41 protein-coding genes and 1 riboswitch (1 of these 42 running past the window's edge) are annotated in these 57,671 nt (G+C 61.0%); of the genes, 19 read left to right on the top strand and 22 right to left on the bottom strand.

Annotated features, from left to right (window positions below; all coding sequences use genetic code 11):
- The 3 genes from cls to cobD form a co-directional block, all read right to left on the bottom strand.
- Positions 1–494: the start of a cardiolipin synthase gene (gene cls, locus J2T09_RS10375; protein WP_306833995.1), read on the bottom strand. It extends 967 nt beyond the left edge of the window; 494 of the gene's 1,461 nt are visible here — the first part of the coding sequence; it begins with the start codon at positions 492–494; the stop codon falls past the left edge of the window.
- Positions 495–589: 95 nt separating this feature from the next.
- Complete coding sequence (locus J2T09_RS10370) at positions 590–2,020, bottom strand: M20 family metallopeptidase (protein ID WP_306833993.1); 1,431 nt, start codon at positions 2,018–2,020, stop codon at positions 590–592.
- 45 nt (positions 2,021–2,065) lie between these two features.
- Entirely contained in the window at positions 2,066–3,124 is a 1,059-nt protein-coding gene (gene cobD, locus J2T09_RS10365; RefSeq protein WP_306833991.1) for a threonine-phosphate decarboxylase CobD, read from the bottom strand.
- On the opposite strand from cobD, the gene cbiB reads away from it, so the two are divergent.
- Positions 3,123–4,100, top strand: a complete 978-nt coding sequence (gene cbiB, locus J2T09_RS10360) for an adenosylcobinamide-phosphate synthase CbiB (protein WP_306833989.1) — start codon at positions 3,123–3,125, stop codon at positions 4,098–4,100. The genes cobD and cbiB overlap by 2 nt on opposite strands.
- On the opposite strand, the gene J2T09_RS10355 is transcribed toward cbiB, so the two are convergent.
- A complete protein-coding gene (locus J2T09_RS10355) occupies positions 4,084–5,541 on the bottom strand; it encodes a cobyric acid synthase (RefSeq protein WP_306833987.1) in 1,458 nt (485 codons plus the stop codon). The genes cbiB and J2T09_RS10355 overlap by 17 nt on opposite strands.
- 10 nt (positions 5,542–5,551) lie before the next feature.
- Positions 5,552–6,166, bottom strand: a complete 615-nt coding sequence (cobO, locus tag J2T09_RS10350; protein ID WP_306833985.1) for a cob(I)yrinic acid a,c-diamide adenosyltransferase — start codon at positions 6,164–6,166, stop codon at positions 5,552–5,554.
- 116 nt (positions 6,167–6,282) lie between these two features.
- Positions 6,283–6,489: riboswitch (cobalamin riboswitch) on the top strand.
- A gap of 105 nt (positions 6,490–6,594) precedes the next feature.
- On the opposite strand from cobO, the gene J2T09_RS10345 reads away from it, so the two are divergent.
- From J2T09_RS10345 to J2T09_RS10315, 7 genes are read left to right on the top strand one after another with little or no spacing between them, the layout of a single operon-like run.
- Positions 6,595–7,011, top strand: a complete 417-nt coding sequence (locus tag J2T09_RS10345; RefSeq protein WP_306833983.1) for a DUF1636 family protein — start codon at positions 6,595–6,597, stop codon at positions 7,009–7,011.
- Between the two features lie 26 nt (positions 7,012–7,037).
- Positions 7,038–8,075, top strand: a complete 1,038-nt coding sequence (cobW, locus tag J2T09_RS10340) for a cobalamin biosynthesis protein CobW (protein ID WP_306833981.1) — start codon at positions 7,038–7,040, stop codon at positions 8,073–8,075.
- Positions 8,075–11,449 carry a cobaltochelatase subunit CobN gene (gene cobN / locus J2T09_RS10335; RefSeq protein WP_306833979.1) on the top strand — a complete coding sequence of 1,125 codons (3,375 nt, stop codon included), beginning with the start codon at positions 8,075–8,077 and terminating at the stop codon, positions 11,447–11,449. The genes cobW and cobN overlap by 1 nt, the downstream gene beginning before the upstream one ends.
- A complete protein-coding gene (gene cobG, locus J2T09_RS10330) occupies positions 11,446–13,023 on the top strand; it encodes a precorrin-3B synthase (RefSeq protein ID WP_306833977.1) in 1,578 nt (525 codons plus the stop codon). Before cobN ends, cobG begins: the two co-directional genes overlap by 4 nt.
- Complete coding sequence (locus J2T09_RS10325) at positions 13,020–13,652, top strand: precorrin-8X methylmutase (RefSeq protein ID WP_306833975.1); 633 nt, start codon at positions 13,020–13,022, stop codon at positions 13,650–13,652. The genes cobG and J2T09_RS10325 overlap by 4 nt, the downstream gene beginning before the upstream one ends.
- Positions 13,649–14,386 carry a precorrin-2 C(20)-methyltransferase gene (locus J2T09_RS10320; protein WP_306833972.1) on the top strand — a complete coding sequence of 246 codons (738 nt, stop codon included), beginning with the start codon at positions 13,649–13,651 and terminating at the stop codon, positions 14,384–14,386. Before J2T09_RS10325 ends, J2T09_RS10320 begins: the two co-directional genes overlap by 4 nt.
- A gap of 8 nt (positions 14,387–14,394) precedes the next feature.
- Complete coding sequence (locus J2T09_RS10315) at positions 14,395–15,153, top strand: precorrin-3B C(17)-methyltransferase (protein ID WP_306834522.1); 759 nt, start codon at positions 14,395–14,397, stop codon at positions 15,151–15,153.
- On the opposite strand, the gene J2T09_RS10310 is transcribed toward J2T09_RS10315, so the two are convergent.
- On the bottom strand, positions 15,123–15,884 hold the full coding sequence (locus J2T09_RS10310; RefSeq protein ID WP_306833970.1) for a cobalt-precorrin-6A reductase: 762 nt from the start codon (positions 15,882–15,884) through the stop codon (positions 15,123–15,125). The two genes, J2T09_RS10315 and J2T09_RS10310, sit on opposite strands and share 31 nt — an antisense overlap.
- A gap of 1 nt (position 15,885) precedes the next feature.
- On the opposite strand from J2T09_RS10310, the gene cbiE reads away from it, so the two are divergent.
- Genes cbiE through J2T09_RS10290 form a run of 4 tightly spaced genes read left to right on the top strand, consistent with a single transcriptional unit; the run spans position 15,886 to position 19,657 of the window.
- Positions 15,886–17,127: a precorrin-6y C5,15-methyltransferase (decarboxylating) subunit CbiE gene (cbiE, locus tag J2T09_RS10305; RefSeq protein WP_306833968.1), complete on the top strand. Its 1,242-nt coding sequence runs from the start codon at positions 15,886–15,888 to the stop codon at positions 17,125–17,127.
- A complete protein-coding gene (locus J2T09_RS10300; protein ID WP_306833966.1) occupies positions 17,124–17,543 on the top strand; it encodes a cobalamin biosynthesis protein in 420 nt (139 codons plus the stop codon). Before cbiE ends, J2T09_RS10300 begins: the two co-directional genes overlap by 4 nt.
- A 4-nt stretch (positions 17,544–17,547) precedes the next feature.
- A complete protein-coding gene (cobM, locus tag J2T09_RS10295; protein WP_306833965.1) occupies positions 17,548–18,315 on the top strand; it encodes a precorrin-4 C(11)-methyltransferase in 768 nt (255 codons plus the stop codon).
- A 16-nt stretch (positions 18,316–18,331) separates the two neighbouring features.
- Positions 18,332–19,657, top strand: a complete 1,326-nt coding sequence (locus J2T09_RS10290) for a cobyrinate a,c-diamide synthase (protein ID WP_306833963.1) — start codon at positions 18,332–18,334, stop codon at positions 19,655–19,657.
- 145 nt (positions 19,658–19,802) lie between these two features.
- Here the strand turns inward: J2T09_RS10290 and pbpC are convergent, their stop codons facing one another.
- Both pbpC and J2T09_RS10280 read right to left on the bottom strand, forming a co-directional pair.
- Positions 19,803–21,887, bottom strand: coding sequence for a penicillin-binding protein 1C (gene pbpC, locus J2T09_RS10285; RefSeq protein ID WP_306833961.1), 2,085 nt, complete (start codon positions 21,885–21,887; stop codon positions 19,803–19,805).
- Positions 21,887–27,337, bottom strand: coding sequence for an alpha-2-macroglobulin family protein (locus tag J2T09_RS10280; protein WP_306833959.1), 5,451 nt, complete (start codon positions 27,335–27,337; stop codon positions 21,887–21,889). Before J2T09_RS10280 ends, pbpC begins: the two co-directional genes overlap by 1 nt.
- A 213-nt stretch (positions 27,338–27,550) precedes the next feature.
- On the opposite strand from J2T09_RS10280, the gene J2T09_RS10275 reads away from it, so the two are divergent.
- Positions 27,551–28,204: a sulfite oxidase-like oxidoreductase gene (locus tag J2T09_RS10275; RefSeq protein WP_373458420.1), complete on the top strand. Its 654-nt coding sequence runs from the start codon at positions 27,551–27,553 to the stop codon at positions 28,202–28,204.
- A 2-nt stretch (positions 28,205–28,206) separates the two neighbouring features.
- On the opposite strand, the gene J2T09_RS10270 is transcribed toward J2T09_RS10275, so the two are convergent.
- From J2T09_RS10270 to J2T09_RS10245, 6 genes are all read right to left on the bottom strand, one after another.
- The gene (locus J2T09_RS10270; RefSeq protein ID WP_306833954.1) at positions 28,207–29,112 is read right to left on the bottom strand and encodes a methylenetetrahydrofolate reductase; all 906 of its coding nucleotides are present in this window, start codon (positions 29,110–29,112) and stop codon (positions 28,207–28,209) included.
- Positions 29,113–29,271: 159 nt separating this feature from the next.
- Positions 29,272–29,994 carry an ABC transporter ATP-binding protein gene (locus J2T09_RS10265; RefSeq protein ID WP_306833952.1) on the bottom strand — a complete coding sequence of 241 codons (723 nt, stop codon included), beginning with the start codon at positions 29,992–29,994 and terminating at the stop codon, positions 29,272–29,274.
- A 41-nt stretch (positions 29,995–30,035) separates the two neighbouring features.
- Positions 30,036–30,803, bottom strand: coding sequence for an ABC transporter ATP-binding protein (locus tag J2T09_RS10260; protein WP_306833951.1), 768 nt, complete (start codon positions 30,801–30,803; stop codon positions 30,036–30,038).
- Between the two features lie 5 nt (positions 30,804–30,808).
- Positions 30,809–31,960, bottom strand: coding sequence for a branched-chain amino acid ABC transporter permease (locus J2T09_RS10255; RefSeq protein ID WP_306833949.1), 1,152 nt, complete (start codon positions 31,958–31,960; stop codon positions 30,809–30,811).
- Between the two features lie 4 nt (positions 31,961–31,964).
- The gene (locus J2T09_RS10250; RefSeq protein ID WP_306833947.1) at positions 31,965–32,990 is read right to left on the bottom strand and encodes a branched-chain amino acid ABC transporter permease; all 1,026 of its coding nucleotides are present in this window, start codon (positions 32,988–32,990) and stop codon (positions 31,965–31,967) included.
- Positions 32,991–33,094: 104 nt separating this feature from the next.
- Positions 33,095–34,444 carry a substrate-binding protein gene (locus J2T09_RS10245; RefSeq protein WP_306833946.1) on the bottom strand — a complete coding sequence of 450 codons (1,350 nt, stop codon included), beginning with the start codon at positions 34,442–34,444 and terminating at the stop codon, positions 33,095–33,097.
- Positions 34,445–34,781: 337 nt separating this feature from the next.
- Between J2T09_RS10245 and J2T09_RS10240 the strand changes: the two genes are divergently transcribed.
- From J2T09_RS10240 to J2T09_RS10220, 5 genes are all read left to right on the top strand, one after another.
- Positions 34,782–41,447 (top strand): beta strand repeat-containing protein, encoded by a 6,666-nt coding sequence (locus J2T09_RS10240; protein WP_306833945.1) that lies wholly within the window; start codon positions 34,782–34,784, stop codon positions 41,445–41,447.
- A gap of 161 nt (positions 41,448–41,608) precedes the next feature.
- Complete coding sequence (locus J2T09_RS10235) at positions 41,609–43,636, top strand: O-linked N-acetylglucosamine transferase, SPINDLY family protein (RefSeq protein WP_306833942.1); 2,028 nt, start codon at positions 41,609–41,611, stop codon at positions 43,634–43,636.
- A 142-nt stretch (positions 43,637–43,778) separates the two neighbouring features.
- Complete coding sequence (locus J2T09_RS10230; RefSeq protein WP_306833940.1) at positions 43,779–44,804, top strand: ABC transporter substrate-binding protein; 1,026 nt, start codon at positions 43,779–43,781, stop codon at positions 44,802–44,804.
- Between the two features lie 36 nt (positions 44,805–44,840).
- The gene (locus J2T09_RS10225; protein WP_306833938.1) at positions 44,841–45,656 is read left to right on the top strand and encodes an ABC transporter ATP-binding protein; all 816 of its coding nucleotides are present in this window, start codon (positions 44,841–44,843) and stop codon (positions 45,654–45,656) included.
- On the top strand, positions 45,653–46,423 hold the full coding sequence (locus J2T09_RS10220; RefSeq protein WP_306833937.1) for an ABC transporter permease: 771 nt from the start codon (positions 45,653–45,655) through the stop codon (positions 46,421–46,423). The genes J2T09_RS10225 and J2T09_RS10220 overlap by 4 nt, the downstream gene beginning before the upstream one ends.
- Positions 46,424–46,477: 54 nt before the next feature.
- On the opposite strand, the gene J2T09_RS10215 is transcribed toward J2T09_RS10220, so the two are convergent.
- From J2T09_RS10215 to J2T09_RS10180, 8 genes are all read right to left on the bottom strand, one after another.
- Positions 46,478–49,507, bottom strand: a complete 3,030-nt coding sequence (locus J2T09_RS10215) for a PAS domain-containing protein (protein ID WP_306833936.1) — start codon at positions 49,505–49,507, stop codon at positions 46,478–46,480.
- Positions 49,508–49,623: 116 nt separating this feature from the next.
- Complete coding sequence (locus J2T09_RS10210) at positions 49,624–50,994, bottom strand: FAD/NAD(P)-binding protein (RefSeq protein WP_306833935.1); 1,371 nt, start codon at positions 50,992–50,994, stop codon at positions 49,624–49,626.
- Positions 50,995–51,112: 118 nt separating this feature from the next.
- Positions 51,113–51,478: a monovalent cation/H(+) antiporter subunit G gene (gene mnhG / locus J2T09_RS10205; RefSeq protein ID WP_306833933.1), complete on the bottom strand. Its 366-nt coding sequence runs from the start codon at positions 51,476–51,478 to the stop codon at positions 51,113–51,115.
- Positions 51,475–51,756 carry a K+/H+ antiporter subunit F gene (locus J2T09_RS10200; protein WP_306833931.1) on the bottom strand — a complete coding sequence of 94 codons (282 nt, stop codon included), beginning with the start codon at positions 51,754–51,756 and terminating at the stop codon, positions 51,475–51,477. The genes mnhG and J2T09_RS10200 overlap by 4 nt, the downstream gene beginning before the upstream one ends.
- Positions 51,753–52,229 (bottom strand): Na+/H+ antiporter subunit E, encoded by a 477-nt coding sequence (locus J2T09_RS10195; protein ID WP_306833929.1) that lies wholly within the window; start codon positions 52,227–52,229, stop codon positions 51,753–51,755. Before J2T09_RS10195 ends, J2T09_RS10200 begins: the two co-directional genes overlap by 4 nt.
- Positions 52,229–53,863, bottom strand: a complete 1,635-nt coding sequence (locus J2T09_RS10190) for a monovalent cation/H+ antiporter subunit D (protein WP_306833927.1) — start codon at positions 53,861–53,863, stop codon at positions 52,229–52,231. The genes J2T09_RS10195 and J2T09_RS10190 overlap by 1 nt, the downstream gene beginning before the upstream one ends.
- Positions 53,860–54,198, bottom strand: coding sequence for a Na+/H+ antiporter subunit C (locus J2T09_RS10185; protein ID WP_306833925.1), 339 nt, complete (start codon positions 54,196–54,198; stop codon positions 53,860–53,862). The genes J2T09_RS10190 and J2T09_RS10185 overlap by 4 nt, the downstream gene beginning before the upstream one ends.
- Positions 54,198–57,107 carry a monovalent cation/H+ antiporter subunit A gene (locus J2T09_RS10180; protein WP_306834520.1) on the bottom strand — a complete coding sequence of 970 codons (2,910 nt, stop codon included), beginning with the start codon at positions 57,105–57,107 and terminating at the stop codon, positions 54,198–54,200. Before J2T09_RS10180 ends, J2T09_RS10185 begins: the two co-directional genes overlap by 1 nt.
- Positions 57,108–57,251: 144 nt before the next feature.
- Between J2T09_RS10180 and J2T09_RS10175 the strand changes: the two genes are divergently transcribed.
- Entirely contained in the window at positions 57,252–57,512 is a 261-nt protein-coding gene (locus J2T09_RS10175) for a helix-turn-helix domain-containing protein (protein WP_306833923.1), read from the top strand.
- Positions 57,513–57,671 lie beyond the last annotated feature (159 nt).

The raw sequence follows: 57,671 nt of genomic DNA, 5'->3' as shown, positions 1-57,671 counted from the left end.
TCAGCGAAACGCGTGCCTATACGGTCGCGGTCGAAAATGTAGGTTTCGAGGAGAATGCTGCGTTTTGCTGAAGTGATGGCAGCAAGCATTTCGCCATAGGCCCTGTCGCCGGTATCGAAGACATCGATCGTGTTGCCGGTCGTAAACGCGTGACGCGCAACACGGTCACCCAGCGTCTTCATGGCAAGAAAGCGGTGGCCAAAATTGGTCGCCACTGTTTCCGAGGCCACGTCGTAGGCCTCAAGATGTGCAAATGCGCCATACTGGACGCGCGACCGCTGGAAACCGAGAACATTGCGGCGGATGCGGTTGACGCCGGCGATCAGGTAAAGCAGCGCGCCGATGAAGGGCGACAGGATGATGACGCCGACCCAGCCGATGGCGGAGCGGACTTCCTCCTTGGTCATCGTCGCATGGATGGCCGCCGGCACGCCCATCACGATCGACAGGACAAGGAAGATATGCGGCCAATAGGCGTAAAAGGTTTCAAGCATGCCGGCCAATATAGGCGCGGCATTGAGGCGTGCAATGCGGGCCGCATGACATCGTCACGCGGCCCGATCACAACAGAGTTTTTCGGTCTATCAGCTTACTTCGAAGCCATCGCGGCAACCGGCGGCTCGGCACCTTCCGGGATCGGGCTGGTATAGACGATGCCTTTCTGGCGGCGTTTGAGGTCCGCCCATGCGGCCTCGCGCAGCTGTTCGCTCTGGAGCGCGGCAAGACCGGTAGCGGCCATCACCTTGGCGGTGGTCACCATGCCCTTGTGGGCCAGCGGGCTTTTACCCTGTGACACGACCTGCCATGTGTGCAGCTGTGTGCCGATGGCAAGCGTTGGGCCATAGGCCTGAACCGTCGGCACGACCCAGCTGACATCACCGACATCGGTAGAGCCGCCCATCTGCTTCAGGCGGGTATGAGCGGGCAGAACAAAATCGGCGAGCGGAATATCGCGCTCGTCGAGTTCTTCCTGACGCCAGCTGGCGGCGATATCCTCCGGCGACAGTGTGGCGCGGATTTTTTCAGCAAAGGCGATGTCCCTGGCATCGAAGTCAGGCGTGCCGACGCTGTCCCAGATATCCTGCATCACATCCATCAGCGGCGTGTTGACCATCAGGTTCGAAACGCCGGCGAGAATGGTGCTTTCCATGGTGGTTTCGGTCATCAGGGCGGCACCCTGTGCCACCTTCTTGACGCGCTCGATCAGCGACAGCAGGCCCGGAAGATCCGGCGCGCGCACCACATAACGAACCTTGGCATAGGCCTGAACGACATTGGGCGAGATGCCGCCGGTATCGAGCACGGCGTAGTGGATACGGCAATCCTGCTGCATGTGTTCGCGCAGATAATTGACGCCGACATTCATCAGTTCGACGGCATCGAGCGCCGAACGACCGAGTTCCGGAACGGCAGACGCGTGCGCGGCGCGGCCGTGGAAGACAAAATCGATACGGCAATTGGCCAGAGAGGTTTCGCGCTGCACGCCGGCAAAATTGCTGGGGTGCCAGCTGATGGCGATATCGACATCCTCGAAAGCACCGGAGCGCACCATGAAGGCCTTGGCCGCACCACCCTCTTCGGCCGGGCAACCGTAATAGCGCACGCGACCGGGCGTGCCCGTCGCTTCCAGCCAATCCTTCAGCGCGGTGGCGGCGAGCATGGAGGCGGAGCCGAGCAGGTTATGGCCGCAACCATGACCGTTGGCACCGGCGACCAGCGGCTCGTGCGAAATTTCTCCGGCCTTCTGGCTGAGGCCGGCCAACGCATCGAACTCACCGAGGAAAGCGATGACCGGGCCGCCCTCACCCGCTTCGCCGATCAGTGCCGTCGGAATGCCGGCGACATTGTCGGTGATGGCAAAACCCTGCGCCTCCAGCATTTCACGATGTGCGGCGGCCGACAGCGTTTCCATGTAGCAGGTTTCAGGCGTCTCCCAGACACGGTCGGCGAGCTCGGTAAAAATCTCCTTCTTCTTCTCGATCGTGTCGAAGACCTGAGGGAGATTGCTGCTGCTCGTCATGGGATGTCACCTGCGATGGAAATAATAAGGGAGCCAAACCGTAACCTACCGTTCGGCTGCGGCCAACCGTTGAAATGATTTTGATGCCAACAGATTTGTGAGACGCGCCCAGCCTTCACCGGATGGCAGGCCGAAACGCAGAGTTTTCGGGCGTTCTGCAAAGGAACGCACGAGAATACCGGCCTCGCCGAGCTGTTCGAACAAGGCAGATGCGTTGGAATGGGTAACGAGCCGGAACAGCGACGTGCCACCTACGATTTTCAGACCTGCACTTACGAGAAGATCATCGAGCCGCCCGGCATCGGCTTGCAAAGTCTCCCGCATGGCATTCTGCCATTCCCGGTCGGCCAGTGCCTGCCCGGCAATCTGCAGGGCCGGCCCGGAAATCGCCCACGGCCCGAGACGCGCTTCGATACGCTGGACATCTTCGGCTGGTGCCAGTGCAAAACCGAGGCGCAGCCCGGCAAGGCCGTAAAACTTTCCAAACGAGCGCAGCACCACGAGGCCGGGGCTGATATCGCCCGCCACGCTGTGACCGGTCGGCACTACATCCATAAAAGCTTCATCGACAACCAGCAGGCCACCTTTTGACGCCATATGGCTGGCCAGCCGCAGAAGTTCGGCCCGTTCGATCAACCGCCCATCCGGGTTGTTGGGATTGACGACCAGCGCGAAATCGGCGGCAAAAAGCTCTTCGAAATCGGCGGTTTCTGCGACGTCGAAACCGGCAAGCCGCGCCATGCGGGCATGTTCCGCATAGGTGGGCGACAGGATGGCGGCTTTCGCGCCCGGCCGCAGGCTGCCCCCGAAAGCGGCCTCGATCAGCAGCGGCAAAAGGATCTGCGTTCCCGGTGCTGCTACCACCTGATCGGCTGACGGCGCGCCATAGAGGCTGGCAGCTTCACGTTTCAGCGAGAACAGGGCCGCTGGCTCCGGCAGGCGACAGAAAGCGGTGGAAGTGACATCCGAATGCGGGTAGGCATGCGGATTGATACCGGTGGAAAGATCGATCCAGGGTTTTGGCGCATGCGGAAAGCGGGCGTTTGCCCCGGCAAGATTGCCGCCGTGATCGATTTTCTGGTCCGGTTCAACGTTTCGCTGCATGTTTTTTACGCTCGCCTTTTTCTCCCTGCTTATTGAACGGCTCTGCGGTTATCCGCAATGGCTGGTGAGGGCCATCGGCCATCCGGTGATCTGGATCGGCACGATGATCGGCTGGCTGGACGGTAAGCTGAATAGGGCTGGCCAGAGTTTTGCGCGGCGGAAACTGATGGGCGTGGTGGCGCTGGTCTCCATTCTCGGCAGCGTGGTTTTTGTCACCCTCGGCATCAGCTGGGCGCTGGGCACTTCGCTGTTCGCACTCGCCATTCTGGCGGTGATCGCTTCCAGCCTGACCGCGCAAAAAAGCCTCGAAGACCATGTTCTCGCCGTCGCCAATGCACTGGATGCCGAAGGGCTGACAGCAGGACGAAAGGCCGTATCGATGATCGTCGGGCGTGACCCGGACCAGCTGGACGAACCGGCCGTCTGTCGGGCAGCGATCGAAAGTCTTGCCGAAAATTTTTCCGACGGTATTACCGCACCGGCCCTGTGGCTCGGCATTGGCGGACTGGCGGGCGGTGCGGCCTACAAGGCGGCCAATACCGCCGACAGCATGATTGGCCATCGCAGCGAACGTCATGAAGCCTTTGGCTGGGCGGCAGCACGTTTCGACGACCTCATCAACCTGCCGGCATCGCGGCTGACGGCGTTGCTGTTCGTTCTCTCATGTTTTTTCGTGCCCGGCGCTTCAGCTAAGGACGCATGGAAAACCGTGTGGCGCGATGCGAAAAAACACCGCTCACCCAATGCCGGCTGGCCGGAAGCGGCAATGGCCGGCGCGCTCGGTCTGGCACTGGCGGGCCCGCGCGTTTATGGCGGCACTCTCGTGCCCGACCATTTCATGGGCGCCGGCGGGCGTCGTGAGGCGACACCGACCGATATTCGCAAGGCGCTGAAACTGGCACGTTTTGCCGATATCCTGATGATTGCCCTGTTTGGCCTGTTGGCGCTAACGGGCCTGCTTATCGCGCGAGCCTGAGCAACGCCTCGATATCGAGGTGCTTTTCCATATGCTGCGCCAGTCGATCCAGAACCTCATCCACTTCGGCTTCATAATCGATATCAGAAGCCTTGCCGCCCAGCCGCTGCAGCCATGCGGAGCGCTGGCAGTCATCGGCAAACAGGCCATGGACATAAGTGCCGAACACCCGGCCGCTTTTCGAAATCGCACCATCCGGCGAACCGCCGATGTCGGAAAATGGATGCTGACAATCCGGTCCGACGGTTCGGCCAATGTGCATTTCATAGCCGGCGAATGAAATACCGTCGGCGCTGGTACCGGTCACGGCTTCCAGCCGTTTCTCACTGGAAAGCGTGGTCTCGACATCGAGCAGGCCAAGGCCTTCGACCGTGCCGGCCTCCCCCTCCATGCCATCGGGATCACGCACCGTGCGGCCAAGCATCTGGTAACCGCCGCAGAGACCCAGCACATGACCGCCGCGACGCACATGGGCGGCAAGATCGATATCGAAACCGGCGGCCTTGAAGACTGCGAGATCGGCAATGGTCGCCTTCGAGCCGGGCAGAAGCACGAGATCTGCATCAACCGGCAGCGTCTGGCCGGGACGCACGCGAACGACATCCACATCCGGCTCTGCATCGAGCGGATCCAGATCGTCGAAATTGGAAATATGCGGCAGGACCGGCACGGCGATGCGGATTTTTGCGCCCTTCTTAACGATGGCCGCAGCATCCAGCGCCAGTGCATCTTCGGCCGGCAGGCGGCGGGCTTCGGAAAAAAACGGCAGGAGGCCGATCGGCTGCCAGCCGGTATGCGCCTCGATCATCGCCATGCCATCGGCAAACAGGGTAGGATCCCCCCGAAACCGGTTGACGATGAAACCGTGGATCATTGCCGCATCTTCCGCCTCCAGCACCAATTTTGTGCCGGCAATACTGGCAATGACGCCGCCACGATCGATATCGCCGATCAGGATGACCGGCACATCGGCTAAGCGGGCAAAACCCATATTGGCAATGTCATTTCGGCGCAGATTGACTTCCGAGGCGCTGCCCGCCCCTTCCACCAGAACAATATCCGCCTGAGCCTTCAGAAACTCGAAACTTTCCATGACACGCGCCATCAGCGCCGCCTTCATGCCCTGATAGTCCGACGCTTTCGCATTGCCCTGCACGCGGCCCTGCACCACCACCTGCGCGCCAACCTCGCTTTGCGGCTTCAGGAGAACCGGGTTCATGTGCACCGACAACGGCACTTTTGCTGCCCGCGCCTGCAGGGCCTGCGCGCGGCCGATCTCGCCGCCATCGGCCGTGACGGCCGCGTTGTTCGACATGTTTTGCGGCTTGAACGGCTGCACTTTCAAGCCGCGATTGGTCAACGCGCGCGCAAGCCCTGCGACAAGCAGCGACTTACCGACGTCAGACCCGGTTCCCTGAAACATGATCGCACGCGCAGTCATCTGCCTGCCTTTAGAATTCTATGCCGGACTGGGCTTTTACACCCGCCTTGAAGTGATGTTTGACCAACGTCATTTCAGTGACCGTGTCGGCAGCTTCGATCAGGGCCGGCTTGGCATTGCGGCCGGTGATGACGACGTGCAGATCTTCGCGGCGGGCTTTCAGCGACGCGATGACCGCGTCGAGATCGAGATAGTCGTAACGCAGGGCGATGTTGAGTTCATCGAGCAGCAGCAGACCGATTGTCGGATCGGTCATCAGTTCCTCGGCCTTGGCCCAGGCGCGCTCTGCGGCGGCGATATCGCGCTTCAGATCCTGCGTCTCCCAGGTAAATCCCTCACCCATCGTATGCCATTCGACGCGATCACCAAAGAGTTCCAGCGCCGGGCGTTCGCCGGTTTCCCAGGCACCCTTGATGAACTGCACGACACCGACACGGCGACCATTGCCCAGCATGCGCAGCGCCAGACCGAAAGCGGCAGTCGACTTGCCCTTGCCGGGGCCGGTATTGACGATCATCAGGCCTTTTTCGATGGTTTTTTCCGCCACTTCGGCATCCTGCACCGCCTTGCGATTGGCCATCTTGCGCTGGTGGCGCTCGGCTTCCTGCGTGTCGATCTCTTTCATGTTCGGCTCCTCGGCTGGTGGCTGGCTCTGGCGAAGCGCGGACTATAGGGGATTCGTTTCGCGCGGCAATGCAGCGCTTCCATCAGGGGCTTTTCATTGACACCGATGGCCCCGCGCCTTAACGAAAAGGCGACGGTCTTTTCCCGGCAATGGGAAAAGCTAAGAGGGAACGTGGTACCGCCCGAACACGGGTTTCATGCCACGGCTGCCCCCGCAACTGTAGGCGGTTAGCCCCGCACCACGCCACTGAAAGCGATTTCGGGAAGGCGGCGATAGGGCGACGATCCGCAAGCCAGGAGACCTGCCGTCAGACATAAAATTCCGGCCGGGCGGGGTGCTCCGGCATGGATCGTTTCAAGGCGGAAGGTCCTTTGGACATTCTTGGCCTGCGCGCGCCCCGCATGTGTTTGATCAAACGGGGTAGATGCTTGGATTTTCAAGGGACAGACGACGGCCAGGAAAGCGACACGGCGACGGCAAAACCGGCGGTGACGATTTTTGTCTGCGCCAGTTGCCGCGCCAGCGAGGGTTCCACCGAGGAGCCGCGGCAGGGCACACATCTCCTGAACGCCACCATGGAAGCCGCCGCACAGCAAGCGCCTGACGTGACCATCAAGAGCGTCAACTGTCTTTCCAACTGCAAGCGCGGCCCGAGCGCGGTGATCGCAAGACAGGACGGCTGGACCTATGTGTTCGGTCATCTGGCGCTGGAAAATGCCGGCGATCTGGTGACCGGCGCCGAGCTGATCGCCACCTCTGCCGACGGTTTGATGCCCTGGAAAGGGCGTCCGGACTGTCTGAAACGCAACATGATCGCCCGTATTCCGCCCTTCGATTTCAACTGACAGACCGACATTCAAGGAAAAAGCCCATGACCGCCAATCTCGCCCGCATTCCCTGCACCGTCGTCACCGGTTTTCTTGGCGCCGGCAAAACCACGCTTCTGCGCCACACGCTGCAGAACCTTGAGGGCAAGCGTCTTGCCGTCATCGTCAACGAGTTCGGTGATGTCGGCATCGATGGCGAAATCTTGAAAAGCTGCGGTATCGAAAACTGCCCGGACGACAATATCGTCGAACTGGCAAACGGCTGCATCTGCTGCACCGTCGCCGACGATTTTGTGCCGGCGATCGACAAGATTCTGGCGCTGGAGCCGAAGGTCGACCACATCCTGATCGAGACCTCGGGTCTTGCCCTGCCAAAGCCGCTGGTTCAGGCCTTCCAGTGGCCAAGCGTGAAAAGCCGCGTGACCGTCGATGGCGTTGTCGCCGTGGTTGATGGTCTGGCACTGGCCGAAGGCCGCGTGGCCGACGACATGGAAGCGCTGGCCGCCCAGCGGGCGCAAGACGATTCCTTGGATCATGACAACCCGGTCGAGGAAGTGTTTGAGGACCAGATCGCCTGCGCCGATCTCGTCATCCTCACCAAGGCCGACCTCTTGGACGAAAAGGGGCTGGAGATCGCCAATGCGCATGTGACCGAACATCTGCCGCGCGCCGTGCGCATCGTGCCGGCATCCAATGGCGTGGTCGATCCGGCCGTGTTTATCGGTCTTGGCCTTGCTGTCGAGGACGACATCGACAACCGCAAGACCCATCACGACGACGAACTGGACCACGAACACGACGATTTCGACAGCTTTGTTCTGGATGTGCCGGCGATTGCCGATCCGGCTGAACTGAGCCAGCGCATTGCCGATGTGACGGCAGCCGAAAAGGTTCTGCGCATCAAGGGTTATGTGGAAGTGGCCGGCAAGCCGATGCGGCTTCTGGTGCAGGCTGTTGGCCCGCGCGTGAACCACTATTTCGACCGCCCCTGGGCCGCCAATGAAGAGCGCCGCTCGCGCCTCGTCGTTATCGGCGAAAAGGGTATCGATGCAGCCAAGATTGAAAAAATTCTGGCAGCCTGATGCATATCCTTGCCACCACGTCCTCGTCGCTAGACGACCTGATCGAACCGGTCGATCTCAACCAGACGCCGGGCGACGTGGTGGTGCTGTCCTTTACCGACAGCGATCTCAACGGCATTGCATCAGCATGGGCGAAGGGTGGCAAAGACATGCCGTCGCTCAGGCTCGCCAATATATCCGAACTGCGGCATCCGATGTCGGTCGATCTATGGATCGACAAGGTGGCGCGGTTCGCAAAACTCATCCTCGTGCGTATTCTCGGCGGCCATGACCGCTGGTCTTACGGCGCCGACGAATTGGCCCGCATGGCGCGCGCCCGCGGCGTCATACTCATCATGTTGCCGGGAGAATGCAGCGAACGCGACGCGCGGCTGGCGGCGGGATCGACCGTTTCGTCAGAGGAACTCGACCGACTGCTTTCCTATTTTCGCGAGGGCGGGCCGGAAAATATGGGCCATCTGGCGGCAAGGCTGGCTGGCCTTGCACAAGGTGAAACAGCTGACGTAGCCGATGCGGTCAGCGTACCGAAAGCCGGGTTCTATAACCCCGGTTTCGGCGTGAGCGATGATCCGGCAAACCTGCTGGGGACAATGCCGGGCGCGGCGATCGTGCCGATCCTGTTTTATCGCTCCATGCTTCTCGCCAGCGACGTGGCGCCGATCGATGCGCTGTTTGCCGCTTTGCGGGAAAAGAACATTCTGGCCGTGCCGATCTTCGTCGCCGGTCTGAAGGACAAGGTTTCCCTAACCTTCGTTGAACAAGCGATGGATAGGCTGAAACCTTCGGCGATCATCACCGCCACCGCCTTTGCCAGCGGCTCGGACGCTGACGGAAAAACATTGTTCGACCGGCTGGGCGTGCCGGTTCTGCAGGTGATCGTTGCCACCACGCGGCGGGACGCCTGGGCGGAAAACCGGCGCGGGCTGGGGCCGGCGGATCTTGCCATGCATGTGGTTTTGCCGGAACTCGATGGACGTATTCTTGCCGGTGCCATCTCCTTCAAGGATGCGCGTGATGAGGATGCACTGGGCTTTGCGGGGCTGATCAACCGGCCTGAACCGGACCGGGTGGAACAGGTGGCTGGCCGTATCAATAGCCTGTTGAAGCTTCAGCAAACCGCACGGAAAGACCGGCGCATCGTCATCCTGATCCCGGATTATCCGGGCGCGCCGGGCCGCACCGGTTATGCTGTCGGGCTGGATGTGCCGCAAAGCGTGCTGGAAATGCTGATCCAGCTGCGTGAATCCGGCTATGATGTCGAAAATATTCCCGGAGATGCTCGGCAACTGCTGCAACGTCTCGATAGGTCGGGCGAAACCTGTTCGCTGGAAGATTATCGCGCATTCTTCAAAACCTTGCCGGCAGAAGCTCGTGATGCCGTGATAGCCACGTGGGGCGAGGCGGAAGGCGATGAAGCTTTGCGGGATGGCGCGTTCGGTTTTCGCGCCGCCCGCTTTGGCAATATCACCGTGGCGCTGGCGCCGGATCGCGGCCGGGAAGTGGATCGGCGCACCGATTACCACGATCCCGAACGCCCGCCACGCCACGGGCTGATCGCTTTTGGTGCGTGGCTGCGACGAAACCTCGATGTGCATGCGCTCGTGCATGTCGGGGCGCATGGCACGCTGGAATGGCTGCCGGGCAAGACCGTGGCGATGTCCAAAAAATGTTTTCCGGAGATCGTGCTGGGCCCACTGCCGGTCATCTATCCGTTCATCGTCTCCAATCCGGGCGAAGCAGCCGTCGCCAAACGACGAATTTCCGCCGTCACCATCGGCCACCTGCCGCCGCCCTTGACGGAGGCAGGCCTTTCCGACGACCAGAAAAAGCTGGAACTGCTGGTCGATGAATATGCGCAGGCCGACGGTCTCGACCGCCGTCGCCGCGACCGGCTGGCAAAACTGATCGTCGAGATGGCACAGGAAACCGGAATTTCCGGCGATGCGGGTGTAGCGGCGGACGAGGATGCCGATGCGGCGTTGACGCGGATCGATGCGTTTTTGTGCGACCTGAAAGATCTGGCGATCAAGGACGGCCAGCACGTTTTTGGCCGCGATACCGATCCGACTACAGACACGCCCGACCCATTGAGAAAACAGAGTGCCGAGGGTGAGCGAAAAGCTTTTCTGGATGCACTGGACGGTCGCCATATCACCGCCGGACCTTCCGGCGCGCCGGCACGCGGACGCCGCGACGTGTTGCCGACCGGGCGCAATCTTTACGCCTCCGACCCGCGCACCATGCCGACGCCGACGGCATTCGAACTGGGCAAACGCGCCGCCGACGAGGTGCTGCGGCGGTATCTGCAGGACCATGGCGACTGGCCCAAAAGCCTTGTCATCGACCTGTGGGGAAGTGCTACCTTGCGCAGCGGCGGCGAGGAAGTGGCGCAGGGACTGGCGCTTATGGGTGCGAAACCAGTGCAGGACCCGGCGACGGGACGCATCACCGGCATAGACATTTTAGCCCCGGCAAGTCTGGGTCGTCCGCGCGTGGATGTCAGCTTTCGCATTTCCGGCCTTTTCCGAGACATGTTCACGCCGCTGATCACGCTGCTGGATGCCGCCACCCGCGCCATTGCCGCGCGCGAGGAAGCGCCGGGTGACAATCCGCTTTCGGAAACGGCACGCATAGAAGGAAAGGCGCCGCAGCGCATTTTTGGCTCTGCCCCCGGCACCTATGGCGCCGGCATCGAGGAACGTCTTTCCGATGGCGATTGGCGCGAGCGTGAAGACCTCGGAAAACTGTATCTCGATGCCACCAGCCACGCCTTTGGCGGCGCCGAGGGTGAAGGCGTGGAAGCACGCGAACAATTTGCCGAACGTATTCGCACCGCCGATCTTCTTGTTCATGCCGGCGACGACCCCGGCCGCGATCTGCTGGACGGCTCGGCCGATGTCGCCTTTATCGGCGGCTTTTTCGCAGCCGTCGCAGCACTCGGCGGCAAGGCGGATGTAATTGCGCTCGACACCACCGACCCGGACCGGCCGCGCGCGCGTTCCGTCGTCGAGGCCGTGACCCGCATCGTGCGGGCGCGCGCCACCAATCCGCGCTTTATAACCGGCCAGATGCGGCATGGGCCGCGCGGCGCTTCCGAATTTGCCGAAACGGTCGACCGGCTGGTGGGTTTTGCCGAAACGACCGATGCCATTCCCGGCTCGCTGATCGAGGCCGTCTATCAGGCCTATGTGGCAGATGAGGCTGTGCGAAACTTCATTCTCGACCAGAACCGGGAAGCAGCGCGTGCCATTGCAGAACGTTTTCTGTCGGCGCGCCGCCGTGGCCTGTGGCATCCGCGCCGCAATTCCGTCGATGGCGAACTGGAGAGGTTTTTGGCGGATGCAACAAGCGACGATGTAATGGTGCGGGCATGACAGCAATCGCGCTTCATCCCGAGCAAAAGGCATCGCCCATGGTGCGCGGCGCCTGCCCGGCGCTTTCGACCCCGATGATGACCGGCGATGGCCTGCTGGCCCGCATCGGCCTCGACGGGGCTATTCGGCCAACCGATCTCGTCCGCATCGGCGAACTGGCAGAGCGCCATGGCAACGGGCTGATCGACATTTCCGCACGTGGCAATATTCAGGTCCGGGGCTTGACGGCGTCGAGCGCGAAGGTTTTGGAAACCGACATTCGCCGGCTGAGCCTGCCATTGCGGGATGGTGTACCGGTGGAAACCGGTGCACTGGCGGGGCTTGATCCGACTGAAATTGCCAATCCTGAACCGTTGGCTCAAAACATCCGTGATTTTATCGCCGAATATGACCTGTCGCGGCGACTTGCGGCAAAATTTGCCGTGGTGGTGGAAGGTGGCGGGCAATTGCCGTTGCATGACCTGCTGGCGGATATCCGGCTGGTGGCGACACGGCAGGACAGCAAGATTTTCTGGCAGGTCTTGCTTGGCGGCACGGCGCAGACGGGACGTCTTGTCGGGCTGGTGGCCGATGGCAATGCAGGAACCTGTGCGACGCTGGTTCTGGCGCGAATTGCCGCGATGGAAAAGCCGCTACGTGGGCGGCAGCTGGATTTGGCCGAAGTACGCGGCTGGCTTGGTGATATTTTGTTTGAGGGCAGAGTTTCTGCTGCCGAACAGGCGACGCTGGCCTTTGGGTTGTTGCCGCTGGTTGATCAGGCTGTCATCGCTGCTGAGCCCAGCGAACCATCGGTGGTTCGCGACGTTAACCTCCGACAGATTTCACCCCTTGAGGAGGAGATGCTCGGCAAGGCAGAGGGGGATGATACCTCCGCAAACGATGCCAATCAGCTATCCAGCCGAACCGGTGCTTACCCCCCTCTGTCAGCTTCGCTGACGTCTCTCCCTCAAGGGGGGAGATCATTGGGAGTTTGCCGTCCCCTTCATGCTGCCCGCATCGGCATTCCCTTCGGGCAATGCTCTGCCGAAACGCTGATCGAACTTGGTCGGCAGGCCGAGGCGGCGGGCATCGAAATGCTGCGCCCCGCCATCGATCACTCCATCGTTTTTTTCGGACCCGACCACGCCTGCCGCACGCTGATCGATGTTTCCAAAAATCTCATCCTTTCGCAAAACGACCCACGTGCAAAAATCGCCGCCTGCCCCGGAAAGCCGGCCTGCAATTCCGCATCTGTCAAAACCCATGCATTGGGAGAGACGGCGGCCGAAAATATTGCCGATCTGCTGGATGGCTCCTTCACGCTGCATCTTTCCGGCTGCACGAAGGGCTGCGCCCACCCGGCAAAGGCGTTTGTGAACCTTGTCGGGATGAATGACGGCGCGGCATTGATCTTCGACGGCAAAACAAGCGATATGCCGCTCAAACTCATCCGCCATGGAGAGGAAGCCAAAACACTCGAAGTTTTGGCCGATCTCGTCCGCCTCGAAAGAGGAATTGGCGAAACCACACGCGACTGTCTTTGTCGGCTGGGCCCTGCCCGGCTACAAACGGCACTTTCGCAAGGACTGTCATGACCCGATACGACTATATTCGCGAAGGCGATGCCATTTACCAAAAATCCTTCGCCATCATTCGCGGAGAAAGCGACCTGTCGCGGTTTTCGCAAGACGAGGCGGAGATTGCCATCCGCATGATCCATGCCTGCGGACAGGTGGAAGCGGCGCAGCACTTTCATTTCTCCCCGGACTTCGTGACCGTTGCACGCAGCGCATTGAAGGCCGGAAAGCCGATTTTTTGCGACGCGCAGATGGTGGCGCATGGCGTGACCCGCGCCCGCCTGCCGGCAGACAACAAGGTGATCTGCACGCTGCAGGATCCGCGCACGCCGGAACTTGCCAAACAGATCGGCAATACCCGTTCAGCCGCAGCACTTGATCTGTGGGTCGATCAACTGGAAGGCGCGCTGGTCGCCATCGGCAATGCGCCGACCGCGCTGTTTCATCTTCTGGAAATGCTCGATGCCGGTGGACCGCGCCCGGCCGCCATCATCGGCATGCCGGTCGGTTTCGTGGGAGCAGCAGAATCCAAGGAAGCACTGGCGATCAGCCACCACAAGATTCCCTATGCCATCGTTTCCGGCCGCATGGGCGGTTCGGCCATGACAGCGGCGGCCATCAACGCGCTTGCGAGGGCCGGACTTTGAATAACATCAAGAAAGGCCGCGTCATCGGCGTCGGCACCGGACCGGGAGATCCGGAACTTCTCACGCTGAAGGCCGTGCGCGCCATCGCGGAAGCCGATGTCATCGCCTTTTTCACCAAGAAGGGCGGCAACGGCAATGGCCGCGCCATCGTGGAAGCGCATGTGCGCCCCGGCACGATCGAACTGCCGCTCGTCTATCCCGTCACGGTCGAGATGGACAAGGATGGCGACGATTATCGCAGTGCCATCGCCGATTTCTTCGATCGGTCTGCCGACGAGATTGCCACGCATCTGGATGCCGGCCGCACCGTGGCGGTGCTGAGCGAAGGCGACCCGCTGTTTTACGGTTCCTACATGCACCTGCATCTGCGCCTTGCGACAGGTTACGACGCCGAAGTGGTGCCAGGCGTGACCGCCATGTCCGGCTGCTGGTCAATGGCCGGCCTGCCGCTGGTGCAGGGCGACGACATTTTGAGCGTGCTGCCTGGCACGCTTGCAGAAGACATTCTGGCGGACCGGCTTTCCGGAACGGATGGCGCCGTGATCATGAAGGTTGGCCGCAACCTGCCAAAGATCCGGCGTGCGCTTGCCGCCGTCGGCAAGCTGGAGGGCGCTATCTATGTGGAGCGCGGCACGATGGCGACGGCGGCCATGACCCCACTCGCCGAACGTGACGAAAGCCCTGCGCCCTATTTTTCCATCGTGCTGGTTCCCGGCTGGAAGGCGCGACCATGACCTCCTCAATCAGCGGATCACTGACCGTCATCGGACTTGGCCCCGGCAATGCCGCGCAGGTGACGCCGGAAGCACTGGCCGCCATCGAGGCCGGCGAGGACTTCTTTGGTTATGGCCCTTATGTCGACCGGCTGAACCTGCGCGACGACCAGCGTCGCCACGCCTCCGACAACCGCGAGGAAATTTCCCGCGCTGAGGCAGCCCTGATGCTGGCGGCGAAGGGTGGAAGAGTCTGTGTGGTTTCCGGTGGTGATGCCGGCGTGTTTGCCATGGCCGCCGCCGTTTGCGAAGCGATCGAGGCCGGACCGGCGGAATGGCGCGAGATCCATTTTTCGGTCGTGCCGGGCATTACCGCGATGCTGGCCGTGGCGGCCCGCGTCGGTGCACCGCTGGGACACGATTTCTGCGCGATCTCGTTGTCCGACAATCTGAAACCGTGGGAACTGATCGAAAAACGGCTGATTGCGGCGGCCGAGGCCGGTTTCGTGATGGCCTTCTACAACCCTGTCAGCAAGGCACGACCGCACCAGCTTTCACGCGCCTTCGATGTGCTGCGCGCGCATCTGCCGGGTTCTGTGACGGTCGTGTTCGGCCGCGCCGCCGGACGCCCGGATGAGCGGATGCGGATCGAGCCATTGTCGAACGCGCATTCCGACATGGCCGACATGGCCACCTGCATCATCGTCGGCTCCACCGAAACGCGACTGATCGAGCGTCCCGGTCAGGCACCGTTGGTTTATTCGCCGCGCTCAGCCGGAAAGATCTGATCGAGATGGGAAAGCACGGCATCCACGCTTTGAAACGATGTGACCTGCGGCAGTTCGGGCCGGCGGATGATGATCACCTCGATGCCAAGCGCGCGTGCCGCCGCAATCTTTCCATAACTGGCGCTGCCGCCGGAATTTTTCGAAACAATGGTATCGATGCCGTTGTCGGCCAGAAGCGCCAGTTCGTCCGCCTCGCGAAACGGGCCACGGTCGGTGATATAATGCGCCGAGGGGACAGCCAATGGCGGCTCTACCGGATCGACGCTGCGGATGACGTATCGATGCTGCGGAGCCTGTTCGAACGGCAAAAGTTCCTGCCGGCCAAGCGCCAGAAAAACGCGGCGCAGGGTTTTGCCAAGCGCGGCGACCGCAGCTTCGACATGTTCCACATGTATCCAGCGATCACCATCCTGCTCACACCAGCCATCGCGGCGCAGAGCGACCAGCGGAGTGCCGGAAAGGCGACTTGCCTCGGCAGCATTGGCGGAAATGCGCGCGGCATAAGGGTGGGTAGCGTCGATCAGCAGATCGACACGGTTTTCCGTGAGATGATCGGCCAGCCCCTGCGCGCCGCCAAAACCACCGGTGCGCACCGGAACCGGCATGACGATCGGCGAGCGCGTACGGCCGGCGAGCGACAGGGTGGTTGCAAGACTGTGCCGTTTGGCCAAAACCTCGGCCAGCAGCCGGGCTTCGGTCGTGCCGCCCAGAATGAGGATGGAGTTTTTCAAAATGCCTCCTGAATCAGATCCGCACCATGTAACGACAGATCCTTGGTTGTCCATCATCGGCATTGGCGAGGATGGCGTGGCCGGGCTCGGCGAACGGGCGAAGGCCGCGATTTCGGCGGCCTCCTTCGTGTTCGGCGGCAAACGGCATCTCGAACTGGCTGCACCGCTGATCCGCGGTGAAGCGCAGCCATGGCCACAGCCTTTCGATGCGGCTATGGCCGCGGTGCTGGACCTGCGTGGCCAGAAAGTCTGCGTGCTGGCTTCGGGGGATCCTTTTCTGTTCGGCGTCGGCGTGACGCTTTCGCCGCGTCTCGAATCCGGCGAATATTTTTGCGTCCCCGCACCCTCTGCCTTTTCGCTGGCGGCATCCCGGTTGGGCTGGGCCTTGCAGGATATCGAGACGGTATCGCTGCATGGTCGCTCGCTCGATCTCATCCGCCCGCTTCTGCATCCGGGCCGAAAAATTCTGGCGCTGACATCGGATGAAACCGGGCCGGCAGCGCTGGCGACCTTGCTGACCGAAAGCGGCTTCGGAACATCGCGCCTGACGGTGCTTGAAGCGCTTGGTGGCGAACAGGAGCGTGTTCGCAACAGCATGGCCGATGATTTTGGTCTGGACAACATCAACACTCTCAATGTCGTAGCCATCGAGGTGGCCGCTTCGAAAAACGCAAAAATCCTGCCGCTTGGCTGCGGAATGGATGACGACCTGTTTGACCATGACGGGCAGATCACCAAACGCGAAATCCGCGCGCTGACGCTTTCCGCACTCAGCCCTCGGCGCGGCGAGCTTCTGTGGGATATCGGTGCAGGATCCGGTTCAATCGGCATCGAATGGATGCTGCGGCACCCTTCCATGCGGGCGATTGCCATCGAGAGCGATGCGACACGCTCGGTGCGGATCGGCCATAATGCAGCCGCCTTGGGCGTGCCCGGTCTACGCATCATGAAAGGCACGGCGCCGGATGCGCTTGTTGGCCTGCCGAAGCCGGATGCCATCTTTATAGGCGGCGGCGGCAGCGAGCCGGGTGTGTTCGATGCCGCCGTGGAGGCACTGGGGCCGGACGGACGGCTGGTGGCGAACGCGGTGACGCTGGAAATGGAGGCGGTACTGCTGGCCGCGCACGCAAGACTGGGTGGATCACTTAGTCGGCTAGAGATTTCTCGCGCGGCACCGATCGGCAAAATGCTCGGCTGGCGGCCGGCCATGCCGGTGACGCAGTGGGTCTGGACAAAACCTTGAGCGGGACGGCAATCACAAGGCGGATCGTTGCCGGCATCGGCTGCCGCAAGGATACGCCGGCAGAAACCATCCTGCACGTGCTGACTGAAGCGCTGGAGACGACGGGGCTGGACGGACAGATACCCGACATGCTGGCGACCGGTGGCTTTAAGGCCGACGAGGCCGGGATCATCGAGGCCGCGAGAAAGCTCGGCATTCCGATGGTCGTGGTCGAACAGGCAGCGCTTGCATCTGCCGCCCCGCGCACTCTGACCGTTTCAGAAATGAGCCTTGCCCATGCCGGCACACCAAGTCTCTGCGAGGCGGCGGCCCTTGCGGCAGCAGGTGAAACGGCCATGTTGGCGGCTCCAAGATATGTGCGCGACGGCGTGACCTGCGCCATTGCCATATCACACATCGAGACCAGAAAGACCTGAGACCATGACTGTTCACTTCATCGGCGCCGGCCCGGGCGCGGCAGACCTGATCACCGTGCGTGGTCGTGACCTGATTGGCAAATGCCCGGTATGCCTGTTTGCCGGCTCGATCGTGCCACGTGAACTGCTTTCCTATTGCCCGCCGGATGCTCGTATCGTCGATACGGCCTCTCTTTCGCTGGACGAGATCGAGGCCGAATATGTGAAGGCACATGCCGAGGGTAAGGATGTCGCGCGGCTGCATTCCGGCGATCTTTCGGTCTGGAGCGCCGTGGCCGAGCAGATCCGCCGACTGGAAAAACATGGCATCGACTATACGATGACGCCCGGCGTGCCGTCTTTTGCCGCAGCGGCTTCGGCGCTGAAACGCGAACTGACCATTCCCGAAGTGGCGCAGAGCCTCGTTCTGACCCGCGTTTCCGGCCGGGCATCAAAAATGCCCGAAGGCGAAAACCTGAAGGCTTTTGGCGCCACCGGTGCCACGCTCGCCATTCATCTCGCCATCCATGCGATCGGCAAGGTGGTGGAAGAACTGATGCCGCTTTATGGCGCCGATTGCCCGGTGGCCGTGGTGGTGCGGGCAACATGGCCGGACGAGCGTATCATTCGCGCCACGCTTTCGACCATAGAGGCGGAACTGGCCGCGGACCCGGTGGAGCGCACGGCACTGATCCTGGTTGGGCGCGGATTGGCTGCGGAGGATTTTTCCGAAAGCGCGCTTTACAATGCCGATTACGTGCGCCGGTTCCGGGGCGGAAACGGACCGGCGTGACGGCAGGAGATCTGGCATGACGGCACGCGCTCTCATCATCGGTGCACCATGCTCGGGTTCGGGCAAGACCAGCGTCACGATCGGCCTTTTGCGCGCCTTTGCACGGCGAGGAATAAAAGTGCGCGGTGTCAAATCGGGGCCGGATTACATCGATCCCGGTTTCCACCATGCCGCAACAAGCCTGCCCGGCCTGAACCTCGATACCTGGGCGATGGAACCGGCACTGGTGGCGCATCTACTCGATGATGCCGCCAAGGACACGGAACTAGTGCTGATCGAGAGCGCCATGGGCCTGTTCGACGGTATCGTGGGCGGCGAAGGCCGCACCGGTTCGGCCGCCGATCTGGCGCGGTTGCTCGGCATTCCGGTTCTGCTGGTGCTCGACGTGTCCGGCCAGTCGCAGACGGCGGCAGCTGTTGCCATGGGTTTCAAACATTATGACCCTGCCGTGAAAATCGCCGGCGTGATCATGAACCGGGCGGGCAGCGAGCGGCATGTCAAACTGTCCGGCGATGCGATTACCGCCACCGGCCTGCCGCTGACGGGCGCCGTGCTGCGCAACCCGGATCTGGTTCTGCCGGAACGGCATCTGGGGCTGGTGCAGGCGAGCGAACATCCGCAGATCGAAGGCCATATCGAAAAGCTGGCCGATGCGATGGAGACCTCGCTTGACCTCGATGCCATTTTCGATCTGGCCGTGCCACTGACACAGACGACCACCATGTCGCCGGAAACCAACCTGCAGCCTCCCGGTCAAAAAATTGCTCTGGCGCAGGATGCTGCTTTCACCTTCCTTTACCCGCATCTGGCCGCGCATTGGCGAGCGCAAGGTGCGGAAATCGTGCCTTTCTCACCGCTGGCCGATGAAGCTCCAGCCGGGGATTGCGATGTCTGCTGGCTGCCGGGCGGGTACCCGGAACTGCATGCCGGAACGATTGCCGCCGCCGAAAAATTTCGCAAAGGTTTGGCAGAATTTGCGCAGACAAAGCCGATTCACGGCGAATGCGGAGGCTATATGGTATTGGGCGAAGCGCTGGAGGATGCTGACGGCGTGACCCACAGGATGACCGGGCTTCTGTCTCACCAAACCAGCTTTGCCAAACGTCGCATGAATCTCGGATATCGTCAGGCGACGATTGTCGTGGATGGCCCTCTTGGAAAAGCGGGCAACATGATCCGGGGTCACGAGTTCCATTATGCCAGCGTGATTGATGCCGGGACGGACGAAGCCTTTGCGACGATTGCCGACGGCACCGGCAGGCCGCTTGGCACATCCGGCGGGCGGCGGCGGTTTGTGAGCGGCACGTTTTTTCACGCGATTGCGCGGGTAAGCGAGACTTAAACCGGCTCTTTTTTCGTCATCCCGGCCTTGGGCCGGGATCCAGCCGACACGCGTCTGCGTGGCGGGAGACTCTTTTAAGCCCAAGGACTTGGGCTGACTGGATCCCTGTGACAAGCACAGGAATGACGGAAAAAATTGAGGGGCGTTATTCCACAAACACCCTGACCGTCGCCGCGCGCCCGACCGCATCGATGACCGTCAGCGTCGAATACCCTCCGCCGTCCGGCAGCCATTCGCTGGTGCGGCGGCGCGACAGGTCCGACAAGGGCTGGCCGTTGGCGAGCCAGCGGAACGGCGCGCGGCCGCCCTGCAGTTTCAGCATCAGCGGTTCCAGTGTTCCGCCCGATGCAGCCCCAAGATCGACGCGTGCACCTTCGGGCGGATAGACGATCTGCGGCGCGGGTTCACGCGCGGAGGCGGAAATCAGACCAGATGCGGTCATGGAAAAACGTCGCTGGCTGATCGGCAGATCGGCCTGCGCCACCCGCACCGCGCCCGAAGGCGCCGACGGCATGGGCGTGATGGCGACGCCCGAGCGCGAAAACGCTTCGAACAGGATCGGGGCTGCCGTCGCATAACCGGCAATGCCCGGCACCGCGCCATTATCCGGCCGACCGACCCAGACGCCCAGCACATGGCGACCATCGTACCCGATCGACCATGCATCGCGATAACCGTAGCTGGTGCCGGTCTTGTATGCGATGCCGAGGCGACGGCTGCCCTGCGGCGGCAGGACGTCGGAGAGAATGTCAGTGACATTCCATGTCGCGACCGGTTCCAGCAGCGGATCGGCGGGATCGATACCCGGTTTTTCGCGCACGCCATCGCCCAGCCGCACCGGCTGGCCACGATTGGCAAGACCGGCATAAAGCTGCACCAGATCCTTCAGCGACACACCGACGCCACCAAGACCAATCGCCAGACCCGGCGCCTCGCCGATCGGCAGAGCCGGTTTTACATCGGCACGACGAAACCGCATCATCAGCCGGCTGGGACCAACCGCATCGAGAAGACGCACGGCCGGAACATTGAGCGACAACTGCAAGGCCTGACGGATGGAGACGTCGCCCTGATAGCTCATGTCGAAATTGCGCGGGCGATAACCGTGGAAATCGGCGGGGCGATCCTCGATCACCGTTTCCTGCGACACCAGCCCCTGTTCGAAGGCCAGCCCATAGATGAAGGGTTTGAGCGTCGAACCCGGCGAGCGGTTGACGCGGGTCATATCCACCCAACCGGAGCGGCTGGCATCGAAATAATCCGCCGATCCGACCTCGCCGACAATCTCGCCGGTGCGGGCATCGGCCATCACCATGGCCAGCGATATTTTTGGGCCAAGCTTTTGCACGGCGGCACGCGCTGCATCTTCCAACCCGCGCTGAACATCGCGCCGCAAGGTCGTGACATGACGGATTTCCGTCGGCTGTTTGCGGATAGCCGCTTCGGCCAGATGCGCCGCATAGGCCGGCAATTGCAGGCGACGGGAGGGGACCGGCGGCAGTGCCGCCTGCTGGGCTGCAGCCTTGCCGACTGTTGCCATGACGGGTTCGCGATTCAGCATACGCTGGCGGGCGGCGGTAGCCGCCTGTGGACGACGATCCGGCCGGCGCGCCTCCGGCGATTGCGGCAGGGCGACAAGAAGGGCCGCTTCAGACACAGACAGCCGACGCGGCTCCTTGCCGAAATAGGCAAGGCTTGCGGCACGCACACCCTCGAGATTGCCGCCATAAGGGGCGAGCGTCAGGTAGAGATCGAGTATTTGCGCCTTCGACAGCCGCCGTTCGATCTGGATGGCACGTGCGAGCTGCACGAATTTTGCTGAAAACGAACGATTTTCACGCGGCTCGATCAGACGCGCCACCTGCATGGAGAGTGTGGAAGCGCCCGAGACAATACGGCCATTGGTGACGAATTGCGTGGCGGCCCTTAACAGCGCCCACGGATCGACACCGGCATGCTCGTAAAAACGCTGGTCTTCATAGGCGACCAGCATACGCAAAAACTGCGGATCGACATCCGCCGCCTTAGTGCTGAGCCGCCAGCGCCCATCCGGCGTCGCGAAGGCGCGCAACAATTGGCCATCGGCATCCACGACCTCACGCGAAATCACCGCCGCCCTGTCGAGCGGGGGCGGAAAGGCGCGGTCTGCCGCTTCCAGCCCATAGACGGCCGCCACGCCGAGAAGGACGATAACGGCCGTGCCGATGGCAAATTTTGACCAGAGCCGCATTATTGCGCCGCCTTCACCTCCATGCGGCCCGTCGCGGTGCGCGCCGAAAACTGCGGGCGATACATGTCCTCGACATAAGCTGCCGGGTGATCATAAACGCCGGGAGTGACCGCGCGAACCACATAGGCCAGCGAGATTTCGCGGTTATCGCCGCCCGAGCGATCGAAGGCGGCGACAAAACGGTCGTTGCGGAATTCGGTATGAGCGGCCTGAGTATCGCCGATCCATTCGAAATTGGTGAGCTGGGCGCTATCGACGAGGCTCGGATTGTCGATCTCGAAACCGGCAGGCAGGAGATCGGTGATAACGATGCGCGAGGCCCAGTTATTGCTTTCCGTCACCGTCAGCACCACGACGTAACGCTGGTTCTGTTCGGCTTCGGTGACACTGATTTCCTCGCCTTCCAGCGTGTAATAGGCGCGGGAGATCTGAAAGCCATCGCCGCCGGCCGGCAGCGGCACCACCGGTGCGGCAACCGTAGTCAGCACCGCCGAGAGCGGATCTGGGCTACGATTGGCGAGCGTGACCGGATGATCGGCAAGCGCGGCACCCTCGATGCGGGACATGTATGCACCCTTATGGGCGGCACCATTGACCTGCAGCGCAATGCCGTCATCACCCTGCTGAAGCGCGCGGGCCGCGAGCAACATCCAGGCCTGTTCCTGCGTGCTGGTATATTTCTTGTTACGCCATTCGCCGGCAACGACCTTGGAAAGCTCCGGCACGATAGCCGGAACCGGGCGGCTTTCGGCAGCAAGCGCCAGCACGGCGGCACCATCACGCAGCGACGAACCGTAATCCGAACGGGAAAGGCTGACCTTGCGGACCTGCGCATCCTCGGCCATCTGAAGCGACTGGGCAAAGATGGTTTTGGAACGCTGGGCATCGCCATAAAGCGCAAGCGATGCGGCAAGATGCGCCTTGGCGAGCGGTGTCGGGAATTCCGACTGCATCGTATCGGCGTAATATCGCAGATCGCTGATGGCGGCCTTGCGGTTGCGCGACAGAACGTAGAGCGCAAAGGCGATCTCGTTGCCCTTGTCGCGCACGCTGTTATCGTAACCCAGACCGTTCTGGAGGTTTTCGAGCGCCTGCACCAGCGCCTGATCCGGCACGATATATCCCTGTTCGCGGGCGCGGCTCAGGAAGTCGGTCACATAGGAATCCAGCCACAGGTCGCCCGAACCCGGCGACCAAAGACCAAAACTGCCCGAGGACGACTGGTAGGAGAGGACGCGGTAAATGGCATCCTGCACCCGCTTCTTGATCTCAGCCTCATCGGCCAGACCGTTCTTCTGCGCAAGTTCGCTCAGGTAGAGCAGCGGCAGCGCGCGGCTGGTGGTCTGTTCTGCGCAGCCGTAGGGGTAACGGTCGAGGCTGGTCAGCAGCGACGGGATATCGAACTCCGCCGACCGGCTGACATTGAGCGCGATCGAAGCACCCGGCAGGATGCTGTCGGCAAACAGATCGCCATTCACCGTGAGGCTGCTGCCGGGGGCAAGCGAGATGACGCGGCGGGTAGTGATCGGCAGCGTTGCCGGGCGAACCGGCAGGTAAAGCGCCTGTTCCAGTGCCATGCCGCTATCGTTTGTCAGGCGGATATTGATCTGGCCATCACCGGGTTCAACGCCAGAGATTTTGAGCGCCACATCCTGCTTGGCGCCGGGCTGCAATTGCAGCGTCTGCTCCGGTGCCGCGACAGAAATCGCATCGTTGCCGGTGACAGACAGGCGATAATTGCCGGCCGGCGCATCGGTATTGGCGATATCGAGGCGCAGATTGGCGTCATCGCCGGGTGCGAGGAAACGCGGCAGGCTGGCTGTGACGACAACCGGATCGCGGATGATGACATCCGTCACGCCATGGCCGATACCGGTCTTCGACCAGGCAACCGCCATGATGCGGGCCGTGCCGTTGAACTGCGGAATATCGAAACTGACCTTGGCATTACCATCCGCATCCAGCTTTACGGGACCGGAGAAGAAGGCGACCAGCTTTTCCTTTGGCGGGCTGGACTGCAGCGCCATGCTGCCGCCATCACCACCGGTGCGGATGCGCCCCATGGCCCCAAGCGAACCATCGATCAGGCGTCCATAAAGATCGCGGATTTCCAGGCCGAGACGACGCTGGCCGAAATAGAAATCGTCCGGGGCCGGCGGTTCATACCGCGTCAGGTTGAGAATGCCGACATCGACGGCGGCCACCGTGACATAGGCCTCTTCGCCCACACCGGCACCGGCAACATTGACGGCGACTTCCAGCGGTTGGCGCGGAAGCGTCTTTTCGGGTGCGGTCAGTTTTATGGCGAGATCACGCAGCTCCGGATCGACTTTTAGCCAGGTAATGCCAATGGCGCGCATCGGCATGCGGCTGTCCTGCGCCTCACCGGGGCGATAAAGCGTGGCGGTAACATAGGAACCGGCACCCCAGTTTTCGGTGACCGGGATTTCCACCTCTCCGCCGTTTTCACCGATATCGACGTTTTCGACCGAGATCAGCTGTTCGGCACCGCCCATGACCATGAGCGAACCGGCATAACGCGACGCGATTTTCAGTTTTGCTGTCTCACCGACCTTGTAGCTCGGTTTGTCGAGGGCGACTTCCAGCGCATCCGGGGTTTCGGTGGAGCTGGCGGTGACGAACCATCCGGCATCGAATTCGACGCTCGACTGCGGTCCACCGGCGTCAGGCGTTTCGACTTCAAGGCGATAACGACCCCACGAGGCCTGTACGGAAATTTCGCCCCCGTCGGCCGAAAGATCGACCTTGCCGTTTGAAACCTGCTCGGTGCGGGTGATTGGCTCATACCGCCAGGAACCGCCCTCGCGATACCACTGGTAACGGCGCTCGAGCTTGACGAGCTTCCACAACGCGCCTTGCGAGGCAACCTTGTTGCCCGTCTCATCGACCATCACGACATGGAATTTGCCGACCGCATTTTCGGGAAGATCGCCGGAAAATTCCGGCTTGATGCCGAGGCGCGGGCCGTCAGCGCGCACCGGAAGCGTCAGCTTGCGCTCGACCGCACGGCCGCCGCCTTCCTGCATGCGCAGGACGATATCAGCCGAAACGAGCTGCGTGGTGGAGGGGATTTCGGCGACAGCGGCATCGAATGTTGCCTTGCCGTCTTCGTCCAGAGGATCGAGCCCTTCGAGCGGCAGGCGGGTGGCTTCCGCAGCTTCCTCATCGGCGAGACCGAAAAAATAGCCTTTAAAAGCTTCCGTCTCGCGTGACGGTTTCAGCACCACTTCGCCTTCGAGATTGAGGCCTGCAGCCGGTGCGCCATAGAGATAACGGCCATCGACATTGACTGACAGCGGTTCGCCGACCGTGATCGTGGAAACATCGCTGGTCAGATCGAACTCGATACGATCCGGCACAAAGTCATCGACCAAAAACTCCTTCGAGGCGATGGCGCTGCCCTTGGGATCGGTGAACACCTGCATGGTCCAGGTGCCACGCATCGAGGTTTCCTGCAGAGGCAGATCGAGTGTGTAACCGCCAAGCTGGCCGTTTTCGACCTGGCGACGATCTTCCACACCATCCGGGCGCAGGAAGACGAATGTGAGCGGCAGGCTTTCGATGGCGTTGGAATCGACGTCACGCGCCAAGGCCGAGGCATGCACGGTTTCGCCGGCGCGATAAATGCCGCGTTCGGTGAAGGCAAAAATGTCGATCGCGCCCGGTGCGGCACGGCCTGTGACGCCACGATCGGACAGATCGAACCCAGCGCGGGTCATGTCGAGGAAGACGTAGTCCTTGTCGCCGTTCTTTGCCGTCAGCACAGCGGGGGTCATGGCGGCGGTGCCGCGCATCAGACCGGCAGTGAAATTGGCGCGGCCATCGCCATCGGTTTTCAGCGTGCCGAGAATTTCGTTGTTCTTGGCGAGAAGCTGCAACTCCACATCCGCGACAGGCTTGGCCGTGGAAAGCGAACGAATGAAGACGTTGAGGCCATCCGTGCCGGCATAGGTGGAGATGCCGAGATCAGAGACCACGAACCACTGCGTCGCCTTGTTTTCCCAGCTGTCGGCATCCGCATTCGGCAGGCTGGCGGTCATCACATAGACGCCCGGTTTACGCTCAGGCAGGGCTTCATCGACCGGGAAGCTGGTGACGACGTCCTTGTTCATCTCCTGCCCGATGTCGAGGGCACCTTCCCAGACCAGTTCACCGCTTTCCTCCTGGATGCGGTTGGCGCTGTAGCCATCCATCTGGGTGAGGAACTGCGAAGATGTGAGAAGCGGCGCGATGCCGCGCTCGCCGATCCGGTACAGTTTCAGCGCCGCACTCGGAGTGTTGACGGAGACCAGCGGAATGCCGCGGCGGGCGGTGGACGGCAGCACGAAACTGTCACCGGTGAAGCGCAGCGACGGCGAGCGATCCTTGACATAGATGTCGATATCGACGGCGGCAGCGAGGTTTTCATCGACCGAGGACGGCAGGCCGCGACGCAGCGTCAGCTTGTAACGCTGGCCATGGGTCAGGCCTTCGACGCAGATCTGGTTGTCCTTGGATTCCATCGCCTTGGGCGCCGCGCCATCCAGCGTGACGAAGGGAGCGTAATCGACGCCAGCCTTCACCAGCGGTTCGGAGAACTGCACGCAAGCGCGCGCTTCGGCGCTATCGGCATCGACCGTGTTGCCGACGACGCGGAAACCGAAACGCTGCACGAGATCCTGATAAACGGCCTGCACAGTCTTGGCATTGACCAGTGCAAGGCTTTCCTTGAGCGCATTGATGGCCGCCCGATGGCTGGACTGACGCTCCAACCCGCCGCCGAGAAGGGCGAGCGCTTCGGCGCGGCTCTGGGTCGAGCGGCTCAACTGGTAACCGTTGATACCGGCCATGACCGCCTGGCGCGCAAATTCGCTATTGCCTTCGACGCTGCCGGCGGCACGCGCCATTTCGATCCACAGCGCGCCATCTTCCGGGTTGATGGAAAGCGCACCGCGATAGGCGGGAAGTGCCGCACCGATATCATTGCCGACGACTTCCAGCTGCGCCAGCGCCTTCAGGCTTTCCAGCCCCTGCCCCTGCAGATGGGCATCAAGCTGCAGGCCATCCCTGAATTCGCGCGCCTGCTGGATCAACTCGTCGGAGAGAAAGCCGAGGCGCGGGGCAGCACCGATATCAGGCTCTGCGGCGACTTCGACGACCTTGCCGGCGATCGCGCCGGGGGCGGCGTTCAGCTGGTTGAAGTCGGATTTCAGAAAGCACCACTTTGCCTTGGTATTGTAGGTGAAGGCGCGGCAGGAGCGATCATCGACGCAGGCCGTCTGGCACTGGTTGACGTCGATATTTTTCACGGTGCGAAGGTCGAAGCCGGTGTAATCGCTGTTTTCGCTGGTGATGACCTGTCGCCGTGTTTCCTGCGCGACAAGTGGCGAAGCAAAAGCCAGAGCGCTGAGAACGAAAGCCGAGATGCGGAAAAAGGCGCGTTTAGACATCGAAGGTCCTCCCCAACGCGAAGCCGTGAGCCGGTATGCAATCTTCTAATTTGACGAGAGCTTGTCAATATTCGGCGCAGATATGTGCCAGCTGCCTTCAAAGCTCAAGATGGGAAATTTACCGCGTTTCGGGTCAGTGGACATCGGTGCGGCAGCAGCGCAGAATTGCACATTCTCAAGCCAGAGGCGGGAGCTCTTCCGGTGAGTGACGACATGCCCGAACCCGAAATGTCAAAACTGACCGCGACCAAACGCAAATGGGCCGTGGAAGGCAAGTTTCTGACCGGCCGCATGACCCGGCCCGAAACGGAACGCCTGCCGCCGGGCCAGCATCTGGTAAAAAACTGGCCGGTCCTCGATCTCGGCCAGCGGCCGGAGGTTTCCAAAGAACGCTGGCGCCTGGATGTGCGCGGGCTGGTCATGCATCCGATGACACTGGATTGGGCGGCGCTGCACGAACTGCCGCAGAGCGATAGCCTGTCCGATATCCACTGTGTCACCACATGGTCGCGTTACGACAACCATTGGCGCGGTGTCAAAATCCGCGATCTGATGGATCTCGTTCACCCGAAAGACGAAGCGAATGCGGTGATGCTGACCAGTTACGACGGTTACACCACCAACCTGCCGCTGGCCGATTTCGCCTCGGATGACGCGATGCTGGTGACAGATTGGGAAGGCCAACCGCTCACCGAGGAGCACGGCGGCCCGGTGCGGCTTGTCGTGCCGCATCTCTATTTCTGGAAAAGCGCAAAATGGCTGAGCCGTATCGGATTTTTGCGCGAAGACCGGCCGGGCTTCTGGGAAAAGAACGGTTATCACATGCGCGGCGACCCATGGGCCGAGGAGCGGTATTCGGAAGATTGAGCTTACGCCCGACCGTTTTTCGCCCGCGCATTGGCCCAGTCGGCACTGGCCGAAATGCCGCCGAGCGGGAAGACGTGACATTGCTCGATGCGGCTTTGCGGATGCGTGGCGCGATAGGCCTCGATCTCATCGACCAGATCGGTCGGTTCGAACGGCACCAGCAGTTTTCGCAAATCCAGCGCACGTTTCTGCAGGATCGATAGCGACGGACCGACACCGCAGGAAATCGCGAACTTGATCAGCGTCTGCAACCTGGTCGGCCCGGCAATACCGAGATGGATGGGCAAGTCGATGCCCTCGGCAAAGATACGTTCCGCCCAAGCGATGACCGGTTTGGCATCGAAGGCGAACTGGGTGACGATGGCCATGTTTGCATCGGTACGCCGGGCATAATCGTTCTTTGAGCGAAGGGCGGCATCGACATTGGCTGTCCCGCCATCGCGGTCGATATCGCGATTGCCTTCCGGGTGGCCAGCCACATGCAGACGCTTGAAGCCATAACGGTCGAACAGGCCGGTTTCGAGCATGGCCATGACACTGTCGAGATTACCGGCCGGGCGAGCATTGCCGCCGCCCAGCAGCAGTGCCTGTTCAACACCGGCTTCCTCACGATAACGCTTTATCCACGTCTCGAGCGTCGAGACATCCGGGATGCCCCGCGCGGGAACATGCGGCATGGGGGCAAAACCTTCGCTGGTCAGACGGCGCGCGGTTGCCACCATGTCATCGATCGGCGTGCCTTCGATATGAGCGATGTAAACACGTGTGACTGTCGGCAGAAGTTTGCGAAAATCCCCGACCTTGGCAGCGGTGCGCGGCGTGACTTCGATGGAAAAATGCGAAAGCAGGTTGATCGCCTCGGGCGCCAGAACGGCATCCGCATCCTCATCCGTCACTGCAATGGCCATAAAATTTCCCGCATCCGATCCAAGCGCATTCCGCATGTTGAACGGAACGGTCCTGTCATTTGATATCAGGATAGGGCGGTATTGTCTTTTGCACATGCCGCAGGGCCGACATGCACGGGCAGATTTGCGCCCATGCATGCCCTGAGACCTTCAGACAGATCAGACGGCCAGATAATTGTGCCGCAGTTCTGCATTCTCCAGAACATCGGCGGCGGGCCCGCTATAAACAACCGTGCCGGTATCCATGATGACGGCCCGGTCGGACAAGCGCAGGGCGGCCACAGCGTTCTGCTCGACGATGATGGTGGTGATGCCGAGATCGCGGATTTGCCGGACGATCTTTTCAATCTCCTGCACGATGACCGGTGCCAGCCCTTCATAGGGCTCATCGAGAAACAGGATTTTCAGATCACGTGCCAGCGCACGGGCGACCGCCAGCATCTGCTGTTCGCCACCTGACATGGTGGTGGCTTCCTGAGTGCGGCGTTCGGCAAGACGCGGAAAATGATCGTAGATCTTTTCCACCGACCAGCCCTTTTGGCCGGATACCTGCGCCAGAAGCAGGTTTTCCTCCACCGTCAGCCCGCCGATGATACGGCGATCCTCCGGCACAAGCTGAACACCGGCCTGTGCTGCCTGATAGGATTTCATCTTGTGGAGCGGCTGACCATCCAGCCAGATCTCGCCGCTTTTCAGCACCGGGCTGTCGGCGCGGGCGAGCGTGCGCAAAGTCGAAGTCTTGCCGGCACCGTTGCGGCCGAGCAGCGACAGGACCTCACCCTTGGCGATGGAGAAGGAAACGCCCTGCACGATATAGGATTCGCCGTACCATGCATGGATATCCTCGACGCTGAAAAAAGGCCTCTCCTGGCTCGGCTCCATGCTTTGGGCTCCTGTCAACTCACTGTGGCGGGTCATGGCGTTCATGCGTGTGCCTCTCCGAGATAGGCTTCCTTGACTTTTGGATTCCCCCTCACCTCGTCCGGCAGGCCATCCGCGATGATCCTGCCCTGCGCCAGCACGCTGACGCGGTCGGCGAGCGAAAACACCACATGCATGTCGTGTTCGATGATGACCTTGGTCATGCCGCGCGCCTTGATGCGTTTAAGAAGCTCGATTGTCATGTTGGTATCGTGGCGCGACATGCCGGCGGTCGGTTCGTCCAGCAGCAGCAGTTTCGGCTTCTGGATCAGACACATGGCCAGTTCCAGCCGTCGCTTGTCACCGCGTGACAGCGAGCCGGCCAGCTGGTGACGCCTTTCGAGCAGACCGACATCGCCTAGGTGGAATTCCGCCGCCTCACGGATTTCGCTTTCACTCTCGACCGATTGCAGCGCGTGAAACCGATAGGCGCCATCGCGCTTGGCAAAGGCAGGGATCATGACGTTGTCGAGAAGCGAAAGATCCGGAAAGATTTCCGGCGTCTGGAACACGCGACTGACGCCAAGCTGGTTGATCTCGTGTGGGCGTTGCTGATCAAGCGTCGTGCCGGCAAAAACCACATGCCCCTGATCCGGCCGGATGCGACCGATACAGACATTGAGCAGTGTCGATTTTCCCGCTCCGTTGGGGCCGATAATGGCGTGCACGGTGCCTTCGGCAACACTCAGATCGACATCGGTCAGCGCCTTTAGACCGCCAAACCGCTTGCTGACATCCGCCACATGGAGAACGATATTCTTGCTGGACATGACCGTTACTCCGCGGGCTGGGGATGGGATGCGACGGCCGGCTTGCCGCCGCCCCCGCCACGGTTGAAGAGGCCGGAAAGCCGCCGGAAACCTTCCATGATGCCGCCAGGCAGGAAGATGACGATCAGCACAAAAATGACGCCGAGGGTGAGATGCCAGCCCTCGCCGACAAACAGCGACAGGACACTGACCAGCGGGTTTTCGATACTGTCGGGCAGGAAATCGAAAATCCGGTGCAGTGTCTGTTCGTTGAAGGCGGAAAAGATGTTTTCGAAATATTTGATGACGGCCGCCCCGAGGATCGGTCCGACCAGCGTGCCGGCACCGCCGAGAATGGTCATCAGCACCACTTCGCCCGAGGCCGTCCACTGCATGCGTTCCGCACCGGCCAGAGGATCGGTGACCGCCATCAGCGAACCGGCAAGCCCCGCATAAACGCCGGAAATGACGAAGGCGGCGAGCAGGTAAGGACGGTTGTTGAAACCGGTGTAACGCATGCGGTTCTGGTTGGATTTCAGCGCCCGAAGCATCAGGCCAAAGGGCGAACGAAAGATTTTGATGGCGAAGAAGAAACAGAGGATCAGAATGACGGCGCAGAAATAGAAGCCGGCATAACCGCCGCCGCTCAACCCGATGCCAAACAGTTCGACACGCGGCAGGCCGCCGGTCGCCGCGCCCGCCATGTTGTCGAGCATGCGCGGATCATTCAGCGTCAGCTGCAATCCGGTTTCACCATTGGTGAGCGGCGTCAGCACCGAATAGGCGAGGTTATAAAACATCTGCGCGAAGGCGAGTGTGAGGATAGAGAAGTATATACCGGAACGGCGCAGCGCCACGTAACCGATGACCACCGCGACCAGGCCAGCGACGATCATGGAAAAGAAGATAGCCGGCAAAGCATTCATGGTCAGAAGCTTGAACATCCAGACGGCCGCATAGGAGCCGATGCCGATGAAGGCGGCGTGACCGAAGGATAGATAACCGGTCAAGCCGAAGAGGATGTTGAAGCCGAGAGCAAAGATGCCAAAGATGCAGAATTTCTGCATCAGGGCCGGATAGGCGGCACCGAGTGGCTGCAGCGTGATCGGCATGGTGAGAACCACAAGGGCAAAACCGAGGAAGAGCAGCCAGTCCTGTTTCGAGAGATTGAGAGCCATCGGTTCACTCCTCCATGACGCCGGCGCGCCCCATCAGGCCACGCGGCAGGGTGAGCAGCACGACGACTGCCACGAGATAGATGATGATCTGGTCGATGCCGGGGATGATGGCCTTCACCTCGTTCATGGAGGCAAAGGACTGCAGAATGCCGAGCAGGAACCCGGCCAGCACCGCGCCACCGAGCGACCCCATGCCGCCGACCACGACCACGACGAAGGACAGGACGAGGAACTCCATGCCGATATGATAATCCGGCGGCAGGATCGGCGTGTACATCACACCCGCAACGCCGGCGACGACGGCGGCGATACCGAACACGACGGTAAAGCGCCGCTCGATATTGATGCCGAGCAGGCCGACGGTTTCGCGGTCACGCATGCCGGCACGCACGACCATGCCGTAGGTGGTGAAGCGCAGGAATGCAAACACCGCGCCGATGATCGACAGTGAGAACGCCAGATAGATCAGCCGCCACCACGGATATGGCAGCCCCTGGCCGAGACCGATCATTTCCCCCACGGCAGCCGTGCCACGAAAGGCCGCAGGGGCCGGCTGCGGGATCGGGTTGGCGCCGAAATAATGTTTGATGATTTCCTGGATGACGATCGCCAGCCCGAAAGTGACAAGAATCTGTTCTGAATGCGGGCGCTTGTAGAAATGGCGGATCAGCCCACGCTCCATGGCAATACCGACGATCAACATCACCGGGATGGCCAGCAGGATCGACGCCGGCACCGAATAATCGACCAGGAATTTTCCGCTCTCGCCAAGCCATGCCTCGACATAAGGTTGGCGCACTTCCATGGGTGAGCCCCAGGGCGTGGTCTGGCTTGGATCGATGGTCACCGATTGCAGCGTCAAGAGCTTGTTGAAAGCCACGGCGCAAAAGGCACCCATCATGAACAAGGCGCCATGGGCGAAATTGACGACGCCGAGCGTTCCGAAAACGAGAGTGAGTCCGAGAGCGATCAGGGCGTAGGCGCCACCCTTGTCGAGCCCGTTGAGAATCTGCAGCAGTATCGCGTCCATGAGACCGCCATAAAAAAGGATTGCGACAAGCCCGCCGGACGCTTTTCGCGCCCGACGGTCAATATCCGGCTCTCAAGCCGGATCAGGCCCGGATCAAAAAATGATCAGCACGTCTTGGCGTCGGCCGGGCCGAGGTCACCGCCAAAGATCTTGGCGTCATAGGTGACATCCTTGGCCGGGATGATCTTGCGGACTTCCAGAAGGTCGAACTTGTCCTTCGGCGCTTCCTTGCCCTGCACGACCAGAATATCCTTGAAGCACTGGTGATCCTCGGCGCGATAAAGGGTCGGGCCGTTGCCGAGACCATCGAAATCGAAACCTTCAAGCGCCTTGATGACTTCAGGCGCATAAAAGGTGCCGGCGCGTTCGCAGGCATCGGCATAAAGCAGCGCCTGTACATAGCAGGTATGGGCAGCCTGCGATGGCGGCGTGCCATATTCCTTGCCGAAGGACTGGGTGAATGCCTTGGTGCCGGGATCGGTGAGCTTCCAGTCCCAGTTGGCGGTACCGTAAATGCCCTTGATCGCCTCGCCCGCCCCCTGCGCCATCAGTTCGGAGAACAACGGCACGACGATCTCGAATTGCTTGCCGTTGACCTGCTTGTCGCGCAGGCCGAACTGCACGGCCTGGGTCAACGAGTTGATCATGTCCTTGCCGTAGTGGTTGAGGATCAGCACGTCGGCGCCGGAATTGAGAACCGGAGTGATGTACTGGGAATAGTCGCCGATACCGAGCGGCGTGCGCACCGTCTTGACGGTCTGCCAGCCGAGCTTTTCGGTGGCGGCCTTCATCGATTCTTCCTGCGTCCAGCCCCAGGTATAATCGGCCGTCAGATGATAGGCCTTGCGGTCCGCGCCATAAGCTTCGCCGATGACGGGGCCGAGACCGATACCGGACATGTAGGCGTTGAAGAAGTGGCGGAAACCGTACCGTTTCTTGTCCTTGCCGGTCGTGTCGTTGGAATGGGTGAGACCGGTCATGAAGATGACACCGAGATCCTGGCAGAGGCTCTGCACCGCGACTGCTTCGGCGGAAGACGAACCGCCGGTGATGACGACCGCGCCGTCCTTTTCCACCATGCGCTTGGCGCTGTCGCGCGCGGCATCGGCCTTGGTCTGGGTGTCGCCCGAAACGAAGGCGACCTTCTTGCCGAGAATTCCGTTACCCTTCAGCGCCTTGGACGAAAAGGTCGGCAACATGCCGCCATCACCCTCGCCGTTCAGGTGTTTGACGGCCAGCTTGTAGGCCTTCAGCTCGTCCTGCCCTTCGTCTGCATAGGGGCCGGAGAGCGGCACGTTGAAGCCGAAGGTGACCGTGTCGCCGGTTGGCACGTTGCAGGACATCTTGTCCTCAGCATACGCACCGCGCACAAAATGCATCGGCGCCGCAAGCGCCAAGCCGGACAGGGCACCGGTACGCAGCAGGCCACGACGGGTAACAATAAAACTGGACATATGACTCCTCCCAAAGTCGGTGAAAACGTCGCACCCCTCCTCAAGAGCGCAGTTTCAAAGGCTACCCTCAACCCGGATTTAGCCAATCCAACATTGGTCTTACGACTATCGTCTAGGCGGTGGCGGCCATCCAACACGCACCAAAAGCTGCAAATATCCACTTGTGAGCCTGTATCAAATTCAGTCTCGGACAAGCCCCGGCGCATAGGTTCCACCGCAATTGGGTGAGGGTCAGGGCTGCAATCGCACACTTGGTGGCTGTGCGCGGCCGGGACATGAGCCCGTTTCTGCTTCGAAAATTCCGTTTTTCGTTCGATTTAGCCGGGACCTTGTTTACATGACTTCGATCGTTTCCAATCTGACCCCAAGCCAGATCCGGTCCCTTTCGACGGCATCGGTTGCCGCCTGGTCGACCGAAGACGTGGCGTCGCTGTCGACGACCCAGATCAACGCGCTGTCCTCGGCGCAGATTGCCGCGCTGGACAAGGAAGACGTCGAGGTTCTCGGCTCCCAGCAGCTTCGCGCAATCTCGCAATCGGCGATCGTCGGCCTGTCGCTCGACCAGTTGACCGTGCTTGCACCGGGCGCGATCCAGAGCCTGACACCGGCCCAGGTCGCCGCGATGACGGCAACGCAGATCGGCGGCTTCTCCACACTTCAGGCAGAAGCATTGACGGAATCACAGGTCAGCGCGCTCACCTCCTCTCAACTTGCCATGCTGGGCCCGGAGGAGCTTGCCACCTTCTCGACAGCAGACATGGCCTCGATCACCACCAGGGCGATCACGGGTATCACCACCGAAACCATGGCATCACTGACGACGGCGCAGATCGCCGCACTCAGCCCCAAATCGGTCGGCGGCCTGACGACCGGACAAATCACCGCGCTGAGCAGCGCGCAAACCGAAGCGCTCACAGCTGCCCAGGCGGCGCAATTGACAGCAGCCCAGATCGGCGCGCTGGGGACCGCCGGCCTTGCGACATTCACCACGCAGGAGATTGCCGCCCTCAACAACAGCGCCATTGCCGGTGTGAACCCGGCAATACTGGCGGAGCTCGACTCAGCTCAGGTGGCTGCGCTCACCAACGCGCAGGTCGGCGCCATCAAGGCGGCGCAGATTGCGGCCGTCGGCACCGGCTTCATCACCGCCCTTTCGACCGAGCAGATCAGCGCGCTCAATACGGGAGCCGTGGCAACGCTTTCGACGGCACAGGTCGGAGCGCTGAGCGCCGATCAGGTCGAGGCGTTGTCGATCCCGCAGATCAAGGTTCTGAGCCCGGCTCAGGTGACCGCCCTTGGCCCCGACGGCATTGCACAGTTCACGAGCGCGGAAATCGCCGCCCTTTCGAACAGGGCCGTACAAGGCCTGACGAACGAGGCCATAGAAAAGCTGACACCGGAACAGATCGCCGCGCTGAGCACCGGCGCCATTGCCAGCCTGACGTCAGCGCAGATACAGGCGCTCTCGCCAACACAGGTAGAAGCGCTGACCGTCTATCAGGTCAAGGTGCTCAGTTCGGCGCAGTTGGCCGCGCTGGATGCCGAAGACCTTGCGACCTTCACCAATGCCGAAATCGCTTCGATCGGCAACCGGGCCATTTCTGGTCTGACGACGGAGGCAATTGCAGCCCTCTCGGCAACACAGATCGCCTCGATCAGCACCAACGGCATGACCGGCTTGACCGGTGCCCAGATTGCGGCTCTGACCACAGCCCAGGCAGATGCCCTCTCCGCGGCCCAGATCCGCGCCATGAGTGCCGGACAGATTGCCCATCTGAGCAGCGAGCAGATTGCAACTCTGTCGCCGGATGATATCGCGGCGATCAATACCAGGGCGCTCAGCGGTCTTGCCACCGCCGGAATTGCCGCGCTCTCTTCCGCGCAGATTTCGGCGCTGACCTCGGCCCAGGCCGGAGCCCTGACCACGGCGCAGATCGCGACATTGTCGACCGGTCAGGTGGAGGCACTGACCAGCAACCATTTCCGCGCCATGAACAGTTTGCAGATCTCAGCCTTGGGGGCCGATGACATTGCAACCCTGACCGATGACGAAATTGCCTCCATTGCCAGCAGATCGCTGGCGGGCCTCGGCACGGATGTGATCGCGGCGCTGACGACGGCCCAGATCGCATCTTTGACAACCGGGCAGATTGCGTCCCTGACACCGGCCCACATCACCGCACTGACGGTCGACCAGGCGGAAGCCCTGACACCGGCACAGGTTCGTGCACTCGGCTCGAAACAGCTTGCCGCGCTTGGTGAAGACGATATAGCCACATTTTCCACCGCCGACATTGCCGCCATTACCAACCGCGCCATGCCGGGTCTGAGCACGGATGCGCTTGCGGCACTGTCGTCCGCCCAGATTGCCGCGCTCAATCCAAGCGCGATCGTGGCACTGAAGACCGCCCAGCTCGCCGTCATTGGCACGGATTTCATCGCAGCGCTGTCAACCGCCCAGATAGCAGTGCTGAGCACGACCGCCATCTCCCGACTGACAACAGATCAGATCGCGGTCATGAGCACGGCGCAGGTAGAAGCCCTGTCTGCGGTTCAGATCCGGGCCATGTCGTCCGAGCAATTGTCGATCTTCGACAAAAACGACCTCGCGACCTTTTCGCTGGACGAAATCGCGGCTCTTTCGGCCGGCGCCATTTCCGGCCTCAGCCCCGAAACCTTTGCCAGCCTTTCGCCCGCGCAGATCGCAGCTCTCTCGGCAGGTGCGATAACCGGCCTCACTTCGGACCAGATCGCAGCGCTCAGCACCGCGCAGGTCGACGCGTTTACGATCAACCAGATCAAGGCGCTGACGGCCAGCCAGACGGCGGGCCTCAGTGCCGACGACATCGCGACATTTTCGACCACGGAAATTGCCGCGCTGAGCAACCGTGCGATCTCCGGCCTGAGCGACGCAGCATTTGCCAGCCTCTCTTCCGGACAGATTGCATCCCTGAGCACGCAGGCGGTCGCGGCACTGAGCACCGATCAGATCGACAGGCTTTCCTCCGGACAGTTGTCGGCACTTTCTCCTGCCCAGATCCGTGCATTGAGCTCGACGCAGCTGTCCGCTCTCGAGCCCGACGATCTCGCCGCCTTCTCGACAGCCGGCATCGCCGCCATCAGCAATCGTGCGCTCGGCGGCCTGAGCGAGGCTGCAATCGCAGCACTTTCCACGGCGCAGATCGCGGCACTGAGCACGCTTGCGATAACCGGACTGAGCACGGTCCAGGTGGATGCCCTCGGCAGCGCACAGATCGCCGCACTGTCGACGGCACAGGTCAAGGCGCTGAACGCATCACAGGTCGGCGCCCTGGGTGACGATATCGAACTGCTTTCGACGGCACAGATTGCCGCGCTCAGCCCGGCAGGTCTTCTCGGCCTCAACGGCAATCAGATCGAGGCCTTGAGCACAGCGCAGGTGGCCGCACTGACCACGGCGCAGATTGCAGCCCTGAGTTCCAAACAGATCGCCGCCTTCGAGACCATCGATCTGGCGGCCCTGACACCTGCGCAGATCGCCGCCATCAGTACCGGCGGCATTCTGGGCATGTCGCCCGACCAGATGGAATCGCTCGGTACCGACCAGATAGCCGCACTGACCACACGGCAGATGAATGCGCTGAGATCTGCACAGATCGGCGCCCTGGGTACCGATGATATCGCCGCACTCTCCACTGCCCAGATCGCGGCACTGGGCTCTTCCGGCATCAACGGCCTGACCTCACAGCAACTGGGAGCCCTGACAACGGCACAGGCGGAAGCGCTGACCAGCGCGCAGGTGGCCGCCCTGACCTCGAAACAGCTTGCAGTCCTGGGACCGGAAGAGATCGCAACCTTCTCCAGCAAGGACATCGCCGCCATCTCCGCCGGTGTGATTGCCGGCCTGCCGACGGAAACCATTGCGGCGCTTTCCACCGCGCAGATTGCAGCGCTCAGCACCGCCGGCATCACTGGCCTGACGACGCGACAGATCGCGGCGCTTTCCACGGCACAGGTGGAGGCGCTCACCAGCGCACAGATCGGGGCATTGAATTCCGCCCAGTTGTCCGCACTCGGTACCGATGATCTGGCGACATTCACGACACGCGAGATTGCCGCCATCAGTTCCGGCGCCATTTCTGGACTTTCCACAGATACGCTTTCCATGCTGACCACCGCCCAAATTGCGGCGCTCAGCCCATCCGGCATCACCGGCCTGACGACACGACAGATCGTGGCTCTGGGCACCGACCAGGTCGAAGCTCTGAACAGTGCGCAGATTGCCATATTGAGCGCCACGCAGATGGCGGCTTTCGGGACGGACGATCTCGCGACCTTCTCGACGCGGGAAATTGCGGCGATCAATTCCAATGCCATCGGCGGCATGACGGCTGAAACGCTGGCGTCACTCTCGACGGCCCAGATTGCCGCTCTCACCACCACCAGCACGGCAGCACTCGGCACGGACCGCATTGCAGCGCTGACCAGCGACCAGCTCAAGGCGCTGACCACAGCTCAATTAGGCGCACTGACATCGCGACAGGTCGCAGCACTGGGCACAGGCAGCGTCGCCATTCTCACCACCGGCCAGGTAGCGGCCCTGAGCAGCAATGGCATTGCCGGCCTGACAGCCGACCAGATTGCGGCACTCACCACCGATCAGGCGGAGGCGCTGACGAGCACGCAAGTGGCCGCGCTCAACTCGAAACAGCTTGCGGCACTCGGAGCCGACGATCTCGCAAAATTCTCCGACGACGACCTCGCAGCAATCACATCCGGTGCCCTTGCCGGTCTGTCGACCTCTGTCCTCTCGTCGCTGTCGACCGACCAGATCGCAGCACTCAGCGCATCAGGCATAACCGGACTGACCACGGACCTGATCGCCGCACTCAGCAGCGAACAGATCGCAGCCCTGACCACCGCGCAGGTACATGCACTCGGTTCGCGACAGGTCGCGGCCTTCGGCACGGATGATATCGCAGCGCTGTCGACCGCACAGATCGCGGCACTGGGCTCCGACGGTATCGCCGGCCTTTCGAGCACGCAGATTGCCGCATTGAGCACCAGCCAGGCGGAAGCCCTGGTCAGCGCGCAGATCGCAGCCCTGCAATCCTCCCAGATCGGTGGACTGACACCGGGCGCCATCGATACGTTCACGCCTGGAGAGATGGGCGCGATCACGTCCGGCGCAATTTCCGGCCTATCGACATCGGCGATTGCCGGGCTGTCGACCACCCAGATTGCTTCTCTCAGCGCAGCGGCGATTTCCGGGCTGACGACGGCGCAGATCGCGGCTCTCAGCAGCAGCCAGATCGAAGCACTGACGACAAGCCAGGTGGCGGCCCTGACCTCACGTCAGGTGGCGGCCCTTGGCACGGACGATCTTGGCGCACTTTCGACCGCACAGGTTGCCGCTCTCAGCACCGGCGGCATCGGCGGACTTTCGAGCACGCAAATCGCCGCACTGAAGACCGAACAGGTCGAGGCACTCAACGCCACCCAGATCGGCGCGCTGTCATCACGCCAGATCGCGGCATTAACCGCCGATGGGATCGATACCTTCACGACGGCGGAGATCGCCGCCATCAGCTCGATGGCCATAGCCGGCTTGTCCACAGATGTGATCGCAAGCCTATCGACGGCACATGTGGCAGCCTTGAGTTCTGCCGGGACATCGGCACTGACCACCGATCAGATCGCCGCACTCAGCAGCCATCAAGTCGAGGCACTGACCAGCACGCAGATCGGCGCATTGAATTCCCGTCAGATCGCGGCACTGGGCGCGGACGATCTCGCGACATTCACGACCGCCGAATTGGGAGCCATCAGCTCGAATGCGATCCCCGGCCTTTCGACTTCGGCCATTGCCGGCCTGACGACCAGCCAGATTGCGGCCTTGAGCACCGGCGCGATTTCCGGCCTCACCACCAGCCAGATCGCGGCACTGGGCGTCGATCAGGTGGAAGCGCTCTCCATCGGCCAGATCGCCGCACTCGGTTCCAAACAGGTTGCAGCACTCGGTGCCGATGACATCGCGGCGCTGACGACGGCACAGATTGCGGCAATGAGCACGGCCGGCATTGCCGGTCTCGGCAGCAGCCAGGCAAGCGGGCTGACGCTCGAACAGGTCAACGCGCTATCCACCGGGCAGATCGCCGGCTTGTCCTCGGACGCACTCAGCGGCTTCAGCCTTGCAGCACTGGAAGTCCTCACGCCTGAAAAGCTGGCAGCGATCAGTTCGACCGGGATGAAGGGCCTGTCGACGGCCTTTATCGTAACCCTGTCGGCCGGTGAGATCGCCGCGCTCGGCACATCGGCGATCGCCGGCCTCAGCAGCGATCAGATCCACGCGATGAGCAACGACCAGCTGGACGCACTGTCGCTTGCACAGATCGCAGCGCTCGGATCATCAGGCCTTGCAGGCCTGACGACCTCGCAGCTGACGACCTTCTCGACGGAGGAACTGGCAGCGCTCAATACCGCCGCCATTCGCGGCCTGCCGACAGCCGTGGTCGCAGCGTTGACGACCGAAGACATCGGGGCTTTGACCACCGGCCAGATGGCGGCACTGGGCTATAATCAGGTTGCCGCCATGACAACGACCCAGCTTGGTTCGCTGACGATGACGCAGGTTGGCGCATTGACCGCAATCCAGGCGGCGGCACTCGGTGCCGACGATCTGGCGGCATTCTCGCCGGAAAACATCATGTCGCTCAGCTCCACGGCGATTTCCGGCCTCAGCACCGCGGTGCTGGCCGCCCTGCCGACAGAGCAGGCGCAAGCCTTCACCGCCGGCCAGATCGGCGCGATGACTTCGGCGCAGGTGGCCGCCTTGCAGAGAAACGACGCTGGCAGCGTTTCCAGCAACTCGTCGTCCTATTCGGCCATGAGCTTCGCTTCCTATTCGGCCGATAACAGCAACAGCACATCGGAGACGAGCACGACGGATGCCGGCACTCAGCAGGCATCCGACACCCAGCCCGACGACGTGGCTTCGATCATCTCGTCCTATCTCGCGGTCTGAGGTGACTGCGAGGATGTGAGCGACCAATGCAATGGCCAGATCTTGTATCCGGCCATTGCATGACTTGCCTTGGGCAAGCCAGCCCGGTTACAGCGTTTCAATCTATCGCATGTGGTTGAAACGCCGGCCGTCAGGTCGCTTGCAAGTGGGACCTCGACATCATGGCTGCCAATACCGCCCCGACACTCGCCGACATTCTCGAACTCGCACGCAGCCAGAAGATGACGCTGGCCGATCTCTTCCGGGTCGCTGAGGGGCGAAGTGCCGCCGGCCACAAGGCGGAAGCAGCGGAAATCTACAAGGCATGGATCGCCTTCAACGACGGCAATCCGTTTCTGCATCTCGCCTGTTTCAATTATTCCGTCGTCCTGCGCCAGCTTGGCGACGTGACCGGCGCGATCAATGCCTTGCGCACCTGCGTGACGCTGGAGGGCCGTTTCGGCGCAGGCCACATCAATCTCGGCCGCGCCTATGAGGATGCCGGACTTGCCGTGCAGGCCATCCAGCAATGGCGCAAATTCATCGAGCAGACCTCCGACAGCACCGCCGAGCGTGTGTCTTACCGACTGATGGCGCTGCAGCATGTGGGCCGCGTGATGGAAAATGCAAACCTGCTGGAAGACGCGGAAGCGACCCTCTGGCAGGCGATCGAACTTCGCCCGGACAAGACCGAGGCCGGACAGCACTGGACGGCGCTCAGGCAGCGCCAGTGCAAATGGCCGATCATTGTCTCCTCCGAACACGTCACCAAGCGGCAGCTGCTGGATTCCATGTCGCCACTGGCACTGGGCTGTTATTCCGATGACCCGATGTTCCAGCTGGCCAAGGCCTATCGCTACAACAAGTCGCTGGTCGGCCGACCTGATATCAGCACCTTTCCCCGCAAGAGCGTGAAACAGAAAAGCGGCACCGGCGAGCGCCTGCGTATCGGTTACGTGTCATCCGACCTGCGCGATCATGCCGTCGGTTTTGCCCTGCGCGAAGTGCTGGAACTGCATGACAAAGCAAGCGTCGAGATCTACGCCTATTATTGCGGCGACCCTGTCCGTAACGATGCCACGCAGACGCGGATGAAAAATGTGGTCGACTGCTGGCGCGAGATCGCCACGCTCACCGACGAGGATGCGGCCCGGCAGATCGCCGATGACGATATCGACATCCTGATCGATGTGAACGGTTACACCAAACACGCCCGCACCAAGATTTTCGCGTATCGTCCGGCACCGGTCATCGTCAATTTCTGCGGTTACCCCGGCTCGATGGGCAGCCCGTTCCACCAGTACATGATCGCCGACCCGGTCATCGTGCGGCCGCAAGACGAGATTTTTTATTCGGAAAAGGTGCTGCGCATCGCCTGCAACCAACCGATCGACCGCAAACGCGAGATCGCCGATGGCATCACCCGCGCCGAGGCCGGCCTGCCGGACGATGCCTTTGTCTACGCCTGCTTCAACGGCATGCAGAAGATCACCGCCGATTGTTTTGCCCGCTGGATGAAAATCCTCGAGGCAACACCCGGCAGCCTGCTATGGCTGCTTGCCGGTGAGGACGAGGTCAACAAGCGCCTGCTGGCGGAAGCGGAAAAGGCCGGCATCGATCCTGCCCGCATCATCTTCGCACCCAAGGCGCCGAACCCGAAACATCTGGCCCGCATCGGGCTCGCCGACCTTTTCCTCGACACCTTCCCTTACGGCGCACATTCGACCGCCGCCGATGCCATCACCTCCGGCCTGCCGATCCTGACCATGCCAGGCAAGAGTTTTGCCGCCCGCTTCTGCGGCAGCATCATCACCGCCGCCGGCATTCCTGAAATGGCCTGCGCCACGCCGGATGAATATGAGGAACGCGCCATCGGCTATTTTGTCGATCGCCAGGCGCTTGTCGATGTCAGGACATCGCTGCAGGATCAGCGGGAGACCAGCGTGCTGCGTGACATTCCGGCCCTTGCCCGCCGGCTGGAAGAACTGTTCTGGCAGATGCAGGGCGAGGCCGAACGTGGCGAAACGCCGGTGCCGGATCTGCGAAACCTCGACACCTATTACGAAATCGGCGCGGAACTGGCCGAACAGATGGGTGAATTCGAGAACGAAAACGCCTATCGCGAGCGTTACCGGCAGGCACTGATGGCGTGGGATGCCTTCGCGCATCTGCCGAATGACGAGCGTCTCTGGCCAGCAAATCAGGGCTGATCGACCAATCCCATTTACGAAAACGCCTTTTTGACAGGCAGAGTATAAATCTGCCTGTTTCTACGTCATTCAACTGGTTGACAAGCGGCAGAGTGCACCGCAAAAAGTAGGCATAACAAGACCTACGAACCAGGGGAACATGATGAAATCGACCTTCCTGAAGCTCGCCTTCGGGGCGATGGCGCTTGCCTTTTCGGCCAGCATCAGCACCGCCCAAGACCTCAAGCCCGTCAAGTTTTCGCTCGACTGGACGCTGCAGGGCAACCACGCCATCTGGGGCCTGGCACTCAAGAACAAATATTTCGAGCAGAACGGCCTGAAGGTCTCCATGGACCGCGGCTATGGTTCGGGCGATACGGTCGTGAAGATCGCCGCCGGCGCCTATGACATCGGTTTTACCGACGTCAATTCGGTCATCAAGTTCAACGCCGAAAACCCGGACCGCACCGTTCTCGCCTTCTACCAGGTCTTCGACAAGACACCGAACTCGATCATCACGCTGAAAAAATCCGGCATCACCAAACCGGCCGATCTTGCCGGCAAAAAGATCGGCGCACCGGAATCGGATTCCAGCCGCATGATGTTCGGTGCCTTCGCCAAGGCCAACAGCATCGATCCGGCCTCGATCAACTGGGTGACGATGGCGCCGAACCTGCGCGAAACCATGCTGGTTCAGGGTCAGGTCGAGGCCATTTCCGGCTTTTCCTCCACCTCCGTCTTCAACCTGATTTCCGCCGGCGTTCCGCAGGACGATATCGTCGTCATGTCCTATGCCGATAACGGCCTCGACCTCTATGGCAGTGTCTTGGTGGCTATGCCCGACTACATTGCCAAGAACCCCGACATCATCAAGGGCTTCGTCAAGGCGACGATTTCCGGCACGGTCGATCTTCTGAAGGATCCGGCAGCCGGCATGACCGCCATGCAGGAAATCGAGCCGATGTTCGACACCAAGCTTGAAACTGCACGGCTGGCCTTCCTGATGGACAAGGGGGTGCTGAAATCGCCGGCCTTCGACAAGAACGGCCTCGGCTATGTCGATCCGGCCCGCATGGACCTGACGATCAAGACCAATAGCGAAGTCTACAAGGTTGCGGCCCCGGCAGCAGAGAAGGTCTATACCACCGAATTCCTTCCGCCTGCGTCGGAACGCATGCCGCCGAAGTAAGCATTTCGCAGCCCCGGACGACAAGAGACAGATTTTATGAAGAACCTCGTGGAACTGGTGAACGTCAGCCTTTCCTATGGAAAGACGCTTGCGGTCTCCGATCTCAACATGACGGTCGCGGCAGGCTCGTTTGCAGCGGTCGTCGGGCCGTCCGGCTGCGGAAAATCCTCGCTGATGAAACTGGTGACGGGCCTGATGCCCGCCACGTCTGGCAGCGTGTTGATCGACGAAAAGGAAATCGACGGGCCGGTCAACATCGTCGGCATGGCGTTCCAGAACCCCAATCTTCTGCCCTGGCGCACCACGCTTGAAAACGTGCTTCTACCGCTGGAAGTGGTGCGTCCCGAGCGCCACCAGTTCCGTGCCAAGCGCAAGGAATTCGTCGAGCGCGCCATGGACCTGTTGCGCATCGTCGGGCTGGACTCGTTTGCCGACCATTATCCTTGGCAGCTTTCCGGCGGCATGCAGCAGCGCGTGTCGCTATGCCGCTCGCTGATCCACCAGCCGCGCCTGCTGATGCTCGACGAGCCTTTTGGCGCACTCGATGCCTTTACCCGCGAAGAATTGTGGGATGTGCTGCAGACCATCTGGCTGGAGCGCAAATTCACCGCCATCCTCGTCACCCACGACCTGCGTGAAGCGCTTTATCTGGCGGACAAGGTGCATGTCATGTCGAACCGGCCCGGCCGCGTGGTGCGTTCAGTCGACACGACGGAATTCGCCCGTCCGCGTGACGAACACACGTTCATCGATCCAAAGTTCAACGAGAACGTCATGGAGCTTCGCGCCGAAATTCGTGCGCAGCGCCTGCCGGTCGACATCAAGACCACAACTGCGGAGACAACGCCATGACCCGGTTCGAACGTCTCGGCTCCGTGTTCCTGCCGGTTCTGCTGATCTTCATCTGGCAGGCGGCCTGCGTCGGCTTCAAGATCCCGTCTTTCGTGTTGCCGGCCCCGAGCGAAATCGCGATTGCTCTTTGGGACAACCTCTACATCATCTGGTTTCATTCCAGCCAGACACTGCTGACAACCGTGATCGGCTTCGCCGTTGCCGTGGTTTTTGGCGCTCTCCTCGGCATTCTGGTCGGCTCGTCGCGTTTTGCCTATTCCAGCCTCTATCCGATGCTGGTGGGTTTCAACTCCGTTCCGAAAGTGGCGATCGTGCCGATCCTTGTCGTGTGGTTCGGCATCGGCACCGTACCGGCCATCCTTACTGCCTTTATGCTGAGCTTTTTTCCGATCGCTGTGAATGTCGCAACCGGTCTTGCCACGATCGAACCGGAACTGCGTGACGTGTTGCGTTCGCTCGGCGCCAACCAGTTGGATATCGTCCGCAAGATCGGCATTCCACGCTCGCTGCCCTATCTCTTCGCCTCCCTGAAGATTTCGATCACGCTTGCCTTTGTCGGTTCGGTGATTTCGGAAACACTGGCATCCAACCGCGGCATCGGCACGCTGATGACGCAGGCCTCCGCCAACTTTCGGGTATCCCTGGTTTTTGCCGGCCTCGTTGTCATCGCTGCCATGGGCATCGCCATGTACGTGATCTTCGCGATAATCGAAAAGAGGATGACCGCCTGGGCCGTGCGCGGTACCACATTTGGCGTTGGCGGCTGAAACCGGTATCCAGATAACAAAAAACCGGCGTCTTGCGGCACCGGTTTTGCCTTGTCAGCGAACGGCTTTCAGAACCGCCGCTTTTAATGTGTCTTCGTCATAGGGCTTACCGAGCATGACCGCCCCCGGAATATCGTCCGGCACGGATGTATCGCCTGTCGCATAAACAATGCCGACTTCAGGCAGAAGCTCACGCGCCCTGCCGGCCAGTTCATGACCGTTCATATCCGGCAGGCCGAGATCGGTGACCAGAAGGTCGATTCCACCGCGCTGCAGTACCGTCATTGCCTCGCAGGCCGTACCGGCCTCCAAAACCTGATGCCCGAGTTCGGACAGCATCTCGGCCGTATTGATGCGGATCAGCGCGTCATCTTCCACCAGAAGAACCGTCAGCGGCAGCACGGAGGAAGCCGGCGCGGGATTTGCGGTCTGGACGGAGGCCGGTATTACTTTCGGCGCCGATGCCAATTGCTGCTGCTTCTGGTTGGCGATCAGGTGGCGCAGACGACGGGCGAGCGCTTCACGCGTATAGGGCTTGGACAGAAGCTCGACGCCGGCATCAAGCTTGCCACCGTGCACGATCGAGTTTTCCGTATAGCCAGAGGTGAAAAGCACGACGAGATGCGGCAGTCGCTCCTTGGCGCGACGCGCCATTTCGCGGCTTTTGAGCGGCCCCGGCATGACGACGTCGGTGAAGATGACATCGATCGGAATGCCGCTTTCAACCACGGTCAGGCCGGCCTGCGCATCCCGCGCGGTCAGCACGCGATATCCGAGATCGGCCAGCGTCTCGACCACGGTCGCACGGACTTCGTCATCGTCCTCGACAACAAGCACGGTTTCGGTGCCACCGACGATCGGGCCGTTATGGACGACGATCTCGCGGTCCTCATCGGCCAAGGCGCGCGGCAGATAGACACGCACGGTCGTGCCATGGCCAATCTCACTGTAGATCTTGACGTGGCCGCCCGACTGCTTGACGAAGCCATAGACCATGGAAAGCCCGAGACCGGTGCCCTTGCCTTCCGGCTTGGTCGAGAAAAAGGGCTCGAAAACCTTTTCCATGATTTCCGGCGTCATGCCGGAACCGGTATCGGTAACCGCGATCATCACATACTGGCCCGGATCGACCTCGGAATGCGAACGGGCATAATCCTGATCGAGCGAGGCATTGCCAACCTCGATCGTCAGCTTGCCGGATCCCTGCATGGCGTCGCGCGCGTTGATCGCGAGATTGAGCACGGCGTTTTCCACCTGCACCGGATCGGCATAGGTGTTCCACAGACCGCCGGCGGAAATAACCTCGACTTCGACCGACTCTCCGATCGAGCGGCGCAGCAGATCTTCCATTCCGTTCAGAAAACGGCCGACATTGATGACTTTTGGCTCCAGTGCCTGACGGCGGCCAAAGGCAAGAAGCTGGCTGGCGAGCTTGGCGCCGCGGCTCACGCCGGCCATGGCGTTGGTCACACGACGTTCGGCCCGATCGTTGCCGACGACATCCTTGGCCAGAAGCTGGAGATTACCGGCCACGACCTGCAGAAGGTTGTTGAAATCGTGCGCGACGCCACCGGTCAACTGGCCGATGGTTTCCATCTTCTGGGCCTGCTGCAGTGCCTTCTGCGACACCATCAGTTCGCGCGTGCGTTCATCGATCTTTTCCTCGAGCGTGGCATTCAGCGAGGCAAGCGCCTCTTCGTTGCGTTTGGAATGCTCGATATCCGTGTTTGTACCGATCCAGCGCTGGATGACGCCCCTGGCATCACGCACCGGCACGGCACGCACCACATGCCAGCGATAGGTGCCATCCTTGCGCAGGACGCGATATTCGGTCTGCAGGATCTGGCCGGAGCCAAGCGCCACCTGCCACGCGGCAAGTGCCGGCGGCAAGTCATCCGGATGCACGAATGGCCGGATGCTGTCCGTCAGCGAGCCGTCGGGCACGCCGAGATATTCATAGACGCGATCGTTGAACCATGTAGCCTGCCCATCCGGTCGGGCAATCCAGATATGATTGAGCACGGATTGCGAGAGCGTACGGAATTCCGCCTCACTGGCCCGCAATGCATTTTCCGCCAGTTTCTGCTCGCTGCGATCGGAAAACAGGATGGCGACATTGCCGGAATCAGGTTCGTCGACCGGGAAGGCCTGCACGTCGTAGTATTTACCCAGCGCTTCGGCAGCATGTTCGAACGCCGTCTTTTGCTGTGTTCGCGCAACCTGTCCGTATGTATCGAACCAGTGCTGTTCATGATCCGGCGCGATCTCGCGCATACGGCGACCGACACCGTCGGAGATACCGGTCTGCCGCTCAAAGGCAGCGTTGACTTCCAGAAAGATGTAGTCGACCGGATTGCCGTTCTCATCCCAGACCATCTGGACGACACAAAATCCATCATCGAGTGCGCCGAACAATAACCGGTAACGCTCATCATATTGCGCCGCGGTGCGCTCTGCCCGACGACGCGCGGTAATATCGAACAGCATGCCCGGAAAACGGGTCGCCTGGCCGCTCTCGTCGTGGATCAAGCGTCCCCTCGCCGCCACATCCCGGATGGAACCATCGACATGGTGTACCCGGTATTCGCTGCGAAACGGCTCGCCCGTTGAAACCGTATGACTTATTTCGGCGGAGACGCGATCACGATCAGCCGCATGGATGTTGAAAACGAAGGATTCGAGCGGCAGACCGGTTGCGGCCGCATGCGGATCAACGCCGAAGGTTTCGGCAAAACGGCGGTCGGCGACAACCCTGTCACTCAGCAGATCCCAGTCCCAGGAGCCGATGACATCGGTATTTGCAAGCGTCAGTTCCAGCTGCTCCTGCATCGCAAGCCTGTCGGCTGCACGCAGGGTAATGACAATGGTGCCGTTCGGCGCCGCCACCGGCGTCGCCAGCAATTGTACGATCCTGCCGTCGCTCGTGACGAATGACCGTGCGGAATCGCTGCGCAAACTGTCATAGGATCTGCCGATGACATCGGCTTGTGTATAGCCGAGAAGACGCTGTGCGCCTTCGGACCAACCAGTCACGATATTGTCGGCATCAACGAAGACGAGCGGCGGGGAATTCAGAGTATCCATGGACCGGAAAACTTGACACCAATGTGGCTGAAAATAAGTATGGCGCTCATACCATCCGGTGATCATGCGTACAACTGCACAGCCGATCACACCTCGGCGACGGTAAAGAAACGTCGTTAAAGTATCAGGGTCTCATTGATTTCGACTTTGCTTTCGGCAGCAATACGCTCGGCAACGGCCTTGGCCTGAACGCGAATATCCGGCACGGCGGTTATTTCCCAGAACTGGCCCGCCGTCAGCGCACCGACAGCATAAACGCCCTGCTGTGCCTTGCCCGAACCATCACAGACTTGCGCCATGCCATCAACAACGATGCCGAGACCAAGCGGATCGGGACGCAGAAGGCCATCCTCCTGCATGGACAGAAGCAGTGGTGAGTGCTTGAGGCCGGCACGTTCCATACCGGTACAATTGACCACACGATCAACATTGATTTCCCGCATGTCCTGCCGCCCGCGCTGCCTGAAAACCATGCAGATGCGCTCGCCATCCTGATCCATCTCCTGCAGGAAACCGGCATGGACGCTGACGGTGCCGTCTTTCAGCAGGGCCTCGAGCCGCTGCCGCACCGGCGGCGCCAACCGGTGACGGTGAACGTTCCACCATGCGAGCGCATGGCGCAGAAAGCGCGAACGCTGGTCTTCGTTCAGGGATTGCCACAAGGTTTGCGTCTGCGGGCGCAAGCCATCCATCACGGAGCGCCAGTCCACGCCGGACCTGACCTGCCGACGCAGGCAACCCAGGATATCGCTGATGGCGCGGCTTTCCGGCAATTGTGGCGGCGCGGGCGAATGTGCACCAACCATATGCGGCAAGGGCACGAGGCCACGGCGCGAGAGGACATGGATGCGGCCGCGATGCCCATGCTCACGCAGGGCCAGAACCTGGTCGATCATCGTCAGTCCCGAGCCAAGGATGCAGATCTCTTCATGCGGATCGACTGCGGACAGCCAGCTCAGGCGCCAGGGATTTTCGACGATGCGCTCAGTCGTCTGGCTGGCGGAAACAGGCAGGTCGGCGTTGCCGAGACCAAGGCAGAGCACCACCGATCCTGCATTGAGCCGCCCACCTGTGGTCAGATGGAAGGAATAACCGCCATTCGCCTGACGGACACATTGCGCCGCCTTGGCCCTGATGAAATCTACCCGCACGCCCTGACGCCTTTCGCGCAGGAGGGCAGCAAACCGGTCACGCAGGTAAAGGCCATAGTCGCCACGCGAGGCAAACACATGCGCATCCGCAGCACGTCCGTTCGCAGCCAGCCAGTTTCGGAAATCGTCCGGCTCGTCGCAGAAGACGCTCATGCGCGCCGCCGGCACATTGAGGCGATGAAGATGGAATTCCGTGCGATAGGCCGTTCCGCGACCGAAACCGACATCATCGCCGACAACCGCGATGGACCGACCGTCCGGCATAGACCGCAAGAGATTGATCGTGACGGCAATCGCCGAAAAGCCCGATCCGACAACCACGACATCGTACAGCATCGGCTCTCCGTGTTATTCGCCTGTCGATCAACGCCCGGTCGAAACCAACGCCACTCTTCCCCAAAAGCATAGAACCTGCGGCCGCGTCTTCAAGATGCGGAATCTGTCGGGGGCTAGATCAGCTCTCCCGATCGTTGCGAAACTTTCCCGGCACGCTGTCATCATTTTCCGCCCGATCACGATGAAGAGCAGCGCGCGCAAGCAGCATCAGGGTCACCGGTGTCGTGACCGTCACAAAGATGCCGATCAGGATTTCGTGGATGACCAGCCGTTCCGACGACAGGGTAAAATAGATCATCGACGCCAGCATGATGCCACCGATACCCCAGCTTGTGCCAAGCGTCGGCGCATGAATGCGCTCGTAAAAGGTCGGCAGACGCAGGAAGCCGATTGCGCCGATCAGCGTCAGAGAGGCGCCGATAAGGAGGAAGAAGGCAACGACGATCGCGCCCCAGAGCGGAATGTCCACGACGGAACCCATCATTCGATCACCTCCCCGCGCATCAGGAATTTGGCAAGCGCCACGGTCGAAACAAAGCCGAGCATGCCGATCACCAGCGCCGCCTCGAAATAGACCACGCGGCCGGTGCCGATACCGAAGGTGACCAGCAGCAGCATGGCATTGATGTAAAGCGCATCGAGACCGATGATGCGGTCCTGCGCACGCGGGCCTCGGAACATGCGGACCGCGGCAATCGCCATGGCGGCACCGATCATCAACTGGGCAAGCGAAACGGCGGTAAAAATGATGATTGCGCTCATGCGAATATCTCCATCAGGAGTTTTTCGTACCGGTTCTTGACCAGACCGATCCATTCATCCTCATCGAGAAGGTCGAGAACATGCAACAGAACCGTCTTGTCATGCTGGTCATATTCAAGCCATGCCGAGCCCGGAGTGCTGGTGAGAATGATCGCCAACACGGCAAGGGCAGTGCGATCCTCGATCTCCAGCGGAATGCTGAGGAAGCCTGCGCGACCTGTCTTTGATCGACCAAAGATCAGAACCTTGGCAACGGCGATGTTCGAGCGGATGATATCGAGGAAGACGATCGCCACCAGCTTGGGCAGAAGATGCCACTTGCGAATTTTCGGCTTGTCGGGCCGAAGCGAGGCCATCGCCCAGGATGCAAACACCGCAACCAGCGTGCCCAGAATGAACTGTCCGGGCGTAAAGCCGCCGAGCAGCATCCACATCAGGATGAGAGAAACGGTCAAAAGCGGATAAGGCAGCATCAGTTGGTGCCCTCCGTGGAGACCTTTGCCTGATCATCGTAGTCCGTGATGACAGTCGCATTGCGGACCGCATCGATATAGACGGACGGATTGGCAAGCGTGCGAATGGTCGTATCCATGTATTGCATGGCAGGGCCAGCCTGCACCGTCAGAACAAGGGTCAGACCCAGCAGGAACATCACCGGCACGATTTCGATGACCAGCACACGCGGCACGGTCCCTTCGATCGAGCCCCAAAAGGTTCGGATGCCGGCGCGTGTCATGGCGATTAGCGATGCAACGCCCGACAGGATGACCAGCACGACGAGCGTCCAGACGGCGGCAGTAGGCGGCACACCGATCGCGCCGGTTCCCATCATCGACGAAAGCATGGCGAACTTGGCCACGAAACCGGACAGCGGCGGCAGACCCGCGAGAAGAATGCCGCAGGCGGCAAAACAGGTGCCCAGAATCGCCATGGTGCCGGGCATGGTCACGCCATCGCCTTCTTCCGGCTCGTCCTCATCGGCATCGCCATACGCTTCCATCGTCACGGCCAGAACGTTTGCACCGGCATCCTGACCGCGCTCGACAAGTTCGATCAGCATGAAAAAGGCACCGATCGTCAGGGTCGAACTGACGAGATAGAGAAGCGCACCGGACGATACGGCACCGTCATTGATGCCGAGAACCATCAGCAGTGTTCCCGAAGAAACAAGCACCGAAAAACCGGCAAGACGTCCGAGCGCCTGCGAAGCCAGCACACCGATAATGCCAAAAATCAGGGTGGCGATGCCGCCATAAAGCAGGACATTGGCGCCGAAACCGGCGGAAGGTCCATCTCCGAAGAGAAGCATGGTCAGCCGCAGGATGACATAGATACCGAGCTTGCTGAGGATGGCAAAGATGCCGGCGACCGGTGCCGATGCGGCGCTATAGGCCGTGGGCAACCAGAAGCAGAGCGGCCACATGCCGGCCTTGATCAGGAAGGCAATGCCGAGAACGCCGGCGCCCGCTTCCATCAGCATGCGGCGATCCGGCTCGATCTCCGGAATGCGGGCCGCCAGATCCGCCATGTTGAGCGTGCCTGTCGTGCCGTAGATCAGGCTGACGCCGATCAGGAACAGAAGCGCGGCCGCCAGATTGACGGCGATGTAATGCATGCCGGCCTTGACGCGCAGCGGCCCCGAACCATGCAGCAGAAGGCCATAGGAGGCCGCCAGCATGACCTCGAAGAAGACAAAGAGGTTGAACAGGTCACCGGTCAGGAACGCACCGTTGACGCCCATCAACAGCAACTGGAACATGGTGTGGAAATGTGCGCCCACCGTGTGCCAGCGTGCCAGCGAATAGACCAGCGCCGCAAGTCCGAGCAGCGATGTCAGAAGCAGCATCAGCGCAGACAGCGCATCAAGCACCAGGACGATGCCGAACGGCGCCGTCCAGTTGCCGAGCAGGTAAACGCCTTCGAAATCGTTCGGGCCGCTTTCGATACGGAAAAGAACGAAGGAAATGACGACGAGCAGCAACGCGGCGGCAAGGCTGACGAGGCCTTTCAGCATACGGCTGCGTTCATCGATAAAAAGCAGGATCGCAGCGGCGGCAAGCGGCAGCAGAACAGGCGCGATGATGAGATGATGGGCCCAGCCGTTCACTTGCGGTCCCCCCTTCCGTCGACATGGTCGGTGCCGGTGAGCCCACGCGAGGCCAGAAGCACGACAAGGAAAAGTGCGGTCGTGGCAAAACCGATGACGATGGCGGTCAACACGAGCGCCTGCGGAACCGGATCGGCCAGTGACGAGGTCACCACGTCATCTCCCAGCAAGGGCGGCACATTGGTCTTCACGCCACCAACACCGAAGATGAACAGGTTGACCGCATAGGAGAGCATGGAAAGCCCAACGATGACCTGATAGGTGCGCGGACGCAGGAGCAACCATACGCCGCATGTGGTCATGACGCCGATGGCGATGGACAGGATGATTTCCATCAGGCCTCTCCTCCCTTCGTCTTCTCGGTGTCGCTGGCCCGCAAGCGATTGATACGGATCGACTGGTGCGCCAGGGCCACGAGGATGAGGACCGCTGAGCCAACCACGAGCAGGAAAACGCCCAGATCGAAGAACAGCGCCGTTGCCGCCGGCATTTTTCCGATCAGCGGCAGCTCGATATAGCGCGAATGCGAGGTCAGGAACGGATAACCGAGGAACCAGGCGCCGATGCCGGTCACCATCGCCGTCAGCAGCCCCGCCCCCATCCAGCGCAATGGCAGGATGCGGATACGGTCTTCCGCCCAACGGGTGCCGCCGGCCAGATATTGCAGCAGGAAGGCAATCGACAGGGTAAGACCGGCGGAGAAACCGCCGCCCGGAAGATCATGCCCGCGCATGAAGATATAAACGGCAAAGGTGATCAGGACCGGGAACATCCACTGCATGATGACGGACGGAATGAGAAGGTATTCCTTGACCGTATCACCGGCCGACCGCTCGGGCCGTTCCTCATCAAAACGGTTCTGGATCAACTGCTGCTCGGGCATGCTCATGCTGTCTGCCGCCGGGCGGAAGCGGCGAAGCAGCGCGTAAACCGTCAGGGCCACGATGCCGAGCACGGCGATTTCACCAAGCGTATCGAAGCCACGGAAATCGACCAGGATGACATTCACGACATTGCGGCCGCCGCCTTCCGTATAGGCATTTTCGAGGAAATAGGTGGCGATGGCATCCGGTACCGGCATGGTCATGACGGCATAGGCCACGAAAGTCATGCCGACACCGCAGACGATGGCAAGCGCCAGATCGCGGAAACGACGGAAACGCGCACGCAGTGTGATCGCATCATCGACGCCTTCGTTCCGCTTCGGCAGCCAGCGCAGCCCGAGCAGAATGAGAACGGTCGTGACGATTTCCACGAGAAGCTGGGTCACCGCCAGATCCGGCGCCGACAGCCATACGAAAGTGATGCAGACCGTCAGTCCGACGCCGCCAAGCATGACCAGGGCCGCCAACCGGTGATATTTCGCCATGAAGGCGGTCCCGATAGCGAGGCAGATACCGATCAGCCAGATCACCGCAAACATCGGGTCCACGCCGGAAAAGGCGAAGGGACGCGGTTCGAACCCTGACAGGGTCAGCGGCAGCATGCCGGCGAGAAAACCGGTGAACACGACCCAACGCAATTGCGGTTGCAGTTTTCGCGTGCCCAGCCGCTGTTCGGCCAGACGCGCCCAGCGCCAGGAGACCTCGACAAGAATGCGCTCGAATATGCGCTGTCCGCGCAAACGGCGGAACACCGGTGGACCATCCGCGCAGGAGGCCAGATAACGGCGCAGCACGAAATAGATCACCGTGCCGGCCACAAGCGCCACCATGCTCATGATCAGCGGCAGGTTGAAGCCATGCCAGATCGACAGGCTGTATTCCGGCGTATCCGCTCCAAGCACGCTGGTGACGGCCACATGCAGGAAGGGACCGATGGAAAGCGAGGGCACGATCCCGACGATCAGGCAGATGACGACGAGAATTTCGATCGGAAAACGCATCCACCGGGGAGGCTCATGTGGCGCCGGTTTTGGTAGATCGACCGGCTGTCTGCCGAAGAACACGGTGTGGATGAAACGCAGCGAATAAGCGACACTGAAAGCGCCCGCCAACGTGGCGACATAGGGCAGGATACGGTCGAGGATGGAATCGGCATGCGTTTCCACCGCCTCGGCAAAGAACATTTCCTTGGACAGAAAACCGTTCAGCAACGGCACGCCGGCCATAGCAGCACTCGCCACCATCGCCAGTGTCGCGGTAAACGGCAGGAATCGATAGAGGCCGCTCAGTCGCCGCATATCACGCGTGCCGGTTTCATGATCGATGATACCCGCCGCCATGAACAACGACGCCTTGAAGGTCGCGTGGTTGACCATGTGGAAGATCGCAGCGACTGTCGCCAGCGGGCTGCCAAGGCTGAGCAATGTCGTGATCAGACCGAGATGGCTGATCGTCGAATAGGCCAGCAGACCCTTCAGGTCCTGCTGGAACATGGCGAAATAGGCACCGAGCAGCAGCGTGATGATACCGGCCGTTCCCAACAGGATGAACCACTCATAACTGCCCGCAAGGGCCGGCCAGAAACGGGCGAGCAGGAAAACACCAGCCTTTACCATGGTCGCCGAATGCAGGAAGGCGGAAACCGGCGTCGGCGCCGCCATCGCATTCGGCAGCCAGAAATGGAACGGAAACTGCGCGCTCTTGGTCAGAGCCCCAAGCAGGATGAAGATCAGCGCCATCAGGTAAAGCGGGTGATTGCGGATCACGTCGCCCGAAGCGAGAATCTTGTCGAGGTCATAGCTGCCCACGATATTGCCGAGCAGCAACACGCCGATGAGCAGGCAGAAACCACCGACCCCGGTAATCGTCAGCGACATGCGGGCCCCATCGCGCGCAGCAGCGCTATTGTGCCAGTAGCTGATCAACAGGAACGAGAAGATGCTCGTCAGTTCCCAGAACACCGAGAGCAGGATGACATTGCCGGAAATGACAATGCCGAGCATCGCCCCCATGAACGCCAGAAGAAAGGAGAAAAACCGCGGAACAGGATCGTCCTCGGACATGTAATAGCGGGCATACACGACAACGAGAAAGCCGATACCGCTGATCAGGACACTGAACAGCCAGGCAAAGCCATCCATCCGCAAGGCAAATTCAAGACCGAACTGCGGCAGCCACTCAAGATTGGCGCGAAGGATCTCGCCTTCGGCAATCGCGGGATAGGCGGCGATCGACGCTGCCAGACATCCCAGCGCGACAAGCCCGGCAATCAGCGAGGGCAGACTGCGGGAAGAACTCTTCAGCAAGGCAGCGGAAAGCAGGCTTCCGACAAAGGGCAAGACCAGAAGAAGTGAAAGAATGATTGGCCCCGACGTTACCCCAATATCGTGTTTCCTTGTGCCCGGCTTGGATCCATCCAGTTGAGTATTGCAAAAGCAACACTGGTCGGCGAATCAAAAATGCCATATATGAAAGATATTGACCAATATGGGCAGCTTTAAACGATGGGTCAAGGCGACCACTGCAAGATATTGACACCGGCGCTGTGCCGTGCGGCACGAGGTTATCTGGACTGGACGCAGATGGAACTTGCGGACCGTTCCGGCGTGTCGCGCAGCACCATTCGCGACTACGAGGGCGATCGGCACGATGTGCACCGCGCAACCGAGGCGCAGTTACGTCTGGCGTTCGAAAGCGCCGGCGTTGCGTTCGTCCGCATGCAGGACGATAAATTTGGCGTATGTCCGAAGTCTGTGGAGCTGTAGTCCGGAAACTGCAAATAGCCCGATTATGGGCTTTGGAGATATCTGGACTGATCGATTGAGAAAGTTTGTTTGCGGTTTCAGGCTTTGCGCCGTCCTTCGGCCCCTTCAGGTTATGGTGCGCAGGACGATGCGCTACGATCGCCCGGGAAGATGAAGCGT

It is taken from the genome of Neorhizobium huautlense (genome assembly GCF_030811685.1).
Classification (GTDB): Bacteria; Pseudomonadota; Alphaproteobacteria; order Rhizobiales; family Rhizobiaceae; genus Neorhizobium; species Neorhizobium huautlense_A.
Note: the sequence above shows the minus strand (reverse complement) of the source record. Positions and strands in the feature narration are given on the sequence as shown.

Bases quoted from the DNA above. Each gene is read 5' to 3' on its own strand.
- J2T09_RS10200 (WP_306833931.1), bottom strand. From the start codon at position 51,756: ATGAGCGCAATCATCATTTTTACCGCCGTTTCGCTTGCCCAGTTGATG.
- J2T09_RS10270 (WP_306833954.1), bottom strand. From the start codon at position 29,112: ATGGCCATTGCAGTGACGGATGAGGATGCGGATGCCGTTCTGGCGCCC.
- J2T09_RS10370 (WP_306833993.1), bottom strand. From the start codon at position 2,020: ATGACGAGCAGCAGCAATCTCCCTCAGGTCTTCGACACGATCGAGAAG.
- cobD (WP_306833991.1), bottom strand. From the start codon at position 3,124: ATGCAGCGAAACGTTGAACCGGACCAGAAAATCGATCACGGCGGCAAT.
- J2T09_RS10280 (WP_306833959.1), bottom strand. From the start codon at position 27,337: ATGTCTAAACGCGCCTTTTTCCGCATCTCGGCTTTCGTTCTCAGCGCT.
- cobN (WP_306833979.1), top strand. From the start codon at position 8,075: ATGCATATCCTTGCCACCACGTCCTCGTCGCTAGACGACCTGATCGAA.
- cbiB (WP_306833989.1), top strand. From the start codon at position 3,123: ATGTTTTTTACGCTCGCCTTTTTCTCCCTGCTTATTGAACGGCTCTGC.
- J2T09_RS10215 (WP_306833936.1), bottom strand. From the start codon at position 49,507: ATGGATACTCTGAATTCCCCGCCGCTCGTCTTCGTTGATGCCGACAAT.
- cobM (WP_306833965.1), top strand. From the start codon at position 17,548: ATGACTGTTCACTTCATCGGCGCCGGCCCGGGCGCGGCAGACCTGATC.
- J2T09_RS10195 (WP_306833929.1), bottom strand. From the start codon at position 52,229: ATGCTGCCTTATCCGCTTTTGACCGTTTCTCTCATCCTGATGTGGATG.
- J2T09_RS10245 (WP_306833946.1), bottom strand. From the start codon at position 34,444: ATGTCCAGTTTTATTGTTACCCGTCGTGGCCTGCTGCGTACCGGTGCC.
- J2T09_RS10220 (WP_306833937.1), top strand. From the start codon at position 45,653: ATGACCCGGTTCGAACGTCTCGGCTCCGTGTTCCTGCCGGTTCTGCTG.
- J2T09_RS10355 (WP_306833987.1), bottom strand. From the start codon at position 5,541: ATGACTGCGCGTGCGATCATGTTTCAGGGAACCGGGTCTGACGTCGGT.
- J2T09_RS10250 (WP_306833947.1), bottom strand. From the start codon at position 32,990: ATGGACGCGATACTGCTGCAGATTCTCAACGGGCTCGACAAGGGTGGC.
- J2T09_RS10265 (WP_306833952.1), bottom strand. From the start codon at position 29,994: ATGGAGCCGAGCCAGGAGAGGCCTTTTTTCAGCGTCGAGGATATCCAT.
- J2T09_RS10290 (WP_306833963.1), top strand. From the start codon at position 18,332: ATGACGGCACGCGCTCTCATCATCGGTGCACCATGCTCGGGTTCGGGC.
- J2T09_RS10275 (WP_373458420.1), top strand. From the start codon at position 27,551: ATGCCCGAACCCGAAATGTCAAAACTGACCGCGACCAAACGCAAATGG.
- J2T09_RS10325 (WP_306833975.1), top strand. From the start codon at position 13,020: ATGACCCGATACGACTATATTCGCGAAGGCGATGCCATTTACCAAAAA.
- J2T09_RS10260 (WP_306833951.1), bottom strand. From the start codon at position 30,803: ATGTCCAGCAAGAATATCGTTCTCCATGTGGCGGATGTCAGCAAGCGG.
- J2T09_RS10230 (WP_306833940.1), top strand. From the start codon at position 43,779: ATGAAATCGACCTTCCTGAAGCTCGCCTTCGGGGCGATGGCGCTTGCC.
- J2T09_RS10225 (WP_306833938.1), top strand. From the start codon at position 44,841: ATGAAGAACCTCGTGGAACTGGTGAACGTCAGCCTTTCCTATGGAAAG.
- pbpC (WP_306833961.1), bottom strand. From the start codon at position 21,887: ATGCGGCTCTGGTCAAAATTTGCCATCGGCACGGCCGTTATCGTCCTT.
- J2T09_RS10240 (WP_306833945.1), top strand. From the start codon at position 34,782: ATGACTTCGATCGTTTCCAATCTGACCCCAAGCCAGATCCGGTCCCTT.
- mnhG (WP_306833933.1), bottom strand. From the start codon at position 51,478: ATGATGGGTTCCGTCGTGGACATTCCGCTCTGGGGCGCGATCGTCGTT.
- J2T09_RS10235 (WP_306833942.1), top strand. From the start codon at position 41,609: ATGGCTGCCAATACCGCCCCGACACTCGCCGACATTCTCGAACTCGCA.
- J2T09_RS10175 (WP_306833923.1), top strand. From the start codon at position 57,252: ATGGGTCAAGGCGACCACTGCAAGATATTGACACCGGCGCTGTGCCGT.
- cobO (WP_306833985.1), bottom strand. From the start codon at position 6,166: ATGAAAGAGATCGACACGCAGGAAGCCGAGCGCCACCAGCGCAAGATG.
- J2T09_RS10255 (WP_306833949.1), bottom strand. From the start codon at position 31,960: ATGGCTCTCAATCTCTCGAAACAGGACTGGCTGCTCTTCCTCGGTTTT.
- J2T09_RS10185 (WP_306833925.1), bottom strand. From the start codon at position 54,198: ATGGAAATCATCCTGTCCATCGCCATCGGCGTCATGACCACATGCGGC.
- cobW (WP_306833981.1), top strand. From the start codon at position 7,038: ATGACCGCCAATCTCGCCCGCATTCCCTGCACCGTCGTCACCGGTTTT.
- J2T09_RS10210 (WP_306833935.1), bottom strand. From the start codon at position 50,994: ATGCTGTACGATGTCGTGGTTGTCGGATCGGGCTTTTCGGCGATTGCC.
- cbiE (WP_306833968.1), top strand. From the start codon at position 15,886: ATGCCTCCTGAATCAGATCCGCACCATGTAACGACAGATCCTTGGTTG.
- cobG (WP_306833977.1), top strand. From the start codon at position 11,446: ATGACAGCAATCGCGCTTCATCCCGAGCAAAAGGCATCGCCCATGGTG.